This window comes from Microcoleus sp. A003_D6, from assembly GCF_036702825.1.
Lineage (GTDB): Bacteria > Cyanobacteriota > Cyanobacteriia > Cyanobacteriales > Microcoleaceae > Microcoleus.
In genome coordinates this window covers 1-57,671 of record NZ_JAUBWA010000015.1, presented here as the reverse complement: position 1 = coordinate 57,671, position 57,671 = coordinate 1, and the positions used below count along the sequence as shown (strand labels likewise).

The following is a 57,671-nucleotide window of genomic DNA, read 5'->3' as shown; positions in this document are numbered from 1 at the left end:
CTCCGACTTTATTAGAATTGCCGACTGACAGACCAAGACCGGCTGTTCAAACCTTCCGAGGAGGGTATTACCATGCAGTTTTTCCCCAGGAATTGAGCACAAAACTTACGGCGTTGAGTAAGCGAGCGGGAATTACGTTGTTTATGACCCTTTTGGGAGCGTTTCAAACATTGCTGTACCGCTTATCCGGGCAAGATGATATCGTAGTAGGGACGCCTGTAGCGGGTCGCAACCGACGGGAACTTGAAGGGCTAATCGGCTTTTTTGTCAATACCTTGGTGATGCGGACAGACCTCAGCGGCAACCCCAGTTTTGAGCAGTTACTCAATCGAGTTCGGGAAGTGGCACTACAAGCTTACGCCCATCAAGACCTGCCATTTGAGCAGTTGGTAGAGGCATTGCAACCAACGCGAGACTTAAGCTACACACCCCTGTTCCAGGTGATGTTTGCGCTTGACGATGCTTTAGTTCCTACTATGGAACTGCCCGAATTAACGGTAAGTTCTTATGCAGTGGAAATCAGTACAGCCAAGTTTGATTTGACCCTAGAAATAGAGAATACTGCTGATGGATTGGTAGGAAAATGGGAATACAATGCTGACCTGTTTGATGAGGTCACGATCGCTCGGATGGCCCGACATTTCCAGACGCTGTTGGAGGCGATCGCAGCTAATCCACAGCAACCAATTTCAGAATTACCATTGCTTACTCAACCAGAGCGACATCAACTGCTCTTTGAGTGGAACAACACTACAAAAGAATATCCCCAGGATAAGTGTATCCATCAGTTATTTGAAGAGCAGGTGGCTCTAACACCTGATGCGGTGGCACTGGTTTTTGTTGTTGGAGAACAACTCACATATAGGGAATTAAACCGACGCGCCAACAAATTAGCTCACTATCTGCAAAGCTTGGGAGTCGGGCCAGAAGTTTTAGTGGGCATCTGCGTCGAGCGTTCCTTTGACATGATTGTAGGACTGTTAGGCGTCCTCAAAGCGGGTGGTGCTTACGTCCCTATAGACCCCGCCTACCCAACAGATCGCATCGCTTATATGCTTGATGATTCACGGCTGCCAGTTTTACTGACTCAACAAAAATTAGTCGCATCGTTACCAGAGCATCAAGCACGGGTAGTCTGCTTAGACACTGATTGGCAAGAAATCTCTGTGATGCCCGAACTTTCTCCCCAAAGTGACGTGACACCGGAGAACTTAGCTTATGTTATTTACACCTCTGGTTCAACCGGAAAGCCCAAAGGAGTTCTCATTGCTCACCGAGGATTGTGCAATCTAGCGCAAGCACAAATCAAACTGTTTGATGTGCAGCCCGATAGCCGCGTTCTCCAATTGGCCTCCTTCAGCTTTGACGCTTCTATCTGGGAAATTGTCATGGCTCTGTGTTCGGGAGCACGGCTTTACCTGGGAACGCGAGAATCGCTGCAACCGGGACAACCTTTACTGCGACTATTGCAAGAGCAGGGGATTACCCATCTTACTCTTGTGCCATCAGCACTTGCTGCTCTGCCGAATGAGGAGTTGCCAGCATTGCAGAATATCATCGTCGCGGGAGAGCCATGTCCGACTTATTTAGCCGCTCAATGGGCTCTTGGACGGCGGTTCTTTAATGCTTACGGACCAACTGAATCCACTGTCTGCGCTACGGTTACACAATGTTTTGAAGGCATGGACGTGCTGCCGATTGGTCGTCCGATTGATAACACTCAAGTTTATATTCTCGACACTCAAAACCAACCCGTTCCCATCGGTGTTCCCGGAGAACTCCACATTGGTGGTGTAGGACTCGCAAAAGGTTATCTCAACCGTCCAGAGCTGACTGAAAGGAAATTTATTCCCAATCCCTTTAGCGATGAACTAGGTTCTCGCCTCTACAAAACCGGCGACTTAGCCCGCTATTTACCGGACGGCAATATTGAATTTCTCGGTCGTATCGACAACCAAGTAAAAATCCGAGGTTTCCGCATCGAACTCGGAGAAATCGAGGCTGTACTGGCAACACATCCGAACGTGCGTTCAGTGACAGCCATTGACCGAGAAGACACACCTGGAAACAAGCGCCTCGTAGTTTATCTAGTCTCTAACCTTATTCCAGAACGTGTCCCTTATCACAGTGAATGCCAACTAGAACTAAACGGTAACGCCATCACAATCCACACACAGGATATCTCCACTGGCGGCGTTGGTTTGGTGGGGGTGCCAGCTATCGAGCGAGGTGAGAGCGTCCGCGTGCATATGCAACTACCTGGAGAGAGCGAACCGCGCTGGCTTTCAGGGACAGTAGTTTGGTCACGTCCACCACAGGCGGGGATTCGCTTTCATCTTACACCGAACGAACAGGCTCAAATCGAGCAAAGCGTAGATTATCAGTTGGACACTCAAGACTTGTGGAAAACTTTACAGCGCACAGTGACTCGCAACCTGCGCGACTACCTGAAACAAAAGCTACCTGATTACATGATACCGAGCGCGTTTGTGCTGATGAAAGCGCTGCCGCTGACACCCAACGGCAAAATAGACCGTCGCGCCTTACCCGCACCAGATAACTTTCACAACGAACAGGAAGACCAATTTGTCGCCCCTGGCACCCCGACTGAAGCAAAAATGGCTGCTATCTGGGCCCAAGTCCTGGGATTAAAAAGAGTTGGCATCAACGACAACTTCTTTGAATTAGGTGGGCACTCCCTACTGGCAACTCAAATTATCTCGCGCATCGGACAAGCTTTTGCGATCGAACTTCCCCTACGGCATTTATTTGAAACACCTACCATCGCTTCTCTGGGCAAGATACTAGAAACTGAATATACTACGACATTACAAGAGCTATCGGACTATAGCATTACGACCCAGAGCTTACTACCTCTTGTCCCTACAACGCGAGAAGGGCATCTGCCACTCTCTATTCAACAAGAGTATATCTGGCACGTTCAGCAATTAAATCCGCAGAGTTGTGGCTGCAACAGTGGTGTTGCTTTACGGTTGACTTTCAAGGTTTCTTCAGCAGCATTGGAAAAAAGCATCAACGAAATTATCCGTCGCCACGAAAGCTTGCGGACTACCTTTCCTGTGGTGGAGGGTCAACCCGTGCAGGCGATCGCGCCAAAACTGACTCTACCCTTAAAGATAGTGGACTTACAAAACATACCTTCCGGCAAGCGAGAAGCTGAAGCTGTTCATTTTGCTCAACGAGAGATGAACTACCACTTTGACTTAGCTAATGGCCCATTAATTAAGACAACCTTGGTGCGGTTGTCTTCAGAAGAGCATTGGCTATTAATACCGATGCACCATATCATTACGGATGGCTGGTCAGTTGGCCTCTTTGTGGAAGAGTTAGAAACACTTTATACCGCTTTCTCAAAAGGTTTACCTTCACCTCTTCCTGAAATGCCGTTGCAGTACGCTGATTTTACTCTCTGGCAGCGCCAGCGGTTCAATGAAGAAGTCTTGGCTCGGCAGCTTAATTATTGGCTGCAAAAACTGGCTGCTCCTTTACAAACGCAAGAATACCTGCCGGAGCGAGAACCAAAGCCCAATCCTAACAGCGGTCGCGCCTCTTCTTACTCTCTAGTCTTGAGAGAAAATATTGTCGCATCTCTGGAAGACTTAAGTCGCTCCCACAGCGTTACTATCTCCACCATCATCATTGCAGCGCTGAAGCTCCTCTTGTTCAAATATCACGGGCAAAGCGAAATTATGATAGTAGCGACCATTGGCAATCGCAGCACTCCAGAAATTGAAAAGATGCTCGGTTGCTTTATCAATGATGTGATTTTACAATCGCAGCTTGACGACGAACAAACAGGAGCGGCTCTTTTAGAGCAGGTTAAACAAACTCTCAATGAAGCGATCGCCAACAAGGAGATTCCTTTACAACAAGTCATGGAAGCTGTCAAAAGCCAAAGAAAATTGACCCTTTCAGCGAGCGTTACAATAGTTCCTCCTGTAGAGGGTTCTGACGGGAAATTTGTATCTGGAATTGCATTAGGTTCGGACAAAGACGAACTGTGGGATGAGGAAATTCCCTTAGAACTTTATATTTCTTCACCTTCGGAGGAATCTAAAAGCATGGAAATTTATGTTCTTTACAGCAGAGATATGTTTGGCAGCGAAACTATCGAGCGGATGTTTAACTGCTATCAGAAAGTCCTGCAAAAGCTGGCTGAGTCACCACAAATGAAGATTGCTGCGTTTGAGGGCTTTCAAGAAAAAAATCGAGAAGGTGCCGAATGACAAAATCTCTGTCATTCCGTAAAATTCGCGTTTTTCTTATAGTCTGGTTTGGACAACTGATATCCCTCATAGGGTCAGGTCTGACAAGCTTTGCACTGGGAGTGTGGGTGTACCAGCGTACAGAGTCAGTGACCCAATTCTCTCTGATTTTGCTATCGGCTATGCTGCCCAGTATCCTGATTTCTCCGGTAGCGGGTGCCTTAGTTGACCGATGGAACCGGCGGTGGTGCATGATTCTATCTGATTCCGGCGCGGCGATAACCACAGTGGCGATCGCCTTATTACTCGCTACCGGAAGCCTTCAAATCTGGCACATCTACCTGGCTGTCAGCCTCAGTTCCATCTGCAAAGCGTTTCAGTTACCCGCTTACACTGCTTCGACCTCTTCATTAGTGCCGAAAGAATTTCTCCCTCGTGCTAGTGGTATGGTTCAATCAGCAGAAGCGTGCGCCCAGCTAATTTCACCGCTGTTGGCAGGGGTCTTGCTAGGAAGCATCCAGCTTCAAGGGATTATTTTAATTGACTTTGCCACATTCCTCTTTGCTGTAACAACTCTGTTACTCGTTCGCTTTCCTAATGTTAAAACTGCTACTGTTTCCCAAGATGAGAAACCTTCACTCTGGCGTGAAGCAATGGAAGGCTGGACTTACATTTACACTCGCCCTGGACTGTTCGCATTGCTCATTGTATTTGCCATCAATAATTTTGCACTCGGAATGATTGAGGTTTTATTCACACCTCTGGTACTTTCCTTCTCTTCAGTTACCGTTCTCGGAACGGTTCAATCCCTTGGCGGTGCAGGGATGTTAGTAGGCAGCGTAGTGATGAGTGTTTGGGGAGGGCCAAGACCCTTAATTCGTGGTGTATTTGGTTTTACCTTTCTCAGTCAACTGTGCATCTTAACATTGGGATTACGCACCGATACTGCCCTTTTCGCTCTAGCTAACTTCTTGTTTTTCTTTAGTTTACCTTTTATCAATGGTTGGTGTGATGCTATTTTGCTCCGAAAAGTTGCTCCTGATATTCAAGGCCGAGTCTTTGCCACAATTAATATGATTTGTTTCTCGTGTATTCCCCTCGCTTATGTTGTGGCTGGCCCTCTAGCGGAACGAATCTTTGAACCTCTAATGGCGGCTGATGGTTTATTAGCTGGAAGCGTCGGAAAAATCATTGGCGTGGGGCCGGGTCGAGGTATTGGCTTGCTATTTATTACGATGGAAATTGTAGCCATACTGGTAACAGTTGCTGTTTATCGATATCCGCGCTTGCGGTTTGTTGAAGATGAATTGCCAGATGTGATTTAGGGCTTGGGGAAAGCCGTGAGTGTATCGGTGTTGATTCTCAGTCGGCGTGATAGCTTCAGCATTTGCTGCTGGTGATGGTTGCGATCGCCCCTTATGCGATCGGCAGCGTAGTGGAGGGCGATGCCACGGCCCTTGTCGGTTGAAGGTGATGAGTCCCCACCACCTCATTTTTCTGATCCTCTCAAAAAACTATTCCATCACAACAAGTTGGTAACTGCTAAAAGGAGATACAGCGTATCCCTGGTTTGTAGCGTACAGTACCAACTTGTTGTAAACCTGTTTTTGAATTGCTTAGAATTGAGCAAATAAGGGTGTAGAGGGCAAGGAAAATGACACCCCGGATGGCTGGTTTTTGGCGAGAACTGAAGCCGTTCGCATCTGCACCAGAACCAGTTCCCATTCAATCAAGCCTAGTTTAATGAGCAAACTGCAAGCACCGGACAAAGAAACAACAGTCAGGTTTAGGGTGAATATGTCTGAATCTGTGCACCGTTCCACTAGAACCCTACGATGGCGCAAATGAAGCTAAATTACTATATTTGACCAACTTTATCAGCTAAGTTGTCTTTTTTTGGTTCGAGAGTCGCCGATCCAAATAGTCGAGGTAGTAAAAGCCCAGACCGAGTTTTGTAGTCGGCAAATTCAGGATATCGAGAAAGCGAAATATCTTTTTTTCTCATGTGAGTAATAAAAATAGCCGCAATAAAAGCTGCCAGAATTAAAAAAGGTAGCCAGTGCTGAACTAGCATCGCAAACGATCCGTAGATTAGGATTTCTCCTAAGTAATTCGTATTGCGCGATCTGGCAAAAAATCCTTCAGTTATTAGTCCCGAATTGTACTTAAGTGTGTAATACTTCTGGGCATCGCCAGTATAGGCGAGAAAGACACCGATAATATTTATGGAGATTGCTGCTGCTACTAACGGCAGAGGTGGTTGTGAGCCGCTGCTAATCAAAATAAAAGGTGCTATCCAATAGAGGCTAACTGACACAAAGCCTAATATTCCAGTTCCAACAGAGATTTCTTGTTCCCACTGTTTATCAGGATATATCTGGTCTTTGAGCAGCCACAACAAACCATAAGTACCGTGCAGAGCGAGATAAACCCAAGCACCCACTTGAAAATTTTGGTAAACGAACATCAGCGTCAAAATAAATGGAAAGGTGAGTGCTTTGTGCAGATTGATAAAATGTTTGGATTTCATAGCTTCTGTTAATCTCTATCTAGTAAACTCTATCTATATTACGCTTTTTTAGGTCGAGCTATTTATCACGAGCAAACTTATCAAAGTGCTTCTATTTTGCCTGATGGGGTAACAAGCAACTTGAAGCATGACCAGACTCCGAGCTTTTATTTGACAGATCCGGTTCTTAGCTTAACAGGTAAAAACCTCTCGACGGTGACTCGACGGAACCGCAGTGTTCTGCGTTTTTACTCAAACGGTTCATGCCCCATTCGCCCTCCTTGACCGTCTAGACCTGGTTCGCCCCTGGATGGGAAGAAAAGCCGGATACACTTTTATGCTTACAAAAGGGCGCATTGCCAGAAGAGATATTACCAACGCGGGGGTTACTACAATCCAAGGCGCTAAGATTGGGGATAATGAAAAAAGGATTCTTTCACTCTATCTAGAACAAATTAAAATGAGTAAACACCATTATGTTGGTAGTCCATCGCGTAATGGAAAATATATAACTTTTGTTCCTAAAGATGCGACTGACAAAAACTACCGTATCATTTTTGTGACATACATTAATAAAGTTGGGAACTTTAGGTCGGGTAAGCTTCCTGAAGTTGAGTACATAGAAAGCTGTTCGTAATAGCGATCGCCAAAATCTTAATGCCTTACTGCCAACTGCCTTTTCTTCAAACGTCCCCTGAACTCAGCTACCGCGTTAAGAAAATCCACAGATTGATGCAGCAAGGCAGTAAATGCAAGAATCTAGAATAAATAACTTGTTGCGCTAGCAGGTGTTCCCTGCCCGCAAGCGGTTGGTAAGGTTCCCAAAGCAATAGCAAAGGTTCGTAAAATGGATGAAGTCGTCAAGAAAGTAGCTGGTTTGGGTTTACCCGGTGTCATCCTGGTGGTGACGATGGCTGCGACAGGTTTTACAGGAGCTGCCGCGATTACAGCAGCTTTAGCATTTCTGGGTGGCCCCGCAGGAATGTTAGGAGGCATTGCCGTGCTAGGTTTGACAGGATTGATTGCAGATGCTCTGACAAAAGTGGGGTTGGAGGACTTGCTGACAGCGATTTATTGTCAAAGGCGCTTATCCGAACCGCACGGCAAACTTTTAGAAGAGATTGAGAAATTGTCGTTGTTTGACGGCGACATTAAGGAAAGGCTTCAAATGACGGTGACGGATGGGTGCGGTTGTGCGGCAGCGACGATCGTTACTAACATGGACGATATCACAGGCTCGGCGATCGCTATTTTACAAGCTGTTCCAGGCATGACTCCAGCACACCACAGGGATTTTAAAAGTTCCCGTCCAATAATCAGGCTCAGGGATGGGACGGCGGTTAGGGCTTGGAAGAACCCCGTCGGCGTTGACCACATTTTTTTAGCCGCTCCCGATGGCAGAATGATTTATGGCGGCTACGTGGGCTGGATTCACAGTGAGGGATTGAATCAAGCTCTTTCGCAGATAAGAAGTAACTTAACCTAAAACGGATAGGTTCGGCGATCGCAAAACCGCGTACATCGGCAATCGCAATATGGTATCGGAAACTAAACGTTTAACTTTGCTATTGCCCTTCCAAGCTGCTTAATTTTCCTTGTCGCTAAGCTTGTTATTTCCGATAAATTTCACATAGCGATCGCCTTCCTAACTCCTGAACTCCGTATCTTTCCTTTGCTACTGAGTTCGCAGTCTGTTATCTCAATATAACTCACCTAAAACGTCGGAGAATCTAGTTATTTTGTCTGACGATAAGTTACAGGGAAACCGCTCGCCAAATTGACGTTGCCATGCTTTACAGGCATCGCTCTGGCTTGTTTTCTCATGCAAGGCTCTCTCAGGCACCTCTAGGAGTATCAGTCTTATGGATTTCACCAGTCTCAAGGTCGGCCATAACTGTCGCATTCAGTTACACAAAGTATTCAAGAACCTGGCAACAGGGGGCAAAACATTGGTTGACTGCTTCCTTGGCTTCAAGAGTGCATCTGGTCGTTAAGGATAAAGATAAGTTGCTGAACTTTTTGTTTACCCTAGGCAATATGGTTGTGACAAATGAGTTAACCCATAAATTAAAATTAAACAAGTTATTTGCATCAGTTTCTAAATATTTTCTTGTAGCGTTGTAAAAAAGCAAAAATTAAAAAAATAACTTGACCGCTTATCATAATGAGTTGGTATATTTTGAATGCTAGAAACTCTAATACTGATTCTTTTTGTATTTTAACTGGCTGGGAACTGTTAAATCTGTTGTCTAAATTAATTGTCGTGTTTTGACTGCAATCCTTCACAGAGAGGTTATATTTTATTTTTTCGATAAGGAAGTCCCAACTAGCAGGGTCTAACCGAATGGCATCGTCAGCACCACTTTCTGCTAAGTATCTATCCCGATCGCCTACCATGACTTGACCACACAATTTTAAAATAACGGGAATTTGTGCGTTTTCTGGATTAGATTTTAACATTTGAACAATCTCCATCCCCTCTACTCGTCTATCATTGTATTTACCTGAATACATCTTATCGATTATAATTATATTCACTTGTTTGTTAGCTGCGATTTGCATTGCTGTTTCTACGTCAAACCCATAATATGCAACCAAATTAGATTTTAACATTAACATTCTCGCTGCCACAGTAAAATTTAACAAATTATCTCCAACCATTAAAACCTTTATTGAGTCTTTAAGCTCTTCAGGTTCATCAATCTCTGCAATGGCACAATGATTCATAGGATGAAATTTAAAAATAGCAATTATTTTTAAATTTTCATTCTGAAAACCCAGTAAATCAGAACAGACTTTTGCAGGAAGTGAGCAATAGACTAAATTCCACCGACAGGAGTTTGTATCTGGCTCACACACCAGTAATTTGACATAACAAAGCCAGAAAAAAAATCCACTACTCATTTTTTATCCTACTTAATTCGCTACTTTTATTCATAAACAAGTTGGTGCTTTTAAAGATACCTATTTAACCTTTACTTGGCTCTCAATTTTGCAACGGGTTAGTTTACGCAGTTTTAGTTTGTCCAGGGGTAACCTTACCTTTGCCCAAAATATTTAGATGTCGAGTTCTCAATTAATGCGCTCGCTTTTTATTGAAGCCAAGTATGTAACTGTTCGATCGACTAAAACATCTCATCCAATAAATCGGTAACATCTCCTTGGTCACGACCCCGGTTATCATCGTAAATCATCAGCGTGTTGAGGTTCCTGTGCCTGCTGATGAATTTCTGAACCTTCCGCACATTCCCATCCGTCGCATCCAGTGCCGCCGTGATAACTGAGTGTTGGATGCGGTGAGGGGACATCTGCTTTTTAATACTAGCTTTTTCGCTGTGACGGACAACAATCTTGGGGATACCGTCGCCGATTAACCGATGTCCCAGTTAGGAAAATCAAGCGCTGTGAATAAGGGGTCAGTTTCCCCGGCTCGAATTGGTTTAATTTCCAGCCAATCGGCGATCGCTTGAACAGTCACGGCTCCCAAGTCCACTACTTCCGACTTAGTGCCACGTCCCTTACCCCATATCCGCAAAGTCTTATTCACCGGGTCAAAGTCACGGCCACTCAATTGACTAACTTCGTTAACACGCTCAAAGTCTGGGATGAGAGAAAGTGGAGAGGCGATCGCTACTTTCATGGGAGATGGTGCCTCATTTTCCTGCGACGTTGCGCCAGATAAAGTAACAATTGTAGCTGGTGAAGCATCGGAACGACTGCATTTCTTACGCTTGCAAAATACCAAAGAACTCTAAAGTGTGAATCGGGCGATATTTAGTTTAATGGCACGGGTTTTGACACTCTTAGGGGTTGCAGACTTAACAAACCCTCAATCTGCACCTGAAAATTCTCACGGGTTGGGTCGAACGCAGCGATCGCCCCCATCGGGAAATTTCTCGTTCAAACTCTGATTGAAATAATACTGACACCAAAATTCTGCTACTTCCAACAACATGGGTACTGATTCAGCAACGATACCCGAACCCGACTGCAATCCATAACCTTCTACATATTCTCTAGCTAACTTGTAAACCCAATAGGGAAAATCTGGCTCTACGAAACACCGCAGCGCATATTCTAGCTTGAGTAAATCTCCGCTGCGGACAAAGCGCACCGTTGTCCACCTAAAATTCCGGTAGTCATCCCCTTGCACCCCATCAATGTCTCTCAATAAGCTTTTCAAAGATTGTCGGCTTTCGTTACTAGGGTTTTCTCGGTAACTGTCCATCAGTGCGATCGCTTCATCCACTAATTGTTTTTGCTGTTCCCATTCTTCATCCGTGAAATGTTCTGGACAATTCGCCAGATTAATCTGTTGCTGCACCAGTCGAGCAATGTAGAGCCCAAACTTTTCCGCAGCAACTTCATCAACACACAGACTTTTGATACTCGTCAGCCTGGTTATCGGTATGGCAAATCGAGTTTTTTCAACTTCTTGAGTGGTTTGAATCCACTTTTTGATTTTATTGGCAGTAGCACGTTGTTGGTTGTTTGGTTTCATCTTCAATTGCCAACTCTTAATACCCTGATTGAAGCAACGCTCCAGAGAGCAAATCTGTTAGTTGGAGTGTAAGAGCCCACTGGTTTAAGTAAGCGAGATCGAGTCGTTCCCCTTGCACCTTCAAAACTCCCAACACATCCCTCCACTGCTTTTGGGAACCGCCAGGAATTAGTTGGTACCAACTGAGTTTTTGCAGGACGATATCTTCGGGCGAGTAGATATAGATTCCCTCCTCTGTTAAACCGCTAACCGGATGAAGCTGGCGACGACTCATCACCGAAGCCGAAAAAGGGTCATCGCTGCTCATCACAAAAATGTCTGCTTTCTCCATCGAAGGCAAATAGATGACATTGAACGATGATTCGCGTGGTGCTGTTTTTGACTTTGCAATTGCTTCACTCACAGCCGACTCGCTGATGTAAAACTCGCCTGACATGGCATCAATTAACCTCTGTGCGGTTCGGGCTTCCAAATCAATCACTAAGTCCAAATCTTGCGTAGATCTGTTTTCTCCCAACAGCGAACTTGCCACCGAACCTCCCACCACATAGGGAATATTCAGCGGTAGCAAGATGCTGGCTATTTTTTGCGCTAAGTCGATCGGATCTGCAATCACGAGTTCCCCCCAATCTTTACTGTCTGATAAAACTTCTATCCACTCAGCACCTAAGCACCTTTTAATAAATTCTTGCCGAACTTTTGCCTCAGTAGCATTGGGATACTGGGTCTTTATTCCAGATATTGCCAGCCTTCGCACTCCTTGATTGAAAGCGCAAGTCCGTTGTACTTTTTGTTGGGGCGTTAACTGTCGCAATAGCTGAAACATCAGCACGTCAGCTTCAATGCTGGTATCAATAGATTGTGGCTTGTATCCTGACTGGACTGTGACTGTTGGCATTGGCGGCATGATGCAAGGAGAGTGAAACTGCATGGATTTCCAAATTATATTACAAAATCTAAGTTTTTCAGACTGCTTTATAAAAAGGATATTTTTTCTTAATTATCATGAAACTTTAACCATGAAAAGACTTGCTATAATGATGTCCAAAGCAAAGGCAATAGTTACCAGAGCTATTAACCAGATGGCAAGGTTTAGACAGTGTAATGTTTAATTATTCAAGGGGAAATTATGACTAAGACATTTTTACACAACAGCTCTTGGGAGAGATGATGATATGGACTTAAATAATCAAAAGTCGAGAAATCACCGATGGCGAGGGCGACTAATAAAAGCTGGAGGAGGTATTCTACTAATCTTTGGCACAGGTTTAAGCGTTTTTACCTGGAAACTCTTCTCGCCACCTTCTGTTGAGCGACTACCACTTCCCAAAACTTTAGTTTCCCTAGAGTCACCAGAAGGACAACAGCTATTGAACCAGAGCCAGAGCCAACAGGATTTTCAACCGCTTAGCACCCACATTCAAACCCAAAAACGTCCCGCCTATTGTGGTGTGGCTAGCAGTGTGATGGTTCTGAATGCACTCGGCAGCAAAAGACAGGGATATCGCCCCCTCACTCAAGACACCTTTTTTGACGGTCAAACCCAGAGCATCCGTTCTTCTTATGCCGTCACTTTTTCGGGGATGACTCTTGATGAATTAGCAGCTTTGCTCAGAAGTCACAACGTCAAAGTTGAAGTCTACTATGCCTCGGAGACGACGCTTAATCAATTTCGGAGCCAAGCTAAAGCCAACCTTACCCGTTCTGGCGACTATATAATCGTGAACTACCAACGTTCTGTTTTGGGTCAGGGTAAAAGCGGGCATATTTCTCCCCTTGCTGCCTATCACGAGCCAAGCGATCGGTTTTTGATTGAAGATGTAGCCAGTTATAAATACCCGCCTGTATGGGCTTCTACCGAGAATCTTTGGAAAGCGATGAATACTACTGATTCAAGTTCTAAAAAGACGCGCGGCTATCTCATTGTGCGTGAGTAAAATAGAGAATTAGGCATTGCATAGGCTCCGCTTCAATCACTTACTCAAAAATGGCAATAGTGCGGGTGCGACCAAAAGTAATTGAAGTATTATGCTATCTTTGATTAGAACTTTCTCAGTTTGGGGCAAGCATTATGTCTAAACTTTTTGCCGTTGTTGTAGCAACCATTCCAGAGTATTACGACTACAAAATCGCTCACCCAGAACACGACCCAAATCAGCTAGCTTGGTTTCGCGAACAACAGGAAAAAGGAATACTACTGTGCTGTGGTCCCTTTTTTCCCCATGATGGAACAGGGCTTTGGGTGATTCAGGCAGAAAATGTGGAAGAAGCTCAAAAGATTGTTAACAGCAGTCCCCGCGCCCTGGATGGTATGTTAGCAGAATCTACTAGAGTAGTGGAGTGGCAGGTGCATATTGGGTGCGAGCGTTTTGGGGATAGTAAATAGGTAGGGGCTATATTTGCAATTACTCATTCACCTCCAAAGAAGAACCATTGGGCTTGCGCCGTGATAAATGTATATTCCCTCCCCCTAAGCCGCTTCCGCGATCGCGGAATAAGAAAATATAGACACCGCCATTGCGAACTCAGGTTGATACTATATGTTTTGAATCACCACTTATCCACGCCTTACCAAAAATTACCGTAGTGTGAAATAGGAGTATCATTGCATAAAGTTACAATCCATAGGCAACAGCTATGTCCAAACGGCAAGCTTGAATCGGCAGTGCAAACCACCTCATATTGATCGGGTTTATCAACATCGCAAAAATTCAGCCACATGATGTCCCAGACACTTTCAGTCTTGTAACAATCATTTAACTCAAGAATCCCATCTTTGACTCCGCCTTTAAAAAAAGTACCTGATTTTATGTTAACTAAATAAGCTTTGACTGTTGACTCAACGGTACTAAAGTTGTTGAGAACGCGAACTACTGCTTTTTCGAGAGTTGGATTAAGCCCATTCGCATCACCAGCAATGTATATCTCCAAGCTCTCAAAGTAATCTGGTAACGCTATAACAGCAAGCCAATATCCATTACTCGGGTCGTAATCAAGACGCTCGCAAAAGCCTTTTATGTTTTCCAGCATGACTTTATAACTTTCCACAGCACATCTTACCCTAAGCCAAATTTTAACTATTTAAACACGCTATAGCAGCTATCGACACCCGAACTGCCATCGCCAGAACCAAACTTGCTGATTCCTAGAACGCCGCATTAAGAAATCCCTCAGACAGGTGCAGCAATGCAACAAATATGCCAGACTTTCAAGCGTCAGGTCGGGTATACACCAAGCATGAAGATTGAGGGACACGGACAAGCAAAAATCCTTACCCAAGAGGAAATCGAACTGCTGTTCAACGATGGTTTGCAAACCGATCGTGATCGCACTTTGTTTGGGATTTGTCTGTACACCGCTTGCCGAGTAGCGGAAGCGTGCAGCTTGAAAGTCATCGATGTTTTCACCCCGGCGGGTGCCATTCGCTCAGAAATGATCATCCGCAAGGGCAACACCAAAGGCAAGCTCGGCACCCGCACTATCCCGATCATTCAAGAGTTGAGGCTGCTGTTAGAAACCTACAAGCATCCCGATCACCCCTACCTGTTCCCCAGCCGCCACCTCAACCACCGCTGGAAACACGCGAACCCGGAAGCCGCCTCTCACCTATTCCAAGAAGCCTGCGAACGAGTTGGCATCATCGGCGCTTCTACCCACAGCCTCAGAAGGACGGCACTCACCCAGATGAGCAACGCGGGTATCCCATTGCGGATTATTCAAGAAATCAGCGGCCACCGCAACTTAGAACAGTTGCAGAAATATCTAGAAGTGCGGCCCGACCAAGTAAGGGGTGCCGTCTCCGCGTTGTCTACCCTTTCCTACGTCAGGAAAATCATATATCCTGATTTAGCTCCCCCAACCCCAGAAAATCCGTTGCCCACTCACCAACTGTCACAAGCCCAAGCAGACTCCTCGGCCCAAGAAATTCCCGATTGGTGACGAGCAATTTTAGATTTTAGATTTTAGATTTTAGATTTTAGATTTTGGATGCAAGGATTAAAGTCACGCATCCCAAATGGAATGCCGATCGCTTTCTTTCCCAAGGCAGAAGCCCTAACCCCTAGATTTGTTAGAATCCTCAATACGTTAGCGGGTGCACCTGCGAAACCTGCTGAAAGGAGAATTGTTGACAATGTGGCTTAAATTTGGTGTTGCTCTCAGCGGTGAACTGACGAGCATTGATGAGGTTGTGCGCGGAAAAACTAACCTCGCTTGTCTCTACTGCGGAGGCGGATTGACAGCGAAAAAGGGGTCAGTGAAAGAACATCACTTCGCGCACACCGGGGAAACTTGTAAACCAGTCTCGCAGCGGATTAAAACCAAAGCTTTCCCCGCGCTGCCCCTCTACAATAATTTCAACATCGAACTCAAGGGTGATGAACTAGAACAGTTGAAAGTGCTGTGGAAAGAGTACGGGGTCCAAAAGCGATCGATTCCCAAAGATTTGGTAAACTTTCGGTGGCAATTGAAAGGATTGCTAGAGTCGGAGGGCGATCGCTCTTATCAATTCACAAACCTCGGCAAAATTCCAGTAGGTGCGCTTCCCCTGGCGTTATTCAACCGAGTACAGGAACCTTTGCTGCTCGACGAGTTAATGAAGTTAGAGCGCTCTGTAGATGTGGCCGAAGCTGCGGGGTTATCTTGCTTGGATGAACGCTTGGCTGATTTACAGATTTATCGAGCACAGCTTCGTCGGATTCTGGTGAACTCGCTCTACTTTCTTGAGGTCAAAGCGGAGGGTCACTGCTTCTATAAAATTGGGGTTACGACTCGATTGATTGAGGAGAGAATCGCCGAAGTGCAGCGGGATGTGAGAGCGCATTACTCGGATGTGGTTGTCAACTTACTAGGATTGTGGGAACACCGGGGGAATGTGGAGCTTTACTTCAAACACCGGTACAAAGCTTTTAATTACCGCATTGGCAAGCTGACGGAGTATTTTGCGTTTCCGAACGTCAAGGCAGTGCTGAATGATTTGTACGGGATGGAAGCCAAAGTGCTCAGTGATGTTGAGGTGGAGGCGATTAGCGGGGTGAGGTGAGGAATTGCGATCGCATTTTTCTTAAATTTGACTTTGTAGGTTTTTTACTCATCCACTTAGAGGGCAACTACCTTGAAACTGAATAACGACAGGTTCTTGATTGATGGAGGGGGATTTTCTTTGCCCGCGAAACTGAACAGACATAACATTGCCCTTAATTAGACCAAGTTTCAATTCCAATATGTGTTCAACAGTTCGGCTCATTTTTAAGTAATAAACTGCTACAAGACGTGCCTGAAATAAGAAGTGATTGGGCTGCTCTTTCAGCTTGTTCCACAAATCAGGAAAGATGTTTTTATCGATTTTGATAGCATTATCATAACCTCCTTCAACCACAGAATGAAAATGCGAAAAATTGTTGTTTTTCTGAATAGAAGGGGTTTCATTAAGCAATAAAAGACGAGCGCGTAAATCAGCAATTTTATCGGCACTGCAACCATCAAAATTGATTTCGATACAGCTTCTCTGTAAGTTGGGCTCTCGACCTAAAGTAACGATTAAAATGGTTTTGCCTTTAATAGATTTAGAGAGAACACTCTCTACCTGCATCATGGCTGCATCATTCTGGTAAGCATAAGCAATCTGCTTTTTGTTGTAAGGCTGCTCTGGTTGCAAATTACGTAAGGCAGCTTCCTGTTCTGGATTGGTAGGTGAAATGTGGAGTGTGACGGTTTGATTGGCTTGAGTATCAACGGATTCGGTTAAAAAGAAATTGTGATTCAACATAACCCACGCCTCCGAACTGCTGATGCTTTTTGTTGTACGAGCTGTAGAGCGAGAACCAGCAGGCGATCGCTTTTTCGTCGGCGAGGTTGCGCTTGGTTTTCTTTTGCGTTCTGCTGGCGAAGTCGAAATTGATTTTTTTGGCTTATTCTCTCCCGCAGTCGGTGATTGCGAATTAGTAGGCGTTACAGATGACTTTTTGATTCGGTTCGCAGCAGCGGTACGAGGTCGAGGTGTTTTGTTTGGACGTGCATTTAACCACCGCAATAAGCCCTGACGAAAACGATCTCGGAAATTTGAGGGGTTGTTGTAGTCGTGGGTTAATGCCTTGCACTGAACTTCCTTCTTGAACGTCACTACCTTCCCTGCCTGTTCTAATTTCTCTTTTGTATCTAAATATGCTTCTAATTTTCGGAAGTAAAACCAAATCTCAGGTTTTTCATAGTTTTTATTAGCTTTAACTGCTCGTCTAAACTCTTCAATAGTTCCCGACGCAGCACGTTGGGTTGGAGTGCCGACTCGACTCCACATAATTCCAATAAATATTTCATATTCTTTCATTGTGCCAATCTGTTTATTGAGTACAGATTGACCATCCTGACCGTAGCCTGGAAAGGTATGCTCTGAACAAACTACCTCAAGGAAAATGCCTTTACTGGGAGCTATGGTACCGTTTATTTCGTCAATTACTTCCTTTACATATTTACGCTCTTTAGCTACATCACTTGGCGAAGCAAGAAAGATTTTTAGCTTGTCTACTTGTGGCATTGGTCCTCGATCTATACATCTAATTGTATGGTATGGGCTTTAAAAGCAAGTCAGATTCTTGCTCTAATCCTGGCTCAGTCTATAAACGGAGTTGGAGAATTGAACTTTACGAGCAAGCTGTAAATGGCAGGGATGTCGTATCTCCCTGACAAATCCAAGCTCCCCAATAATAAGGATGCGCCAGAAGTTTGTCTTCAGCTTGACGAGCTAAAATTGCATCATCTAATTCTCTACCATTATTGAATTCATCTTTAAGAATTTCTCGTCCTAGTTCAAATTGTTGCAATTCTCCAACTGTGATATTTCGCAAGTAATTCTGAGCTTCTTGCAAGGCTGTGGCGCGACCTAATCCTGCTTCGCAGTTATCAAAAAACCGTTCCATGAGCAGGGTAGTTGCCCAGCCATTCACTGACCATAAGCTCATTATCAGGGTTTTCGCTCCAGCAACGGTAAAAGCCCGTCGCAGCCCAAATACTCCTTCCCCAATAGCTACATCCCCAAGGCCTGTCTCGCAGGCTGAGAGGACGGTAATTTCATTCGCCCAGAGGTCAAGTCCAGCTACGTCCTGAGCAAATAAGATTCCTTTCCCAGCTTCTGGGGGAAGTTTGCCTCCTTTTGCCCAAGTGTTCGCTCCGGCTAAAGCGAGGGCGGAACGCAGCATCGGATTTTCTACTCGACCAAAAAAGCGATCGCGCTGCAATAAACTACTTTCCATTTGATCAGGAAAATTTGGGGAGGACTCTTCTGGCTGGTTAGGTAAAAATACACCGTGAGTGGCTACTAACAGAATGCGGGGACATTTAAGGGGTTTAAAGTAGCTTTCCAGTGCTTCGTTTCCCAGATAAGAAGCCACTTTTAACCTTTGTGCAATTCGTTCTCCCAATATATTTGTACCTACAGCAGATTTTAAGGGTTTGTTAGCAATACATTCCCGCAAGTTGGCTGTCTGTGTATTTTTTTCTGGTGCTGCATCAAAAGTAACACTTTCTGCACTCAAGTCAAAATTCGGAGAGGCAAATACTAACGCATTGAGAGATGCAGAGCGTTTTGTCTCTATTTTCTGTCGCAGTATGTCTCGTCCGACAGTCAGATAACTGACGATAAATTCATCCATCAGCATTTTTTCCCCGGTGTCGTCGCTGGGAAGAATTTGAAATGGCACTAGGTTCAATTCTCCATCTGGGGCAATAATTAAATGCTGGTGTTCTTTGAGTGCGGGACGAAGTTTGTCGAATATGGCTTGTCGTAGTTTGATGCCAGCTTGTGGATCGTATTGCTTGAAACTTAACTTGCGAGTGGGACTCCACATCCCACCCTTACTTCCTGTGCGAGTTCTCAACTCTCGAAATTCTCGAATCAAGCTATCAATATATTCCGCTTCTCCAATATCTATCATCTCTACTGATTCTGGCTGTCCTGCAGGTAAGATGAAAGCGAGATAGCGGGCGGGTTGCCATTGTCCTTCCCCTTTTGCTGGAATTGCTTTAAAATTGAAGATATCAAAGCGGATAAACTCTATCAAAACTGAACCTGCTGGCAACTCTGATGCAACATCGCTACAGTTAGGTAGTTGTTCTTGTAATTTGATTTCTGGTACTTGGGATGCCAGGGTTTTTTGTAAGCTATTATGTTCGGCTTGCAGTTGTGCTAATTGTTGTTGGTAAGTGATGAAATCTTCTGTTTGTGGGATGGAAAAAGTGAAGTGTGTTATTTGTTCGCTTAAGTCGCGGAGTTTTTGGAAGTGTTCAGTCAGATGGGGATATTGATCGCTATATAAGGCTTCGTTTTGTGCGGCGAGTGCCGATGCAGTTAGACCTTTGCGTTTGAAGATTAAATTTAGGGCTGATTTTACCGATTCAGGAGAATTTGCGAGATGACTGTGAACAAGGGACAGAAATCCCTCAAAATCACCTCTAATTTTTTTCAAGAAAATTAATCTGTCACGCTCTGAGCTAAATCCAAATATATTGCTAATGATTTTATCTTCAATCATATTTGAATGAGATAAATTTAATAAGGCTTCTTCATTACAATCAATAGCAACTAATGAAATTGCTAAATTATTCCAAACAGAAGCTACGTCATAATGCGTCTCTACTAACGTGTTCTTTAAAATTTGAATCGAAGCGTTAAAAGTTTCTATAGCTTTTGTAAAACTTCCTTGGTCGTAGTACAGTTTAGCGATATTATTCAAAACAAGCGCCACATCAATATGTTTTGTGCCAAACAAAGATATTCTCATATTCAAAGCTTGAAGATATTTCTCTTCGGTTAAATCATAATATATTTGACGACGATATAGTTCTGCTAAATTATTTAAGGTAGTAGCTATATTATGATGTTCTGAGTCAAACAAGCGTTTTTCGATTGATAATGATTCTAGATAATATCGTTCGGCTTCTGCATAATGTTCTTGGGCTAAATAGAGACTTGCCAAATTATTCAAACTGCTTGCCACATCAGAATGCTCATTTCCTAAAAGAGTTTTCCTGATTGATAATGATTCGATATAATACTGTTCGGCTTCTGTATAACGTCCTTGGGCTAAATAGAGACTTGCCAAATTATTCAAACTGTTTGCTAGATCACGATGCTCATTCCCTAAAAGAGTTTTTCTGATTGACAATGCTTCGATATAATACTGTTCGGCTTCTGCATAATGTCCTTGGGCTAAATAGAGACTTGCCAAATTATTCAAACTACTTGCCACATCACGATGCTGAGTTCCAAAGAGAGTTTTTCTGATTGACAATGCTTCGATATAATACTGTTCGGCTTCTGCATAACGTCCTTGAATTTTCCAGACAAATGCTAAATTATTTAAACTATTTGCTACATGAGTATTTTCTTTTCTGTAGATATTTTTTCTAATTTCTAATGTTTCCATTAGTAATTTAGAAGCTTTGTTAAATAGTCCTTGAGATGAGTAGATTGTTGCTAGAGTATTTAAACTAATTGCCACATCACGATCTTGTTTATCAAAAAGTAATTTTCTGATTTCCAACGATTGGACACATTTTTGTTCAGCTTTGCTGACAGAACCTTCAGCTTGATAGAGAACAGATAAATTGTGCAAGCTAGTTGCTGCATAAGGGCTTTTATCTCCACCAATTCTTTTGGTTAATTCTAGTGCCGTGTGGGCAAATATAATCCCATTTTTGTAGTTTCCTAGATTAAGAAATTCGATGGATTTTTCGTTTAACTCATTCCAGGTTTCAAGATTATTTATCAACTCGATTGAGAAAGAAATTAACCAATCTTTATTCTTGTTATCATTGTATGATACACTAATTTGTCCCTCTTGCATCACTCTAATTAAGCCGTTGTTAATCAAGAGGCAATTAGCTTGCAAAATCTCCATTTCTCCCCCAACGGGACAATTCAACAAGTGCTGAATTAAATTGATATATTTTGGGAGTTGTTGTTTGTCCATCTCTTTAACTCTCGATCTTTAGAAAATCAATTATTCTGTGACTCGATATTCCGCAAATAAAACTTGAACTTCCGAACTACTTTCCAAATACTCCAGTAATTCAGTTAAATGCTCCTTCCGCATTTCCAAAGGTTCATCATCACTCTCTGGCAACCAACCTAAAGTAAGCTTGGCCTGGGCAATAATTGCAACCATCTGCTCTCTACCCACACTATCTGCTGTAAAAGTATCTTGATAAACTAATGGTAATTTCACCTGTCCTGCTTCTAAACGTAACGGCGGTGCTAAACAAGACGGAGATAAGCACCAAATTTGCCCTTCAGGGTTCTTCTCCAGCAGAATCAAGTAACCTGAAGTCGGAAGATTAACTACGAAGTGGAACGGTGTGCCTCTTGGTACTTTTGGCGCAGGATTCCACATACCCAAATTATTAGCAATCTCCGGTTTCATTTTGTCAGTTTTAGTGGCTCGATCTACTAATTGTTGCCAGAGTCGTTCGAGGGTAAGTGGTGCTTGGCGCTCGTTTAACCACAGCGTTATATGGTTGCGGAACCGATCGCGAAAGTTCGGGGGGTTTTTGTAGTCGCGGATCAAAGCGCGAGGTTGAATTTTGTTTTTGAAGCTCAGTACCTTTCGCCGTTGCTCCAATTCTCCTTCCGTATTGAGCTGTGTGGGTGCCTCTCCAAAGTAAAACCAGATATGAGGCTGCCCCTTGCGCTCAAAAGCTGTGATCGCCCGCTCAAATTCTTCAACGGTTCCGGACTCAGCACGGGGCGTTGGAGTTCCAACACGGTTCCACATGATGCCGACAAACAACGCATACTCTTCCATGTTGGCAATCTGTGCGTTGAGTACAGCTTGACCGCCTTCAGGGTTGTAACCGGGAAAGGCGTTCTCTTCAGAGCGGACTACCTCTAGCCTCACAGCTTTACTAGGAGCTGTGGTACGGTTGATCTCATCAATGACTTTTATTACATAGTCACGTTCTTTAGCTACATCGCTCGGTGAAGCCAGGAATATTTTTAGCAGATCTACTTGCGACATTGTTTATTATCGACACATCTAATTGCATAATATTCGATTTAGAAGACTGTTAAAAAGACAAATAAACAGACGTTCGTAAAGCTAAACTGGTAGCAGTGCCTCAGCTATTGGTTTTTATCATAAGTATAGAGCAGGTATAGAATAACGGGAATTTTGTTCCATCTCATACACTTTCGGCTTCTACGGCAAATTTGTTCTCGATAATGATAATGTACACCAGACCCAGGATAAAAGCTTTAGAAGCGATGGTTTACCTGCAACTCTTAACTCAAATCGGATTTAGACGAATAGGCAGCTCTTTTCTCAGTATTTTTGGTCTTTTGTGGCTATTAATTGAGCCTGGGGCATTCTTCTTTCCGCAGTATCTGAATTTTGGCTGGATTGGTTATTTTGGACTGGTAGCACTGTCCTTAGCGATCGCAGTTGTTCAGAATTTTCCCCGTATGTCGGTGTGTCAAGCTCTGTCTTCCCCCAACTCGGTTGTAGAAATTAAGCTCGGCGATCTGTTTGACGAGCCTGGGCATTTAGTCATAGGCGCTAATGATGTCTTCGATACGGAACTAGGAGAAGTGATCAAACCTTCAAGCGTGCAGGGCCAGTTTCTCACGCGCATTTATGGCGATGACCGTACCAGGTTAGATGCAGACATCGAAGCTGCTTTGCAGACCTACCAAGCTCAACGTACAAAAGAACCTAACAAACAGAAGGGAAAGTTTTGGCGCTACCCAATCGGCACTACCATAGCGCTGGGTTCCCCCGACAAACGCTACTTCTGGACAGCTTACGGCTATATGGGTAACGATCTGAAAGTTCAGTCAAACGCTGACGAAATCTGGAATTCTTTGAGTCATCTTTGGGAAGAGGTGCGTCGGAGGGGTCACGGGATAGACGTGGCTATCCCTGTTATTGGAGCAGACTTAGCTCGTACTAACTTGCCTCGGATGGCACTAGCCAAGTTAATTATTCTTTCATTTGTGGTGGCTTCTAAGAAAGAGTTTGTAACCAGAAAATTAACTTTAGTTATCTATCCTAGAGACTTAGACAGTACGGACTTTTACGTCTTGGAAGATTTTTTGAAATCAGCTTGTTTTTGAAATTTTATAAGAGGTATTGAGAAGACCTTACTTGGCTATGTTGTTCGCCGAAAGCCGAGATATAACAGAGTTATTCAACAAGCAACATAGGTGTTTTGGAGCCAACTAAAATTAAATCCAAAACCCCCCACCCACCCGCCATGCCCAAACTCCCCGAATGCGTAGGCGTAAGCCTGGGCTGAGCCATCGCTGCCTCCTCGCTCGCCCGCAATCCCCCCCTAGTTTGTGCCGTCCGAAATCCTCCACTTTATCCCGAATTATCTAATGAATCAAAAAATCCCTGAAATATACGAGCAAATTGCCCAACTTATAGCTAGCTTGCCCAGCGATCGCCTCCTACAGCAAGCTAAGACACCAGCTCAGATAGAGGAATGGCACAAAGCAAGACAAACCCAGCTTCTTTTGGCTGAGTGCTGGAAATCAAAGTGGCTTGTTCAGGACTATTACCCACTTGAGGAAGCTGTAAAACGGCAAGAGATTTCTCAACGAAAAGCTGAGTTAATGAACTGCTGCGTTAACGAGTACAAATCTCGGTGGGAGCTTTGCGAAGTAGCCCAAAAATATGTCAAAAAACGCCACGAACTTCTCCAAATCTGGACGGGTTATGTGGAGCATTTTTCCAAGCCCTTAGCCCATTTTTGGTACAAATTTTTTCACCAAGCTAGCCTGAGACAATATCCATTTCAATCAGCCTATGATTTATTTGCAGAGACTTTAAAAGAAGATGTGGACAGTTCTTTCTCTGTATGCCTGGAACCCTACTATGACGTTCCGATGAAAAAGTGGAGGCAAGTGGGTAAGCAGTACACTCAACTTCTAGCTCGATCCGAGTTGGATGGTACTTACCCAGAACTTAAGAAGGCAGAGGAGCAGAGATTAAAAACAAACTTAGTTTGGCACAAAGTTGGTTTTTCTTGGATTGGGATGGTTCTGTGGACGTGCCAAATTGAGGCAAAAAATGACCCAGTGCTCAGCAAGCAATTGGTTGCCTACAACAAATCGTCGTGGGAAGCACTGAGTTTAGGAGTGTCAGCTAGCCGCAATTTGCACGGTTGGGCGTGGCACAATGGGGAATTGCTTTGCACGCATAAGGCAGGCGGCATTTACCGCAGAGCTTAACAAAACTTCAAATCTGGATCGCTTTGCATCTGACACTAGGGCTGAGTACCTATGCTGGATTGCAATAGTTTCAGACAAAGGAGCCTTTTTCCTCATGTTCGACCCTCACACCGCTATGGTTGTGTTAATCTTCCTGGGCGCGTTCATTGTTATAGCCAAGTATCTGGAAGATCCAGTGATGCTTGTTGGGAGCTTGGCTGCTTCCGGTATCTATTACTTTCTGTTTCTGCATCACACCTTACTAGCCATTCTCAAGCAGGTGGCACGCTAGTCGTTAGACAATGAAGGTGTCTTGGCTGTCTTGAAATCACTGCTTGGGAGAATTTATTAGCTAGCTGTGGGTAACACCCCGCTTGTGGAGGCGTTAATGTGAGACTCCCACTCCCGCAGCTAGCTATATCAAAACTTTGTTTTTAAGAGTGGGATTATGCGATCGCACTCATACAGCGATGGCTATGGGGAAGCCGCTCACGCCCGATCTGCACGTCCTTACCCTGCTACACATCACCCACACCGCGCTTGTGGTACGGTTAACACCAGCGATACTTCCCTCGATGATCGCGTTGTTCAGGGTTCGCTCGGCAAGTTCATCATGGCGTTACCACAGCATTTCGGTTTCTAGGAATAGCTTTGTACGGTTTTCTTCACTACGAATTACCCCTAATTCTTTCGCACTAATTCTGGCAAATACGACCAACCCAGTAGGGTTTTCCTGACTGTTGTTACCACTAAAAAATCGGCATTATAATAACTGTAAGCAACGAGCTTCAACCCAAACTTTCGTTATAAAGCATTACCAATCTTTGAGGTGACAGATTATGTTGATGCGCTCTTGGCAACCATTCGCAGAAATTGAAACGCTCCGCCAGCAACTCGATAAAGTTTTTGACCAACGGGCAACAGCGAGAGATCACTCAGAAGCCGCTTGGATGCCAGCTCTGGAATTGGTTGATGCTGGAGACAACTTCGTATTAAAAGCGCAACTGCCTGGAATTGACCCCAAAGACATTGACGTTCAAGTCACCCGCGAAGCAATTTCTATCTCTGGCGAACGCCGCTACGAAAACACACACGAAAAATCTGGCTGCGTCCGCTCTGAATTCCGCTATGGCAAATTCCACCGAGTGCTTCCCTTGCCCGCACACATTCAAAACGACTCCGTGCAAGCTGAATACAAAGATGGCATTCTAACGCTAACGCTGCCCAAAGTGACTGAAGCCCGCAATAAAGTCGTCAAGATTAATTTGGCCGAAATTGCTGGAGCTTCAACAAATCCCGCTTGGGGACAGGCTAACCACCAATAACGATGGGGTAAGCGTGTTTAGTGGTGAACTCAGTACGCAGAAAGCTGTGCTTAATCGAGTGAGGCAAATTTTCCTTTCATTGACCCTAATTGGATTTACTTAACAACAACGGAACTGGAAAAGTTGATACCGGGAGCTACACTTGCTCTCGGTATTTTTTATTGGGGAAACCCGAGCGAAAAACTACCTATAGATGCCGGGAACTGGCGGTTATTTCAGTTAGTCGGCTAAAATATTTCACACTTGTCGGCACCAATTTCATTGAGTCTGCGAACCGGAGGAGCATTGGCGATCGCCTCCCATCCGAGGCTCGTCTGTGGTAAAGTAGCACAGCTAGACAGACCCTGCCAGCTCAAGCGGGATAGTTAAAGCGTCTCAACCAGGTGATACATCAATTCGGAAAGCAGCAGCCCGATTTGATGTGAATAAAGCGTCTGTTCAAAAACTGATGATTTTCTACTTTCCCAATTCCTCAATAGATCATAGCCGATGAATATCCATACCCTCTTGAGCCAAACCGAACGCCAACGGGTGAGTGATGGAGCCGTTTTACCCATCAGCCAGCGGTTGCGAATCCTCTACGAGGCAATTGGTGCTGCTTTTGCCACAATTGGGAGATTTCGACAGCCTTGAATATGCTTGGTGGTTGCGACGGGACGCTCAACGGCTTGAAGCACAAGGGATAACAATTCGAGCTGTGGGAATTGGCTCACTCTCCTCGGGTCAGCGATTCTGTGGCTATACAGGATTTCCGACCGACTGTTTGTTTGTAGATCCCGCCAGTCAACTGCACCAACAACTTGACCTGTATCCAGGTTTATCGTTAAAACTACCCGGTTTATCGGCTGCTGTGAATGCTTACCTGAATCTATTGTTCATGTGTGCGGGGATTGGTAGCCCTGGCACTCTGGCAGAAGTATTTAGAGGGTACCGAGGCGACGCCAGAGCACCTCAATTAATTGGTGATGATGAAATTATCCAGGCTTTTCCTCTTCCACCCCTCAAAGGCTCCACTTTCCGGTGGGCAGGTGGCAAGGGTTTTCAACGTCCATTTGAATTGGCAACTTTGCGGTTGCGGAATATGGGAGAAGTGCTGAGTAATTGGAAAACCTATGTTCCAAATGCTGCTTATCTCACTCAACGAGGCGCAACTTTCTTGTTTAATGCTCAGGGAGATTTAATTTACGAGCATCGAGATCGCGCCATCCTTGGTTTCGCTGCTGATATGAGCAATCCCCTGACATTTCTCTCAGAAATGGTGGCTGATGGAGACTTGTTAGGGCATAGCGATATGCACTAACTACCGCCCTTATGGTGTGGGACTTGGAGGGGGTAAGAGCGGTCGATAGCGAATGGGCATGGGCTTACGGATAGGGGGATTCATGCGATCGTACTCAATCCCATCATTGCTGCTGGCAATTTCTTGGTTACCATATTCATCCTGTTCCAGCAGATCCCAACGGGAGCACCTCTCCTTTCCAATTGAACTCTACCCAACCATGTCGCCCCCGTTCTTCCCGCCCTTGTCCGTCAACTAGCAAATGCACAAAGTAAAGTTGATTGGTTGGCTCAATGCTACCAAGAAACCAGTTATCCTCAATCTCCGCCTTTACGTTAGCTTCATCAAATTGGATGCCAACTTGTGAAAGCGTAGCCATCGCCATTTGCCTTAAAGTTACCTGATCCATCCCCTTTTCCTCGTGATTGAGAGATGGTGGCCGCAGCCACTCAAGCTGTGAACTTCCTCACCCCTAACATTAAAACTTACAACTTTATTCTTGTACTGCTATCCATCATTACCTGGCCAACGCAAGTTCCCCAGCATGGGTGGTGGATAGCTCACAGCCTCAAGGAGGGGTATCTAGAAAAGCTGTTTTCCATCTCAGACTTTACTCAAGATTTAGGTAGATTTAGAAAGTTTTGGAGCAGTTCAACTATTCTTTCAGAATCAAGTTGGCTGAGATCCCCAAGATTTATAAAAATACGTTGCTCATCGGCGATCGGTTGAGGGAACACAAATCCAAAGTGGGAGCGCGAATCACCTGCATCGGCGGTGGAACAAGGGCGGGAGTTGGTGTTGGTGAGGACTTGGCGCGGGGGGTGGAGTCGGGAACGGGAACTAAAGAAGCTCCACAACAACCGCTTGCTCTGCCCTATCTGCAATCCCCGCCGCGGTAGGTGCAAACGCCGTAAACGTAGAAAACACAAAGGTTGTGATGTAGCGGTAGGACAAGATTAGCGATCTGCTGCGTCTCTGAGCGAAGCAATGCAGTAAGCGAGACTATTGCTTAGAATAAGCTGAGCTGTCCGTCGCTGACTGCATTGCATCTTCGGTTGCGCCTTGAGAGTCCGTTACGCCACCCCGGATAAGATGCAGCAGGCCATCCCGTGCTAATGAAATAGGGAATCTTGGCAACTTCTTGCAGCCATATCCTGTACGGTCTGTATTCTCTAAATCCAAAGGGATAGCGCTCTTTTGATACCCCCCATTTCTTAGCTAGTTTCCCTTCTATTGATTCTCCCAGGAGTAAGCATTGAGCTTCGTACTCTAAAAGAGCGTTGGCAATGCTATGGATGGCAGCATCTCTCCAAGTTGAGCGTTTCATGGGCTAACTCCGCGTTCGCTACACTATCAGTGTTTTTTATACCCATGCCGAGGCTGTAATATTGATACTTCCTCGGCATAGATAATTTAATTTTTCTCTAATTCCTGTTGTTGCTTCCTAGCTTCCGCCATTCTACGTTTGAGGGTTTCTAGTGCCATCATCGCTGTGTAATTGCCCCGCTTCGCCAATTCTATGTACTGCTGTATCAATTCCTCGGTGACTTGTTGGTCTAGCCAATGCACTAACTCTACGGTTTGTTGGCGCGCTTGGGGATTGGTGTTGCCGAACATCTCGAACATTCCCAAACGCTGCATTTGCTCTAAGGTCATACTTTCCACCGCTTTCACGGCTTCTTCAAACTCTTGGGCGGTCAACTGGGACGGCTCATGGGGATGCTGCTGTAACAGGAAATAATCGATTTCTTTGTACGCACCTACATACATCTTATTGCGAACGCAGTCGCATAAAATAGCGTGTTCTGGCAACTCATCATCGGAACCTAAGTTGTAAGGCTCTAAGTAAATTGCTAGCGCTATGTGTTCGATTAGAGGCGCATACACGGCGTAGTAGCTGAATGTAGCCATTGCCCTGCCGTTGCTCCATGTTGCTTTGCTTCCTTGATAGTAAAGAGCAAAGTATTGAGTGTTGCTGGCTCCCACCATTTCAGGTAACATGGGTGGCATCGCTACGGGTAGTTCGATGAAGTGTGTTCCTAACATGATTCCTCCTTGTTCAAGTAAAAGGGCATGGAAACGCTGGTTTTTTGCCCTTTCGTGTATTCACTATTTACCGTTGTTTAAGTCAATAATCAACAACTAATTGCTATTTATTTTGTTGTTACTTCATTTTAGTTACCTCCCAAACAGCGGGATATTTTAAATGTTTTAATCCATTGGGCATCAACACGAATCATCATTTCTGATGAATCATTTTTGATGGCATTCAGCCAAGGATTTTTGGCATCTCTCAGAATCCACTCTACTTTAATAGACTGCACGAACACTTCAGGCGGAACCCGACTAGCTTCAATCCATACCCCATCCTCAAACGGGTTGATTGGATAAACCATTTTTTTGAAGTTATACACATTGTCGTGATAGCGGTAGGGATACTCAGAGCGCGATACCATCCGATTGGAATGAGACATGGGATTGTACTTTCTCAATGAGAAAATTTGCATATTTTATGACTCCATTAATCAAAGAGTGTAGTAGCTATCTAACAATCGAGCGAAAGAAAACAGTCGTTAGATTGATAAGCCAAAGTTATCTTTAGTTCAAGCCCTTCTGTTCTCAAAACTTTTTCTGCCTCATCCAACAGCTCAAAAGAGTTGAACCAAACTTGAATGATGCCCTCAAGTTTATGATGCTTTAAGGTGTATCATCGTTCGTGATGGGAAGGGTGACGGCATCTCACGAAGTAAGCCGTTCTGAGGAATGTGTGAATGTTTCTGGTCATTTTTATGTGTTCTGTTATTCAAATAGGATGAGAGCGCTGCTTTCTTGGCGTTTCCCGTACTCCGTGTCTACCTGCGTTCTCAACGCTTCAAACTCATCAAATAAGTCACTGCGAACGTACTTGGTGTTCTTTCTAGAGCTAAATTTGTAATAGGCGTGTTGCCACTGGGCAAAGGTATTCAATGATGCTGTGTAGTGTAACCAATCGCAGTTATTGAGGTGCTTAAATCCCCATTGCTCATTCCTCCATTCGGTATTCGCATCTCTGCCAGGCCAGCATATATACACCGCTCCTGGTAATCCTTTGAGTAGCACTATCTCGTACAAATTCCAAGCTTCTGTGTAGTGGTGGCAACTTTCTTCATTGATGCACTCTCCGCATTCATCTAAACCCATTTGAGCGCAATCTAAACCTAAAGTGCATGGTGTCACCTCTAACTTACTATTTTTTCTACACTAGCGGTAGCCATTATTTTGCCATTATTTTTGTTTATATTTTAACATTTAAGTTTGACAATTTAGCTTTGTCACCCAGAATATTCTTAGGCTTTAATGCTAAGATTACCGCACACTCAAGTGGGTTTCACGTTCTCCGAATTGTGCAATTTCCTGAGCTTCGATATCTCCTGATTCCAAAGCTTTGCGGATAGCGGAGTTATCGGCTGATACCTCAATGCGTTGAGACTGGGGAGGAAGTTGTGCTACTTCACAAGCGAGTTTGATGGGCAACACTCCGCCATTCTTGCTGATAGTTAAGTGGAAACGCTGTAAGCTCAGGTTTTTCACACCCTGGGATTCGAGACACTTCTTGAGTTGTTGCTTCATCCAATCAACCCGTGTGCTATCCGATGCGGCTAGTTTACTCAGGCGTTCTGCTTCAGCTTTCCGTTGTTTGCTCAGAGCATGGCGGTTGGTGATGGCAGCGCAGTAATTGTCTACTTTGATGAGCCATTGGTCGTGGGTGTTATCGCGTTGTTCGAGTAGTTGTTGCACGGCTGCTTCTAATTCGGGTGTGATTTCTTCACCTTCGATGCTGTCGATTAGCTCATCAAAGTCCTCCAGTTCGGCGGTGAGTTGGTGTAATGATTTACCGCGCACTCGTTCTTTTTCTCGGTGAGCATCGCAGCGACTATCCATGAGAGCGCGTTGCTCTGGATTCATGTGTTGCCACGCTTGCTGCACAATTGAGTAGGATTCAGGAGTATCCGGGGTGTCGTGCTGTGCTGTTAGTTGAGCTTTGAGGGCGGTCAGTGCTTCTATTCCCTGTTCTGATGCTGCTAGCAATTGAGTGCAAATGGCATCCAATAAGGAGGTGTTGGGCGCGTAGATTCAGTCGATGTAACAGATTCCTGGGAGGCAGGTAATTGCGTCTTCTTTCTGGGCATGATGTTCTCACCATTGTTGTTTGCACCCATTGCGATAGCCATTTCGTTTTAGTTGTGTTAGTTATTAGTTATGTGTTATTAGGTAGTTTTTAAAATAATCGAGTTGCCCCAAGTACGGACTTGAGGCAGAATTTATTACAGGATGATAACCAAAGTCAGATTAGCCGCAACTAATTGAAACTGAGCTTTTGTCAGCCCTATTGTTTCGCCGTCTTCTGTCACAGCAGCAGCAATCACTTGACCGCATATAGCAATCCTAAATGATTCACCAAAGTTTATACTTTATAATGGTTGTGGAGTATAATACTTGCATACTGAATCTCAGTGAAAAAAACAATATGTGTGAGCAACAACCTTTAAAAGAGTTAAGTGATTTTATCGATAGCAACCCCTCCTTTAGCGAGAACTGAAGCGAGCAATGTCCGTAATGATGTGGATTGAGGGGATGCCTTGTTCTAAAATTCAAAAAATATTAAATGTATCAGCAACATTTATCAGTCAATGCAAAATGAAATTTATCGAAAATGGAGTTGAAGAATTAAAACTGAAGTATCAAGGGTCAAAAGCATATCTAAGTCAAGCGCAACGCCGGGAGATTATTAATTACTTAGATAGTCAAGTGTATTTAAGCCTACAGGAGTTTCGGTAATATCAGGATTTTCTATCTTGAAGGAGTGAAAAAACTAATAGGATCTTGAGCTGTAGCGCCATTCGCGATCGCCGCCAACCCCGATTTCGAGCCAAACTAAAACCCCAACCCCAACCCGCCCGCCATGCCCTTGCCTCCCCGAATGCGTAGGCTCCATCCGGGGCGGAGCCATCGCTTTTAGGCCCGGATGAGACGGTATTCTGAGTAATGGCAACAAAAGCGATCACCCTATAGAGAGATGAGCTTTGACGTTTATGGCAAAACCCAAAAGGTATCCAAAAAATTGGCGAGAGATTGCGTTATCCGTGAAAGAAAGTGCGCTCTGGCGCTGCGCTAAGTGCAATCAACAATGCCTCCGACCTGGTAAGAAAAGTGGTTTAACTAAATCCGAACGATGTTCCCTAACTTTGACAGTGCACCACCGCAACAGAATACCGGAGGACAACCGCCCAGAAAACTTAATAGCCCTTTGTACTGCGTGTCACCTTTCTTATCACAACCGCGGGCAATCCAACGTATCACCCGGGCAATTATCGCTGTTCCCCGATGATGGCATTGACTGGGATATGATGGATTGCTCTCTGGAATCGGCAATTGAAAATATCAAAGAATATTAAAGAATTAGCAGCACTGCTTCAACCCTTGCAGCAAGAAGATAAAAATCTGCACGGAACACGCGCAGATTCTCACCAATACAAACTGAGGCAAACGCTTGCGGAAGCCGAGTTGCAAAGTTTCGAGCGGAAACATCAAATCAAGCTGCCCGAAGATTACCGTACCCAATTTATTTCTTTGAAGATCCAGAAATCCAGGCTCAACTTGAGTTAAACGAAGACAGGATAGTTATCAAAATCCATCTTTGGCCTTTCATATTAGCGCAACCTTAGCAGAGTTGCTCTTTGTAGGGAGGGCAAAGCAACCGGCAAGAACCGAGATGTTTTCCTTGCAAGGCAGCCTGTCCCCCGCCATTTGGAGGGGGCTATTTTAATTATCCAAAACCACCGGATTTGGTGAGGTAAGACTTAAACTGAAGCCAATACTATTATTTTATAACGTAATAAAAGCCAGCATTTATGAAGAAAAAATCCTCAATACCAGATGCGATTCTGGCTATAGATTTTGGCGGCTTATCTACTAGAGTTTTCTGCCAAAGCTCGCAAGCAGGCAGTAAAGCAAGCTCCTTTGTAATGGAATCGCAGGTGGGGCCAGTGAGCCAAGACATAGCCAATTGTTTCACACAACCCAACCTCGCATCAGCATCTCCCGAAAATATTGCTTGGGTGGCAATTGGTAATGAATGCCGAGCCGTTGGCTACCTGGCAGCATCGCAATTTAATGCTCACATCGGTTTGGCGGGACTGAAGTACAGTAGCGCTTTGTACAAAGCTCTAGCAGCTTTGTGGGTAGTGTCGCGGAAGTTAAATTTAGGCAATCAATTTAGCGCTGCGATCTCCGTTTTCTTGCCCCCAGGCGAATTTAATGACTCCAAGCAATTTTTTGAGCTATTAAGTCAATACTCTGCTTCATTTGAGACACCCACCGGCAAGCTATCCGTCACCCTGGACAAAACCCAAGCTTTGCAAGAAGGTGGTGGCATTGCTTTGATCCACAACAGCAACTTAGGTTCAGCCTTCAAGCAGCGGGTAACTGCCTTTGTTATGGTAGGATTTCGCAATGCTTCGGTAATAGTTTCGGCACGCGGTGCTGTCGGTAAGGGCAAAACTTCAGACTTAGGAATGGTAAAGTTGGTGGATCTAGTTCAAGAGCGAACCTCTAACTACGATGCTTCCCGTTTGGCTTTATCAATCGCTCAAGCAGGCGTAAGCTACAACCGCCCTTACTTTTACCGAATTGCTCGGAATCGAGAGGAGACAGCGAAAGATCGAGAAGTTGACCAATTGATTGAAGCAGTCAAACTGTCTCGCTTCGACTACGCTCGAATGCTATCTCATTGGATTAATGAAGTGCTGCCGCCCGATTTAGATGAAATTGTATTTTGCGGGGGTACTTCTGAATATATGAAGCCAGAACTGCGAAATCAGTTTTCTCATTATTCGCTGTCTTGGCACGCAGGTATAACAGTGCCAAAAACGCTCGATCCTGATGGTTTAGGTTGCCGCATCGCTGATGTTTACGGACTATTTTCTTACTTCAAATCTCAGTTTGAGGCACTGGGGCAAAGGTCTGTTGTAGCAACTTCTCAGAGGAGAGAAGATGCAGCTTCCACTTCAGGAGATGCTCCAGTCCCTCCGACTGATATACAGAGTGTTAAAGAATCTGCTGAAAAATCTACCCACCCAAAATCTGAACAATCAACTCACCCAAAATCTGAACAATCAACTCACCCAAAATCTGAAGACTCAACTCACCCAAAATCTGAAGACTCAACTCACCCAAAATCCAAGAAACCTACTCAACAAAAATTTGAGGAATTTACTGAACAAAAGACTGAAGATATTACTGAACAAAAATTTGAGGAATTTACTGAACAAAACACTGAAGAATGTGCTAAACAAAACACTGAAGAATGTGCTAAACAAAAGGCTGATTTAAGTATCAAAGATAGCTGCTTAGATGATTCTAATAAATTGAGTGATGAGTCGTCGAATACAGAACCTTCATTAGAGGAATCAGAAGCAAACTTAGATGCAGCTCTCTTATTGGGAGGGCCCTACCGAGGTGCTGGAAAGAAGGTGAGGAATTATGCCTAGAAAACGTTACAAGGAATTTTGCTGGCGCTGTCAAGTTTTGCCAGATTCCGAAGACGCTATCTTGCTATCTTACCTGCAAAATCATCCTTTTTTTAGCTTCCAAGAAACGATTTTACCTCTAATCAAAGCGCGGTGGCTGTTAGCATCATTACGCAATAGCGGTAGTCATTCTAGTACAGACTTAGAGTATTTGAGGCGAGAAAGCATTAATTTTTTGCTCAGGCAGATAGATGAAGTTTGCCGAGATGCGGGATTTAACTGTACCGATTTAGGAGCAATTGCCCCTGGTATTTCTTCGGGTTTAATTCCTTTAGCTACTTTCCCTCACTTATCGAATCCAGGTACATCTATTGCTGCAGAATTAACTGCTCCTGAGAGTTCAAATCCAGCAAGTTTGCCCGAAGAAAAAGAACCAGAGGAATTTTTGGGAGAAGTTGAGTTTGAAAACAGCGCGTTTAACTTAGCTGGTTTCGATCCAGCAATGGTCGGGCCTAGCTTTAGTTAAAAATTATTAAGTCTTGAATAGACATCCAGCAAGGAGGAATGAAATGACTAACATGATTCACTTGGTTGACGGCGAGAAAGGTGGCGTTGGCAAGTCGATGCTAACTCGGATTCTGGTTGAATTCAATCAGAAGTATGAACTGCTGTACACGTTAATTGATGGTGATTTTCAAAATCCTGATGTGCAGCAGCGCTATCCTGAACACAATGCAAAAATCGTAGCTTTAGTTGAAGATGAAGAGAAGTTTTTCGATATCGATATTATTTTTGAAACAGCAGTAGAAACTCCTGTGATTGTCAATTTACCCGCTCGGGTTTACAGCATTATCAACAAATGGATTGACGAAGCTAATTTAACTTCTCCTGATTTTAAAGAGCAGTCAGGAGTTGATGTATGCAAGTGGTTTATTTGCGGGGGCACGACGGACAGCATTGAAATGTTTATTGACTCTTTCAACTACTTTGAAGGTCAGCTCAATCACATTTTTGTCCGCAATTTTGGAGTTTGCAAAGATTGGTCGCACGTACAAAGCCATAAGGAAATGAACAAGCTCATTAATAATTACCGAATTCCTGTGGTAGATTTGCCGGCTCTGAGTGCAAGAGAGCGCAAGTTTATTGATACGAAGCGATTGTCATTTTCTCAAGCAATGAAACACTCTGAATTTTTCTTGATTAGTCAGCAGCGATTGCATACTTTTCTGGAAGACTGTTTCCGTCTGATAGAAGATGTAGGTTTGTTTAACAACGCACCCAATCGCAATAAAAAAGAAGTCATCGCGCCCTATGAACAAAAAAAAAATGAGGAAATGCAAATAGAAAATGAGCAACAAAATAAGTAACAAAATAAGCAATAGGTTTTAAAGTCTCAGGAGGCTGGAATTTGTAAAAAAGGTATCGTAAGCTTTTAAGAATCTAAATTAAGGCTTACGCACACACTCTACTGATAGGGTGTGCCGAAACCAGCCCGCTGGCTGAGTGCAATCAACGCAGTTGTGTTATCCCAGGCGTTGGATATTAGCAATAAACGTTGTTTATTGCGTTTAAATTCTGAAAATAAGAAGATTGATCGATCGCCCGCTAAGAGATTTCGAGGGTTTTAAGAACTTCTTCACCACTGGGCCAGCGGGCTGGGTGTGCCGAAACGCATCTTACTACTACAGGTAGTGTCTAAACCGGTAATTTACGTCCTGGACTGTAAATTTTACAACAGTCAATGTGTAATGAACTCGTTATGGGAGGGAAAAAATGTGAATTCAGACAATAAAAAAATACGCTTGGGTTAGCGCTTTCAGAAGGATTTCATTTCACTAATTTTTGGGATATAGAGACTTATGAAAGAAAGCCAGGTTGTTGTTATCCCAAGCTTATTAGACTATAGAATGCGCGATGTAGAACAGCATAAATATCTGGATTTTGATTAGGTAGGAGGTTAAATGTCCGAGCGACTTTTAGAAGAACTTTCCGAAGTTGACTCTGAAGAGTTTGGCGAGATATTGGAAACGCCAAAGGAAGAGGGCAGACTTAATAATGCCAAAAATAACTCCATACAATCCGCTGAAAATTCGCAAAGTTTGCCCGATTCTCCAGATACAGTCCCAAAAGATGCAGTAGAAGAAAAATTGAAATCAGATGGGAGTAAACTAAATGAAGAGGAGTTTTGGGAACTCATAGACGATGATTCGAGGGAAAGAGAAGCTCTGAACCGAGATCCTTTATCTGCCCCTCCCATGTACGAGAGAGATACTGAGTCACTAATCAGCCAGGTACTCAAGAGCAAAGACTCCAAATTTCGCTCTCACGTCATTCAGACAGCTTACCGATACGGCCTCAATAAAAATGACCCACTTTTTATCGTATTGCTGGCGACAGGTCAACTCGAACTACTGTTAGAAAAAAAACCGCAAGAGATTGACCAGTTTTTCAAGAATTGGCAATCTCAATGGCAAGGTGATTTGAAAGATTCTCAAGCTGTCATCTCTCAAGAATTGGAACAAGTTCGCCAGCTTACTGAAAATTGGGAAAAAGAAAGCAGAGAGTTTTTAGAACGGCAGGGAAAAGCGGCTGTTAAGGTGCAACATCGCCACATTTCCAACTCAGTTTACACTCTAGTGCGACAAGCAGCTTTAGAGAAAGTTGCTCACGATATTTGGTCGGTGATTTTTGGGAGCGGGGTGGTGTTAGGGGCAATGGCGATCGGCGCGTTTATCGGGTTAGCGCTGCCCCGGTTCATTCCAGCGCCTGAACTCGACCCAAAAGGGCCACGCCAGCTCACTTTAGAACAAGCCGTAGCGCTCGAATGGGGGCTGAGCAAAGAGGGTCAGTTTGCTCGCAAGAACGCCGATACAATTCAGTGGGCAACCAGCAATGAAGGGAAATATGCTCGCCAATTTATGAGCTGGAATCAAGCTTTGTTGAGCGAGAAAGGTGGCAAAAAACTGTGTGAAACTGAGATAAATCGATTGGGGGTGACGCTGACAGTAGAGGGTAAACCTGCACAAAAAGGATTTTGTACTTTGTGGATTCGCTCCCCTCAAGAACGAGAGTTTGTTCCTTGATGGCAAATACTAAAGTCGCGAAGGGGATGTAAATAAGTTAGCTTAACAGGAGAAATCTATGATTGCCAATTTGAACAATCAGCCGTTACCTGACCAAAATCCGAAGCAAGTGCAGTCGCCAATATCGGGTGTTTTAGTTGCACTAGACGACCCATTCGATGATATGGTTTGGGATTACTGTTTGAGTCAAACATACCCAATATCGGAACAGATTAAGATTGTGCTGAGTGCTTTCTGGGGGCCGTTTGCTGCCAAAAATGCTAGCAAGTCTTCTGAGCGAGTGCGAGCGATAGCTTATTATTCACTGCGACAATTAGCAGCTCAACAAAAATTGATTGAATCTGTGTTTGAAGTATCAACTGAATCAACAAAAGTTTCCGAAGTTATTGCTGTTCCCAAAAGCAATAATAGTTGCGAGGCCCTCAATCAAGCTTGTGTCTGTTCTCAATCTGTTCTAAATACTGCAATTCGGTGGGAGTAAGAGCCGTTGCTCTTTCTAACAAGTTCAGAATTTCTACCTCAAACGGATCTAGATTTCCTAATTTGTGAAGTCGGTCAGTGCGATCGCAAATTTCTTGAAGTCCGGGCTGATTTTCTAGTGGCACAGCAGTGAGGGCTGAGTGTTTGAAGGTGTACAAGTGCATGGTGAGGGTAGGGATGTTCCGCATCCACACAGTGGCAGTTTTCTCTCCAACTGACTGGATGCGGCCCAATCTGCCGTTAACATCTTCGCGATCTGGCGCGTACACTTCCACTAAGGCACCCATTTTAAGCATCAGGTGGTGAGCGATGGCAGGTTTATCTTCAGGCTTTACCGAAGGGCACCGCCCCTGTAAAGTTTTGGCAACTTGAGCCGGACGACTGCGAGCATCCGAAGCCAAAGCAAGAACTTCCTTCTTTGTCAGCCCAGCAGAGCGGGTCAGTATTTTCCACTTCACTTCGTCTCCTCCAATAGAACTGAGGACATCTACAGCTTGAGTAAATTTGGCATCCCGGTAAATTGTCCTGGGAGAAGTTTTGAACTGTTCCCCCAGTTCTCGCGCTGTTTCATCTGTCAAACTGTCATTTTGACAGTTTGCCAAACGCTTGCCCCCGCGAGATTGCTTGATCAGTTCGTACCAAGTGCCCCGCAGGTAACTAACAGATTCCGGTGTCAGGCTGCGCCGCCCCAGTTGGTTGGCGATTGTCCAGACCTTGACTGCGTTCCGGCTGTCAAAAGATATCTCTACAATTTGGTAGGGTATGCCGTGCGCGGTACATATAGCGTACCTGTTATGACCGTCGATGAGAAGCTTTTCCTCGGCCCAGACTACTAACGGGTCGCGGCAGCCTTCCTCCAGAATACTGGCTTGCAGGGCTGCTTTTTCGCCCTTACTTAGGGGAGGGATGAGGGATTGGAATTCAGAGTCTATCCGCAGTTCTTCAGCAACGGAGGAGGTGTACACACCAACACCCCCTGGCAAAACGATTAACGGTTGTTGCTCTTGATTGTCGGCTTCTGATTGCATTTGACGCATTCCTGACTCGCTTGTCTCATGCCAGTCGCGCCCGCGCTGACTATTGTACGCAGCTTATGGCTAGGCGCGGGCTGAATTTTCGTTGAATAATTCAACGATAACATAGCGACTGTCGAAGACCGTCAAGAAAATGCGAAAATAGTTGAAAAAGGGAAACGTTATCAACGCTATGCCACCTAGTAAAGGAATCCAGCCTCATCCCAACTCGTTAGCCAATCTCAACCGCTCAGGCGGACAACCTCGCTATGAAGAACCCAAGAAGCAAAGGAATATTCAGGTAACGTCGGTGGGATGGGAGGGAATTCGTGCGATCGCCATTGAACGCGGATTGAGTCTCAACGAGTTGATAGAACAGATTGGCCGGGGTCTGATTCCCCTTGGCAATGGTGAAAAAAGTAACTAATCGCCAGATATGGAAAGGGAGGTTAGATAAAAAAACTTTCTATCAACTCGTTACTAGAAGTTTTATTGATAGTAATGACGGGGTTTTTATATGTAAAAACTTGTTAAAAATTACGGTTTTGTGCCGTGTAAATGTATCAGGAAAAATATAATGGTTCAATCACCTCCAAAACTTATAACTGTTGATGAATTTATTACCAACTACGGCGATAGTGATTGCTACGAACTGATTGATGGTGAATTAACCGAAATGGAACCAACAGGACCCCACGAGCAAGTATCCGGGTTGATCGGACGAAAACTGAATGTAGAAATTGACCGCTTAGATATACCCTACTTTATCCCCCCTCGCTGTCTCATCAAACTATTAGGAACAGCAACAGCCTTTCGCCCCGATGTGCTTGTATTAGACCAAACTCGACTAATTAATGAACCTTTATGGCACCAAGAACCTGTAATTACATCAGGTTCTTCTATTAAACTGATTGCTGAAGTTGTTAGTACCAACTGGCAGAACGATTACGCCCGCAAAGTTGAAGATTACGCCCTACTAGGAGTGCCTGAGTATTGGATTGTTGACTATTTGGGCATTGGTGGCAGAGAATATATTGGCAAGCCCAAACAGCCGACAGTTACTATTTGTACGCTGCGAGAAGACGAGTATCAAAAACAGTTGTTTCAAAATGACTATCGGCTTACTTCATCAATCTTTCCAGACTTGCAATTCACCGCACAAAAAATCTTCGCTGCCTGCAGATATGCTGCTATGTAGCTTATATTCAGGTAACGTCGGTAGGATGGAGAAAATTCGTGCGATCGCAATTGAACGGGGATTGAGTCTCAACGAGTTGAGCGAACAGATGGGCAAGGGTCTGATTCCCCTTGGCGCTGAAAAAAGTAACTAATAACCTGGTCAGGAAAAGAAGGGTTCCCTCAAAAAAACTTTCTATCAACTCGTTACCAAAAGTTTTATTGATAGAAAGCAATAATTGGATCGTTGATTCCCCGAGAGTGCTAACTAGCTCTCAAAATTTGCTCAATTAGGGAGAAAACTTGCTGCGGTCGATGCTCAAAATGCTTCTTAATTTGAAATTTTAACGAATCTGTTGGTACATCTTTTTTGTTTAGTTTAAGGCGAATATGCTCATTTCGTGGGAGAGTGGAATTGAGCGCTCGAATAACGGTGCGGCATTGTCGGAGAGTGAGGCTATCGACTTGAATGAAGGGTAAATTTAATGTGCCGGTATCGAGTTGAATATTAGAAGCAAATTCGGCTTTAACTTGTAGCGAAGAGGTGAGGCGCTGTTCTTCTGTGGGTTCTGGAGTTGCTGCACATTCGGCAACAGCAGGAAAGGAAGCAATTTCATTGAGAAGAGGCACAAAATCTGGGGCAAGTTCTGCTGTAAGTTTTTCAGAAGGATTCATCTGCTTCGATGCTAACAGCCTAGCGACATAGTGAACAATTAAGCCACCGTAACCAAAAATTACCACAGTTTCCATTGTGAGGGTAAGAAAATGCTGAATAGGTTCGTACATGATTATAATTTGCAAGTGGAACATCTCTCAAACGCGCTCGCGTTTAATATCAAAACCTTTTAATAAAAACAGTTATTTGATTTATTGCAAAACGGTTTTACGATCTATTATTAAGTGGCTTGCATTCTCGCATAAAACTAATTAACCAGGGCTTAGGCTTTGTAATGGTGTGGCAAGAGTTTGAGATTCTTCGCATTACTTGCGGAACCTTCGCTACGCTCGTGGTAAACTGCTTGAAGGACTCAGAATGACATAATTAGGCTATTACTGCGTAAGTTCTATTAACTAAAGCCTTCTGAGAATGCTATCCACCAAACAGCAGACAAGAGTGGACAACCACTTCCAACGCTGGAGAGATAGCCAGCCTCAGTTACAAACTACGTTTCGAGGGTCATGACACCTACAGGTGCTTTCCAGCTTGTAGCCCTGTCGTCAATAGTTAAACATCCCTATTTGGTTAAGGAAGTGCGATTGGCATAACAAGCCCTCAAAACATTGGCGAGGAAAACATTACCCCGCAAGGGAGGACATCCATGTCTAATTTTGTCTTTGTTGTCGATACCAATGGACAACCGCTTAACCCAGTACCACCGGGACAAGCAAGGCGATTGTTAAAACTCCAAAAAGCTGCTATTTATCGACGTTACCCCTTGACGATCGTACTCAAATACACAGTATCCGCTCCCCAAGTACAACCCCATCAATTAAAAATCGATCCGGGTGCCAAAGTTAGTGGATTAGCAATTGTCCGAGACGACAAAGTAATCTGGGGTGCTGAATTAACCCACAGGGGACAACAAATTAAGCACGATTTAGCATCGCGTCGCGCCCTGCGCAGTCACCGGAGAAACCGCAAAACCAGGTATCGACAACCCCGGTTTTTAAACCGGACGCGAAAATTAGGATGGTTGCCACCCAGTCTAGAATCAAGAGTAGAAAATATTCTGACTTGGGTCAACCGCATACGCAGATACGTTCCAATTACAGGAATATCTCAAGAGTTAGTGAAATTTGACACTCAGGCGATGCAAAACCCAGAAATCTCAGGCATCCAGTACCAACAAGGAGAACTAGCAGGCTACGAAATCAGAGAATATTTACTAGAAAAATGGGGTCGAAAATGTGCTTATTGCAACGCCCAAAATATCCCATTAGAAATTGAGCATATCCACCCCCGATCGAAAGGCGGAAGTTCCCGAGTTTCAAATCTCACAATTGCTTGCCGTCACTGCAACGAAGCCAAGGGAAATCAGGAGCTTAAAGATTTCTTAGCACAGCAACCTGAGTTGTTCGATCGAATCGCAAAACAAGCCAAACAACCATTGAAAGATGCAGCAGCAGTCAATAGCACCCGCTGGCAACTCTTTAACAGACTGAAAGAAACATCATTACCAGTTGAAATCGGAACAGGCGGTCAGACCAAATACAATCGTACTCGATTGGAATTACCAAAAACTCATTGGTTAGATGCAGCTTGTGTGGGACTCGTGTCCCAATTAAAAATTTTGACTGCCGGGCCTTTGTTAATTCAAGCTTCAGGATGGGGCAGCCGTCAGATCTGCCAGCCAAATAAATATGGCTTCCCAATCAGACACAAGACACGGTGCAAGGAATTTTTCGGCTTTAAAACTGGCGACATGGTACAAGCAACTCTGCCTACAGGAAAATTTGCGGGTACTCATAGAGGCAGGCTAATTGTTCGAGCGAGTGGAGTTTTTGAGATGATTTCACCAACGGGAAAAGTTAGCCCAGTACGTCACAAATACTGTAGGGCAATTCACCATAATGATGGTTATACGTATACATTGTCCACTTGCGTCCAGTAAATCGGCAATTAGAGGCGTAGCGATCGCAAATATCGCACACGGAACTGATGCGGTGGGTGGGCGGGCCAATAAAATCCTGCTCCAAGCAGGATTTTATCCCCTTTATCGGGGGTCGTCATTGATTACTTGACAAAATCATCAATCTCTTCATTATCGTCAGTTACCTTTTTCTTATGAGAAGCTTTGACTGCCGATTCGATATAACGGAAGTGCAAGTCAATCACTGCTTGCTCAGATGAAAGCCAGTAAACGTTGCTCAATATTTCTTCAAGTATCTCGTCAGCCGAGGAGCCTTCATATTGCTTGTTAAACCAAGTATTGAACGCTTCCCAGTCAAGAGCTTTACCTTTCTGCAACTGTCGTTGTTTGGCACGTCCCGTTAACTCGCGGGCAACGTGCAAAAACATCTCGAATCGTTGTTCTTCAAGAGTTTCTGCAAATTGCTTTTGCATCGGAGTTGGAGCGGATTTGCGATTAGCCATGATTAACACTCCTTGTGTTTTTTCTTCACAACTAAAGCGACGACAGTTCGCTAATTACAATTAATTCAAAAAAATTAGTGGTGGGTGGGTGGGTAAAATTAAACTCACAACCAAGGTCAAAATTTCCTTGATTGTGAATTTGTTGGGTCTGCTTCCCAGAGCGTCCTGATTCGGACGGTGGCGACAATCATTACCCAGGATCGCAATTCGTGGAAAAGGCCTCGATAGAGGCAAAAAAATGCTCTGCTTTTTCAGCAGAGCTTTCCAATCAAACTTTAGCAATTATTCGTCGTCTTCCTCAAATTCCTCGTCTTCGTCTAGACTAAAATCATCCTCATCATCGTCATCCTCATCGCCTTCCTCATCGCCTTCCTCGTCTTCGTCATCCTCATCAATTTCATCGAGTATGTCATCAATTTCATCATCTTCATCATCGAGTTCGTCGTCGTCATCGAGTTCTTCAGTATCTTCTTCAGAGGATTTAGCTAACTCGTTGCGACGCTTTAAGCTTTGAGCATTGAACTCCATTAAATCGGCAATGGCAGCTTGTGGGTTGTCAGCAATTGTATCGTAAAGTTGGCTCATCGCTAAGGCAACAACTTCGACATCATACTTGAGTTCATCGGGTCGGCCAACTAGCTTAGGAAACACAGTATTGTTCCACTCTTGCCAGTCGAACTTTTTACCATTGCCATTACCGTTGCGCTTATTCAACTGAGCTTGAATATCCAATCCCAGTTTTTCGCGAATTGCGTGGCCCACCTTTGTCGAAATACGGCTATCGCGACGCTGAATTGTCACACCGTACTTCTTATGAATTGTATTCCGAATCTGTTTGACTAGCTCGCCAGCAAGTTGCTCCGGGCTGAGATTAGGTTGAGGTTTAGATTTGGCTCCATTGTTACTGCCGACTGTTTGAATGTTCTGCTTTTCAGGCGGTTTTGATTTAGCAGGCACTGGTGACTGAGAGCGATTTGGAGTGGCTGCGGTTTGTTTTTTAGTTGTGGCCATGATTGACAATTTAACTTACATAACATCAATTTATGAGTGCCGTTAGGCACAATTACCCCCTCCAGTTGAGGGGGGTATTTCGCTCATTAGCAGGAAGTTAAATTTTAATTACCTTAGTTAAATTATTATGTAAAACGTCGTCTATTTAGTTGTATCAACTCATGAAATTTTTCAATACTTGGTCTAAGTTAAGAGTCATTCAAACTCCCATAGTTGCCCTTGAATATTACAGTGCCGATCGCCAAAAAATATTGTCATCATTTCATCAGTACGCCAGTGAGTGTTGTTTACCTGTTTATTATTGGAATCCTGGCTATGCAACTCTTCAAAAGGTGCGGTGTTTGGATAAACATCTCCCGAATTTGGATAAACATCTCCCGAATTTAGGTTGTCATTCAGATAGGGCAAGCGTTTCCGAAATATCTGAAACGTATAACAGTGAATGCGTCTTATGCAAAACTGAGCTATCTGTCGAGAGTGATGTCCTGCAATTTCTGCTGGAAAATGACTGCCCCGGTATCTTTTTGTTAGAGGACATTTTGGAGTCAGAGAGTAGCGAACAGTCTCTTATCCGCCGTTATTCTCAATTAGCTAACGCATTCTTTGAGTTGAAAGGGCGTTCAGCAGACCAATATTGGGTACTGCTGAGCGAGTACATCCAATTGCCATCAAAGCTAAGTCCATTAATTCCTCTACTCAAATGTCCGTTACCCGATCGTTTTGAAGTCGAAGTTCTTGTAGATAATTTTTGCGATCGCAATTGTTCCCTTGATTTTGGTTTAGATCCGGTAGCTGCTAAAAAACGGCTGGCTGTTTCTAGTCTAGGGCTGCCAACTGCTGAAATTGAATTAGTGTTAGATCGATCGCTCTCTGTGACCGCTTCAGTTGTCCAAATCGCAGAGTTGGTATTGGAGCATAAAATATCGCAACTTCGAGACCAGGGGTTGGAGTTCATTGCTTCTCCAGACGTGCCTCATGCTGGCGGTTTAGATTTATTAGATGCTTATTTGAACGAGGTCGTAAAGCTGTCAGAAGCTGATGCCAAGAAATATCACCTCAGACCTCCCAAAGGAATGCTGCTGTGGGGGCCGCCGGGGACGGGCAAAAGTTTGAGTGCAAAGCTAGCTGCTAAGAAGCTAGGTTATGCGCTTTTAGCAGCAAGTTGGGGCAATATTCTAGGTTCCTCTAATCCAGATCGCGCTCTCAACAAAATGCTGGATACAGCCGATAATTTGGGCGGCTGCGTGCTGTTTTTTGACGATTTTGACAAGGGTTTTTCTGGCTGGGAATCAAATGCTGATGGCGGTGTAGCTAGGCGGCTGTCGCAGAAATTGCTCACATGGATGCAGGAGCATGAAAGCCCCGTGTTAATGTTAGCTACTGTAAACCGCTTAGAAATGCTGCCGGCTGAACTTATCCGCAGATTTGACGACGGCGGAATCTGGTTTGTGGATTTGCCACACAGCGGCGCTCGCTATGAGATTTTCAATTTGCACTTAGCTAAGTATTTCCCAGAGCAGTTTGGGGAAGGAAAAGAGAATCTTTGGAGCGACAGGCAGTGGTATTCACTACTATCTGATTATGCGGGAGCAACGAGTGCTGAAATTGCGATCGCAGTTAAACGCTGTGCCCAGCGAGCTTATTGTGAAGGGCGACCTGGTAAAATTGAATTAGCCCATTTGCGTTATCAGAGAACTCAGTTTGTGCTATCGTCTGAGCGTTCTTCTGAAGATATCCAGGGGATTCGGAACAAAGCTAGTTATGCTCGTCCCACAGCCAGTTCCGACACTTCCAGGTTTGCGGAGGGCGAACAAGAACTGTTTGAATATAAGCCCCCTACTTACGATTTGAGCGAAGATGACGCTGTTTAATTTATAGCAAGCAGCAAGCAATCATGAATGTCAGTTATGAGCATGGTTCTGGTGTCAATCCTGGACGCTGCTCGGAGCAACGTCCCACAAATCATTTAGGATTGCTATAGATGCAAATCTTATTGCCAATTAACGGATTAAATGAAAAGAGGAAATCGTACAATGGATAAAGTAGATAACTACCGACTAATTATTGAAAAAATTTTAAGTGAATATGCAGAAATTCCCTATACTTACAACAACCTTGAATCAAAACTCATTATCAGCAAAGACTCCAATGATTATTTAGTGCTGACAATAGGCTGGGAAAAAGATGTGCGAAATCATGGCTGCATTGTTCACCTTGAAATTATTAATGGTAAAATCTGGATTCAAAGAGATGGAACAGAAGACGGAATAGCCACTGATTTGTTGGCTGCTGGTGTTCCAAAAAGTGACATTGTACTGGCATTTCACCCCCCGGAAATTAGACAACATACAGATTTCGCGGTCTGTTAAATAAAGCTAAAAAATCACATTCAAACCCTAACTTTTTTTACCTAAGTTTTGAGAGGAAGTTTTAGCCGATCGCCTGCATTAGTTGCGAACCCTTAGAACCGCCAAACCGTGTCCCTATCGGCGTGGCGATGTAGCCGCCATTAAAGACCGATTAGCCCTACCTTGATATGAAAAAGACCGCGTAGATGGCGAGACGAAAATAGGCCTCTTTTGCGATCGCCCCACTGAACATCCACCAGCAAGCGCGATCGCTAGAATAGACCTCTTGCGAAAGTGCAAGCGCTCTAGTAAAATAAAAGAAAAAATTAGCTCCCCTAATATGAATTACGAACAATTACAAAAGTCAACCCCCAAAGACTTTAAACGCTACTGTGGAGTACATCAAGAAACATTCAAAGAAATGGTAAAAATAGTCAAAGCGGAAAAAGTATTTCAAAAAAAATCAGGCAGACCAAGTAAATTGTGCCCAGAAGACCAAATTTTAATGACATTATCCTATTTGCGAGAATATCCTACTTTTTTTCATCTAGGAATTAAATGGGGTATTAATGAATCAAATGTTTATCGAATTGTAATTAGAACTGAGAAAGCTTTAATAAATTCAGGTTTATTTAATTTACCTGGCAAAAAGATTTTTTATCAAAGTAAAAATGAGATAGAAACTGTAGCGGTGGATGTGTCAGAGCATGAAATAGAGCGTCCCCAAAAAAAGCAAAAAAAATATTATAGTGGCAAGCAAAAATATCATACAATAAAATCGCAAGTTTTAGCCAACAAAAAAAGTGCCGAAATAATATGTACAGCTTTTGGTAACGGGAAAACGCATGATTTTAGTTTGTTTAAAAAAAGCAAGATCGGGATGAATCAAAACGTTGAATTGCTAGGTGATAAAGGTTATCAAGGAATCAAAAAGATTCATGCTAATAGTAGAATACCGCTCAAAAAACCCCCCAACAAAAAACTGAGTCAAGCCGAAAAATTTTTCAATCGGCAACTAGCAAAATCCAGAATTATCATTGAAAACATACATCGAAGTTTAAATATATTTAGAATACTGTCATCAAGATATCGGAATCGAAGAAGACGCTTCGGATTAAGATTTAATTTGATCGCAGGTATTTATAATTATGAACTTTCTTTGAAGACAAATTAGCCATCGCCTGAGACTTTCGCAAGAGGTCTAATCAACCACACGCGGCACACCACGTTTTACCCGGCCGTCGCAGCCAGCAGCATCACGCCTTTTTTCCGCGCAGTCGATCGAGAATTAGCCGATCGGGACTTACGCATCAAGACCAAAGAAACCGGGTTTTTACATCATAATCTGTGGATAACAGGGAAGAATTTTCGCAAAAAACCCGGTTTCTGGCCATCCGTGCGTAAGTTCTACCGATGTAACTGTTGCTATCCCTCGTTTCGGACACCACCACATGACCACCGTCACCCCAGCCGCGAGTATTTTGCAGCACCGCGATGCCTTAAAACTTGTCGTAGATTTAATTGTAGAACGCGCCGAAACAAGATTTTAATTAAGAAACAAACATTAACCGCCCCAACTTGTCAGAACCTTGATTTCTACTTCGCAAGGAATGGGCGATAAAAAATTGTCGCCGGCTGACACCATACAGCTATCAAGTAAAGTTTTTACTTGCTCAATTTCAGCAATTGGACACTCTAACAAAATTTCATCGTGAACGACACAAATAAGTTTAGCTCCTGTTCGTTTCAAAGGTGCAAAAAGTTTCGCTAATGCTAATTTAGTAATGTCAGCACTCAGCCCTTGAATCGGGTGATTCAGCATTTCATTAAGCAGCGGTTTAGATTCTTTAGACCAAAGTCGCCGTCGGCCAGCCATTGTGCGACTTTCTCTAATCCCTTTCTGCCACTGTCGGCGAATGGCTGCATGAAACTGTTTAATGCCTGAATAGGAGTTAAAAAACTTTTTGCGGAACAGCGAGGCTTTTTCCAGAGTTAAAATTACTCCGTATTCGGACTGAGCCATGTTCTTGAATTTGTTGACTCCCATGCCGTAAATTAAACCAAAATTAATGATTTTGCCAAGCTGTCTATCATCTGAGGTGATGTCAATCAATGGTTTGTCAAGCACTAAAGAAGCCGTAAGTTTGTGTAAATCTTCACTTTGAGAGTAGGCAGCCCCCATTGTGCGATCGCCCGAAACCTTAGCCATGATTCTTAACTCAATTTGGCTGTAATCGGCTTTGAGTAGTACACAACCTGGTGCTGTGATAAAACACTGCCTAGTTTCCCCATCTCTAGGAATATTAGTTAAATTCGGTTGGCGACAGCTAAACCTACCAGACCTCGCTCCAATCTGAAACCAATTCGGATGAATTCTTCCAGTAATGGGGTGAATGTGATGGGGCAAACCTTCAACAAATGTGCTGATTCGAGTTGACACGCTGCGGTAGTCGAGCAAAGCTTGAATTACGGGATGTTTGTCAGCAAAGCAAATTAATGTCTGAGTAGTGGTGGAATTAACAGGAATACCAGTAGATTGAAGGGCTGCTAAAACTTGTTTTGGAGAGCGGGGATTAATGGTTTCTGTAAATTCGGGAAGCAGGGAGAGTTGTTGGTGAGGGTTAGGTCGATGCAATTGCGAATTAATTTGGGTTAAAAGCAAGTCGCGAGTTTGACAAAGTTTGTTGCCAAGAACTTTCCACTGTTCTCTATCTAGTAGCATTCCATTTAGTTCCATAGAAGCTACCGCAGGCAAACAAGCAAACTCCAATTTTGCAATTTCCCAAAGTTTTGAAGCTTTCAGTTTTTGTTTGAGCGTTTCTCGCAAGGGCAATAAAATTGCAGCATCGGTAGCGGCATATTGCAGTTGAGGCGATGTCAGCGTTCCACCCCAGTCGCTTGTTTGCAGCGTTTTATCTAGCTTGACGCCGAGTAGTTGGTCGGCTACAGCTTCTAACGATAAATTGCGTTTTAGTCCAGCAACGAGTACTCGGTACGCCAGATAGGTATCGAAAAAGGGACGGCTGGGGGGCAATCCAGCTTGAGTTAGCATCATCCATTCAAATTTGAGGTTGTGACCTATTTTCAGGGATTCTCCGGCTAATAGGGCACGCAAGGGGTGGAGGTCGGCGGGTGCGATCGCCCTGATATCGATGACTGCGACTGGGCGATCGGGAATTGCTAACTGTACTAGGCAAACTTTGGCTCGGTACGGGTCAGTTCCCAAAGCAGTTTCGCAGTCAATACCGATAATTTTTGCTTCTTCAAAAGGCTTGAGGGCTATTTTCAAGTCTGCTGCATTATCTATCAGTTCGTATGCAGGTTTGATCAAATTTTTCCATAGGCTTTTAGTACATTTATTAGGAGCATTATTAGTTATTATATTGGTCATCATTACTTGGGTTTCTTCCCAAGAATAGAAAGAGTCTGGAGTATCTCGATCGACACGGGGGTTTGAGTAATATTTGATAATGTCTCGGACATTACGCAGCTTGTTATTCATGGATTTTCTTTAGGAAAGTGGGGGAGTTATGAGTCAGTTTTTTCCAAATCAACTTAAGTCTTGGAGTTGAGGAGTAAAGTCAAAAACATAAAGGATGGCGGTTGGTCTAAAAAAAACCAGGTCAACCCTGATTTTGATTTAAAAAGTTGGCAACCTTTAAAGTCGGCAACAGTTGTTTTGGCTATCCCAACTGCCGTCTAAAAGGTCGCAGCCTGGTTTGCCATCTGTAATCTTTTTACAAACGGCTGCGTTAGCGTCTGTTGTCACTAACAGCAACAGGCTTGTTATAGCGATAGCAATCAGTTTTTTCATAACGGTGAACTCAAATGTGTGAACTTCACCGATACAACACTGTTAAGTGCGATTTTAATTCGGAACGATTAGATTTAAAAAAAGATTTTTACAGGGAGGTGGGTGGCAAATAGTTGAATTTATATTCAAAATTTATGACTATAATAGACCCCTTGCAAAAAACGCAAACAATCTTGAAATTATCTGCGTTAATCTGCGTCGATCTGCCTTGAAGGAGCGGTTGCTCTATCAATCCAAGATTTATGCAATTTTGTCTAATGCAATACGGTTAATTTAACGTTAGTTAAACGTTTTAAGACGAGTTTAATCTCACGAATCTACTAAAACTACAGGCATAGTTTAGGATACTGATTATTCTTAGCTGAACCGTATTAGACTATAATGTAATTGTCGAATTAGGTTTTGCAATTGAATCGCCCTATCCAGCTTCTTCGAGTTCGAGATCGACAGGTGGTTGATGCCATCTTGACATCCGTTACTGAGAAACATTTAAACAAAAATCATGAATAACTCAATTCTTTTCCAGCCCCAATCTACAATAGATGATACAACCCATTATCCGCGCTTAATGGAACTAATAGAAGCCGAAGATGCAGCTAATGGAGAAGTTGGCTGCGGTCGGGATTTGGGCAATAAACCTTCAGTTTATCTAAAAACCTGCGGTATCAATATCTCTGATGAGAAGCTAAGAAATTTGTTAAGGGAATATTTAGGTAATTTATTGATGGAGCTAGATTTTGACTCAATCATCAACCAAGTGAGTCACTTTGTAGAGTCATTAGTCGTCCAGAAACACACTCGATTAGAGCATCAAAGACAGGAAATAAAGCTCTTAGAATCAGTTGTAGAGCATATTCCTGCGAAGGAACTCAAACAATGTATTGAGTCTGAATTGGGGGAGTTTTGTTCGGAAACTGCTATCGAGCAAATTGTTCAGCATACTCATCAAGTGATTCACTATTCAATTCTCCAACCTCGACATAAGTGGCCCAACCCTATTTGGGTACTAAGTGCTCTTGAAAAAGTGTATATTGCTCAGGCATCTAGTTTAGATGCAGCAATAGCCCAAGTTAAAGCACAATATCCCCACGAAACCGAAGAGCTGCAAGTAATAAAAGTCGGAGGTGTTCTCGCATCCAACCAAGTGATTTCCTTGGACTTGATGAACAATTATTAATAAAATTTGCTGGAATAATTCGGTAGCTTTGAACGCACCCCAAGCTGCGTCATATCCCGTCTTTTAAGTATGGGAATTCTTTAGCTTTTAGTCCCTACTCCCTCTGAAGAGACATTTTTACAGGCTTGTAATTGACTGTTTTGATTTTTATCGGCTTAGTTGGAAACCCACTTGGGGCATGATTAGTTTATTTCGATCGATCGCGAGAGTTACTTTATCAATTGCTCAACTCGCTTGTACACAAGAGCGAGTTGTTAGTACAATAATAACAACAATTGCTATTCCCTGTTATTAAAACGAAAATGGAATAGCCCAAATTACAGGAGGACTCAGGCATGAACGTGTCTTTGACACCGGAGTTAGAGCAGTATGTCCAAGAGAAAGTCTCAAGCGGACTATATTATTCTGCCAGCGAGGTGATCCGTGAAGGGTTGCGCCTGCTGAGAGAACGGGAACAATTCCAGCAAACTCGCTTGCTGGAATTGCGGGAGGAGATTCAGCTAGGGCTAGACAGCGGTGAGGCAACTTCCTTAGATATGCCAGCAATCAAGGCAAAAGCGCGGCAGCGTCGGCGGAGGAAACCGCAGTAATGGCCACGATCGTTAAACGCCCGCGCGCTGAACTGGATTTGCTGGATATTTGGGACTACATCGCTGATGACAGTATTGATCGGGCTGATGAGTTTTTAGATCGGGTTGAGGGAAAATTGCAAACCTTGGCAGGTAATCCAGGATTGGGCAGAAGGCGTGAGGAACTGTTAACTGGGTTGCAAAGCTTTCCGATTGGCAACTATGTAGTGTTCTACCGGGAAATTGAAAATGGAATAGATGTAATTCGTGTTCTGCATGGTTCACGGGATATTGAAGACATTTTCAGTCGCGGCTAACTCCTTGTAATTCAAGTGCGTATTCAAGACGTACTGCCTGCCAATATAGAGAGTTTGGTTGCGTAAATTCGAGTCAAAAATTGAGTCGGGAGCCTTAATTTTAGTAGATGAAACGCGCTCTCGGGTGAGAATTCTACCTATTACACCGCGATAACTATCAAACAAGAGAATTTAGTGCGCGATCGCACTTTGTCATATCAATTCCGGTTGCACTCCTTATGATATAGAGTCCAAGGCTCTTGGAGTGTCCCTACCCAAAATAATATTGTAGGGACACTCCAAGAGCCGTCTCCTAATTTCGGCAACAATACCGATGCAACCGGAATTGATATCACTTCTCTTAAAAGATATTTTTACAAGTTTTGTAGCATTGCCCAGTGCTGAGAGCCGTTAGGCAACCTTCATAAAGCTGCCCCCTCCATTTAGAGGGGGTAATTTTTACTGAACGAAATCGCTCACCGGGATGAAGTTGCAGGAACTCGATGCGATTTAAATTGGAATTGTTCACCACGCGAACTAAGAAAAACTATGCACAATTCTTCGCTCGAACCTAATTCTGGCTACATCAACTCCGGTTACGAATCGGAACCAGATTTGACGGTCGGTTATTCGCCATCAAAGGAAGTTCGTCAAGGTAATTTTGACGACGCTTACCAGGAAAACATCTATGACTTGTCCAACCTAGCAGATACTCCTTGGACAGATTCAGCAGTCCGCTCAAATCCACAGTTTGAGCTGGAGCTTTGAGTAAAAAAAACAGAGAGGGAAGATGTGGAGAGGGAAAGGATAAGGATAGGCAGATTTAGATGACGGGTTATTTCTAAGATGCTGCTCTATTTTTTGTGATGTTTTAAAACCAGTATATATCTTGGCAAAACCATTAAAAATAGAGCAGATTTTTTACCCCAAGTTTAGTTAACGTAGGATTTTTATGAACAGTACAAAGGAGTTCAACAAATCAAGCCAGGTAGGATCTGCTTTAATAGCTGCCAGTACACTCTGCCTACTTTTTGCTTTCATCGGCGCTACTTTCCTAAGCTTTGCATCAATTGCTAGCGCCAGTCCCTTACCTACTAAAATCTGGGAAAAAGAACAATCTAGGGTTTTGTTACCAGATTTGAATCAGATTACCTTGAGTTCCCTGCCAGCAGTTGCTAGTTCTGGAAGTTCTGGCGGCCGAAGCTGGCAAGCTGGCACTTTTGTTGACCAAATCTTAAAGCTGGGGGACATTAACGATCTAAAAGCTGAAATTCTTTCTTTGCAAGCAATTGAACAATTGGCACTAGGGGATATCAATTTAGAGAATATCAGCTTGTCAGTATTTCCCTTAGCTGGTAAGCAAACTGTCGGTCACTTGGCTGAAATTGTTCCGAATTTGGGTCAATTTCAATTGAGTGATGTTCCTCCAATTGCTTCTTTATCTTCTCAAATAGCCGGAGTGAACCCTAACATCAACCAATTACCAATTGGTCAAGCTGTAAAACAAGTACCGCAACTAGCGCAGGCAAAACTTAACCAAATTGACCTATCTGAGTTTGCGATCGCACAAATCCCCAACCTTAATAGCGTAAATTTAGAACAGTTCTCGGGCTGGTCAGAGGAACTCATCAGCAATATTCCGCGGCTCAATCAAGTCCCGCTTTCGAGTTTCCCTGTTCCTATTGCGTCCATTGGGAGCACAGTCATGCGAATTGACATGATTTACAGTCGGTACGAGAGCAAACGCAATAACACAATTTCCGGTTCTGATGTAGAAGGATTTGCGGTAGCCTGCGAGAAAGATTGCGCTTATATCGAACTCGACGACATGGAAAACGCCGGTCGCCGCGCCACAGGGCCGCTAGAAGGCAAGCAGTGGATTAGCGGCAAATATCAGGAAGTGCGAGGTGGTTCTGGCTGTTTGACTGGTTGGGAACCGACGGGCAGACATCCTTTTGGGGAAGTGTTTAAAGTAGTCGTAATGGAGCCGTCAGAAACCAGCGATACTGTTGACACGGCTCTGTACTTCAGGTTTAGTTTGCCCTGCGGCAAATCGCCTTACATTATTGGCCCAGTTCCGTTTCTCAGTTACAGCGTTAATTCGCCTATGTTTGTCGGTCGATTGGAGGGCGGTTCTTCTAACAGTATTTCTCGCTCAAAAGGCGTCGCCTCTGAAACAAAACCTTCAAAGCCACTGAGTTCCAATCAAGCTAAAGAAAACGCTTTACCAACTCAGCCTGTACCTGAATCGAAGCGAGAGTGCGCGCGCCCTGCGACTTACGTTAGCGGTGTGGATGTGGCTTCATTAGGGGAGGCGTTAGCGAAACTTTCTGAAGGAATCACCAATATGGAAAGTGCGGGCAGTGGTGATTACCAAGCCATTGGCGAGCTTGTTTGTAGCTCCGGCAGCCACAACTGCGGGCGGGCCCTGGGTCGCTATCGGTTTATGAGTTACCGGGAAGATGTGCAGCGTACTGTCAGCTCAATTTCTGGGGGGACTGACTTCCTCCTGAGAGTCAACAGAGGTCAAAAACCTACAACGGAGGAACTCTTTCAATATTTTCCTCCTGCTGTTCAGGATAAAGTTTTGCAAAATTCTGTGGCTGAGAACGTAACCAGCAGCCAGCAGGAAATTGATCCGAAAACTGGACAGGTGTTTAGCGGCGATCGCATAATCGAGCGAGTAGCGCAGAAACACTTTGGGGGTTCTGGCAGTAAAATTGATGCCAACTATTCCGATAATTTAGGTGGCTATTCGCTCAAACAGTATGGAGAGAAAGTCCGAGAGCTTTACAACCACAATGCCAGCGACAATTGCCGAGCTAATTCGGGGGATAGCAATGGTATCACCAAATCGGTGGGCGAGCGTATTACTTTAAATGCTAGTTGGAGTATCGGTGCTGCGCCATTCATCAGCTTTTTTTTGGTGGGAATGTGGTTTTTAGTTCGACTTCTTCAGAAACGAAATCAGCAATTTTTTCTGATGCTAATCTGGGGGTTATTAGTTACTATTGCCACCGCTAGACTCTCCCATTAGACTTGCATTGCATTCATTCGCTCGCTATTCTTGAAATCCATCTGCGTTGAGCTGTGTTGAGCTGCTTTACATCTGCGGTTCACTGATCACTCAAAGATTTATGCAATCTTGTCTCATAAATCAAGAAAGTCATTAAAATTGACTGCAAAATAGATAGCCACTGCTTACTGAAGCCAAGTATCCTATCTTTTCAATTCCTTCCCTTGCCCTTAATTTGTTATTTAAGGAGTAAAAATGCTTCGAGAAAATCGAGTAGAACAACAGACAGCCGGCGGTCAAAGAATTGTCAAGCCTCCGGTTTGGTTAAATCAAATTGGTTATTGGTTTCGCATTGGTTTGACAGTTTTTACGGCCCTATCGCTATTGTTGGGGACAATTGCTTGCAGTTCTTCTACCTCAGCAACAACGGCACCGGCTTCTTGGGTAGAAGCTTTGCGAGTCACTCCAAAAGAAACTTTAATCCGAATTGTACAGGAACACAGCAGCCTCTCAAAACTCAAAGTAGCGGCTGCTGGGCAAAGTGCAGTAGCGGAAGCAATTAAAAGAATGCGAGTGTGGCAAATTAATGGCTCAGTAGGGCGGCTGAACCTTTATGATTTCAATAATTCCGCTCTGTGCGGCACAAAAGGCTGCCTTTATGTTGGCTACTTAATTCCTAATGATTCAAGTCAAATGGCAACAGAAGTATTTGCAGCTTATCTCGACCCCCATAAACCGCCGAAAAATCCTTTGTTTCAGGCTGACACTTCCTCGCACGAGGGTTTGCCTTGTCTAGGAGTGAATCAGCTTTCCAAAGAAGGCCGCCGCCAGCTTCAATTTTGCTACGACGGCCTTACCTATCAACTTGCTGATAGCCTGTTTTTCAAAGGTGATTAGTCTTTGGTATTAGGCTGGTCAATCTAAATCAAAATCTTCGTCGGAATCAACTTCAACGTCAACCTCAGTAGCTTCGGAAAATTTATCTAACTCCTCTAATTCTGAGTCTGTTCCTCCTTCAATTTGTGTAATTTTGCGAGGGGGCGACAATTTACCTCGACTTTTGCGGTTAGTTACGCTTTTTGGCAACGCCTGGACTTCTGCTTCAGCACCAGCAGCTAGACTTGGCAACCCGGCATCGCTAACGTCAATGAAGCCAGCAATGTTATTGTGCAGTCCCCAAATCAATTTTCTTTGTAATTTTTGACCGAGAAACAGCTTGTGAAAATTAGCCTGATTGGGCTGAGTAATGCTGTGAGTCTTGCAGCAAAAAGATTTATTCTTGCCTTCTCCTTCTTTGATAGCTTTAAACTCGATATTCAACACTCCCAACGAGCGCCATTTATCATTTTTACCGCTGTAATCTTTGCCAAAATAATCAGCAAATACCCGTTCTAAATTGCGGTAAAATTCTTCTTTAGCGCTCTTGAAGCTCCAGAGAGCTACATTCTTGAAACGCACGACAATCGGCACTTGATGTAGGGGTTGATTTTTGACATTTAAAAAGATGAGAGCGTGTTCTGAGCAAACTTCCTGCATTTTCTTATCGAATAAATGGCGATATTCGTCGTAAGACCCGATAAAAGTACCGGCTAATTGTCCATTTTCTTCAATATCTTTGTAGCGGATGTACTCAGGCACAAAAGCTAATACCAACATCCTCGGTTTTTGCAGCAGCAATCCCGTCACTTGTTCAGTCAGTTCAACGGTGGTTAATTCCTCTTGATTAGGCATTGTATGCCATTCGGCTTTTGCAAGCTGGTCGGCCGGGAGCAAAATACCTGCTGGGTTATCGTTAATCACGATTCCATAGGGCAAAGAGGGTTTGCGACTTTGGTTGTACTCACTGTTCAATAGCTCCGGGTCTATCTCGTAAGAATCAGCAGTCTTATTCTTTTGGGTGTTGGAGTTTCCACGAGAGTTGTGTGCTGTCTTTGTTGGGGATTTTGCGTTATTGTTTCTTACCATTGTTGGCTCTCCTGACTTTATGGTGTATAATGTAACAAACAATACATTTGCTGTCATGGACTTTTATTTGGACTATATAT

General features: G+C 43.9%; 56 protein-coding genes and 1 pseudogene (1 of these 57 running past the window's edge). 35 read left to right on the top strand and 22 right to left on the bottom strand.

The window, feature by feature from the left end; translation table 11 throughout:
- Together QUB70_RS07045 and QUB70_RS07040 are read left to right on the top strand one after the other, a co-directional pair.
- Positions 1-4,247, top strand: the end of a protein-coding gene (locus QUB70_RS07045) for an amino acid adenylation domain-containing protein (protein ID WP_332979255.1). It extends 5,839 nt beyond the left edge of the window; the window shows 4,247 of its 10,086 coding nt (coding positions 5,840-10,086); the start codon falls outside the window, past its left edge; it ends in the stop codon at positions 4,245-4,247.
- Positions 4,244-5,551, top strand: a complete 1,308-nt coding sequence (locus tag QUB70_RS07040) for an MFS transporter (protein WP_332979253.1) — start codon at positions 4,244-4,246, stop codon at positions 5,549-5,551. The genes QUB70_RS07045 and QUB70_RS07040 overlap by 4 nt, the downstream gene beginning before the upstream one ends.
- A 533-nt stretch (positions 5,552-6,084) precedes the next feature.
- Here the strand turns inward: QUB70_RS07040 and QUB70_RS07035 are convergent.
- Positions 6,085-6,756 (bottom strand): methyltransferase family protein, encoded by a 672-nt coding sequence (locus tag QUB70_RS07035; protein WP_332979251.1) that lies wholly within the window; start codon positions 6,754-6,756, stop codon positions 6,085-6,087.
- Positions 6,757-7,045: 289 nt separating this feature from the next.
- On the opposite strand from QUB70_RS07035, the gene QUB70_RS07030 reads away from it, so the two are divergent.
- The 3 genes and pseudogenes from QUB70_RS07030 to QUB70_RS32630 form a co-directional block, all read left to right on the top strand.
- Entirely contained in the window at positions 7,046-7,372 is a 327-nt protein-coding gene (locus QUB70_RS07030; protein WP_332979250.1) for a hypothetical protein, read from the top strand.
- A gap of 210 nt (positions 7,373-7,582) precedes the next feature.
- Complete coding sequence (locus tag QUB70_RS07025; protein WP_332979249.1) at positions 7,583-8,221, top strand: hypothetical protein; 639 nt, start codon at positions 7,583-7,585, stop codon at positions 8,219-8,221.
- Positions 8,222-8,585: 364 nt separating this feature from the next.
- Positions 8,586-8,729 (top strand): annotated as a pseudogene (locus tag QUB70_RS32630) (transposase); the annotation flags it as partial.
- A 97-nt stretch (positions 8,730-8,826) separates the two neighbouring features.
- Here QUB70_RS32630 and QUB70_RS07020 read toward each other — a convergent pair.
- The 5 genes from QUB70_RS07020 to QUB70_RS07000 all read right to left on the bottom strand — a co-directional run bounded on the left by QUB70_RS07020 (position 8,827) and on the right by QUB70_RS07000 (position 12,167).
- Entirely contained in the window at positions 8,827-9,639 is an 813-nt protein-coding gene (locus tag QUB70_RS07020; RefSeq protein ID WP_332979247.1) for a hypothetical protein, read from the bottom strand.
- Between the two features lie 221 nt (positions 9,640-9,860).
- The gene (locus QUB70_RS07015; protein ID WP_332979245.1) at positions 9,861-10,043 is read right to left on the bottom strand and encodes a hypothetical protein; all 183 of its coding nucleotides are present in this window, start codon (positions 10,041-10,043) and stop codon (positions 9,861-9,863) included.
- Positions 10,044-10,105: 62 nt separating this feature from the next.
- Positions 10,106-10,480, bottom strand: coding sequence for a hypothetical protein (locus tag QUB70_RS07010; RefSeq protein WP_332979242.1), 375 nt, complete (start codon positions 10,478-10,480; stop codon positions 10,106-10,108).
- A 105-nt stretch (positions 10,481-10,585) separates the two neighbouring features.
- A complete protein-coding gene (locus QUB70_RS07005) occupies positions 10,586-11,236 on the bottom strand; it encodes a hypothetical protein (RefSeq protein WP_332979240.1) in 651 nt (216 codons plus the stop codon).
- Between the two features lie 16 nt (positions 11,237-11,252).
- Positions 11,253-12,167: a hypothetical protein gene (locus tag QUB70_RS07000; protein ID WP_332979238.1), complete on the bottom strand. Its 915-nt coding sequence runs from the start codon at positions 12,165-12,167 to the stop codon at positions 11,253-11,255.
- A 244-nt stretch (positions 12,168-12,411) separates the two neighbouring features.
- Here QUB70_RS07000 and QUB70_RS06995 point away from each other — a divergent pair, with 244 nt between their 5' ends.
- Both QUB70_RS06995 and QUB70_RS06990 read left to right on the top strand, forming a co-directional pair.
- Entirely contained in the window at positions 12,412-13,173 is a 762-nt protein-coding gene (locus tag QUB70_RS06995; protein ID WP_332979236.1) for a phytochelatin synthase family protein, read from the top strand.
- A gap of 134 nt (positions 13,174-13,307) precedes the next feature.
- Complete coding sequence (locus tag QUB70_RS06990) at positions 13,308-13,622, top strand: YciI family protein (protein ID WP_332979235.1); 315 nt, start codon at positions 13,308-13,310, stop codon at positions 13,620-13,622.
- 182 nt (positions 13,623-13,804) lie between these two features.
- On the opposite strand, the gene QUB70_RS06985 is transcribed toward QUB70_RS06990, so the two are convergent.
- The gene (locus QUB70_RS06985) at positions 13,805-14,284 is read right to left on the bottom strand and encodes a hypothetical protein (RefSeq protein WP_332979233.1); all 480 of its coding nucleotides are present in this window, start codon (positions 14,282-14,284) and stop codon (positions 13,805-13,807) included.
- 138 nt (positions 14,285-14,422) lie between these two features.
- Between QUB70_RS06985 and QUB70_RS06980 the strand changes: the two genes are divergently transcribed.
- Both QUB70_RS06980 and QUB70_RS06975 read left to right on the top strand, forming a co-directional pair.
- On the top strand, positions 14,423-15,175 hold the full coding sequence (locus QUB70_RS06980) for a tyrosine-type recombinase/integrase (protein ID WP_332979231.1): 753 nt from the start codon (positions 14,423-14,425) through the stop codon (positions 15,173-15,175).
- 193 nt (positions 15,176-15,368) lie between these two features.
- A complete protein-coding gene (locus tag QUB70_RS06975; protein WP_332979229.1) occupies positions 15,369-16,277 on the top strand; it encodes a GIY-YIG nuclease family protein in 909 nt (302 codons plus the stop codon).
- Positions 16,278-16,325: 48 nt separating this feature from the next.
- Here the strand turns inward: QUB70_RS06975 and QUB70_RS06970 are convergent, their stop codons facing one another.
- From QUB70_RS06970 to QUB70_RS06960, 3 genes are all read right to left on the bottom strand, one after another.
- Positions 16,326-17,768 carry a hypothetical protein gene (locus QUB70_RS06970; RefSeq protein ID WP_332979227.1) on the bottom strand — a complete coding sequence of 481 codons (1,443 nt, stop codon included), beginning with the start codon at positions 17,766-17,768 and terminating at the stop codon, positions 16,326-16,328.
- A gap of 106 nt (positions 17,769-17,874) precedes the next feature.
- Positions 17,875-21,129, bottom strand: coding sequence for a CHAT domain-containing tetratricopeptide repeat protein (locus QUB70_RS06965; protein ID WP_332979225.1), 3,255 nt, complete (start codon positions 21,127-21,129; stop codon positions 17,875-17,877).
- A gap of 102 nt (positions 21,130-21,231) precedes the next feature.
- On the bottom strand, positions 21,232-22,245 hold the full coding sequence (locus QUB70_RS06960) for a DUF4384 domain-containing protein (protein WP_332979223.1): 1,014 nt from the start codon (positions 22,243-22,245) through the stop codon (positions 21,232-21,234).
- A 209-nt stretch (positions 22,246-22,454) separates the two neighbouring features.
- Here QUB70_RS06960 and QUB70_RS06955 point away from each other — a divergent pair, with 209 nt between their 5' ends.
- The 5 genes from QUB70_RS06955 (at position 22,455) to QUB70_RS06935 (ending at position 27,062) form a co-directional block, all read left to right on the top strand.
- Complete coding sequence (locus QUB70_RS06955) at positions 22,455-23,339, top strand: macro domain-containing protein (protein ID WP_332979222.1); 885 nt, start codon at positions 22,455-22,457, stop codon at positions 23,337-23,339.
- 264 nt (positions 23,340-23,603) lie between these two features.
- The gene (locus QUB70_RS06950; RefSeq protein WP_332979220.1) at positions 23,604-24,458 is read left to right on the top strand and encodes a hypothetical protein; all 855 of its coding nucleotides are present in this window, start codon (positions 23,604-23,606) and stop codon (positions 24,456-24,458) included.
- Positions 24,459-24,885: 427 nt separating this feature from the next.
- Positions 24,886-25,080 carry a hypothetical protein gene (locus QUB70_RS06945; protein WP_332979219.1) on the top strand — a complete coding sequence of 65 codons (195 nt, stop codon included), beginning with the start codon at positions 24,886-24,888 and terminating at the stop codon, positions 25,078-25,080.
- Between the two features lie 202 nt (positions 25,081-25,282).
- The gene (locus tag QUB70_RS06940; protein ID WP_442927725.1) at positions 25,283-25,762 is read left to right on the top strand and encodes an Hsp20/alpha crystallin family protein; all 480 of its coding nucleotides are present in this window, start codon (positions 25,283-25,285) and stop codon (positions 25,760-25,762) included.
- A gap of 538 nt (positions 25,763-26,300) precedes the next feature.
- A complete protein-coding gene (locus QUB70_RS06935; protein ID WP_332979216.1) occupies positions 26,301-27,062 on the top strand; it encodes a peroxiredoxin-like family protein in 762 nt (253 codons plus the stop codon).
- Positions 27,063-27,198: 136 nt separating this feature from the next.
- Here QUB70_RS06935 and QUB70_RS06930 read toward each other — a convergent pair whose 3' ends face one another.
- Positions 27,199-27,450: a hypothetical protein gene (locus tag QUB70_RS06930; RefSeq protein WP_332979215.1), complete on the bottom strand. Its 252-nt coding sequence runs from the start codon at positions 27,448-27,450 to the stop codon at positions 27,199-27,201.
- Positions 27,451-27,715: 265 nt separating this feature from the next.
- Between QUB70_RS06930 and QUB70_RS06925 the strand changes: the two genes are divergently transcribed.
- Entirely contained in the window at positions 27,716-27,940 is a 225-nt protein-coding gene (locus QUB70_RS06925) for a hypothetical protein (RefSeq protein ID WP_332979213.1), read from the top strand.
- A 110-nt stretch (positions 27,941-28,050) separates the two neighbouring features.
- Here QUB70_RS06925 and QUB70_RS06920 read toward each other — a convergent pair whose 3' ends face one another.
- The 5 genes from QUB70_RS06920 to QUB70_RS06900 all read right to left on the bottom strand — a co-directional run bounded on the left by QUB70_RS06920 (position 28,051) and on the right by QUB70_RS06900 (position 31,109).
- Positions 28,051-28,368 carry a hypothetical protein gene (locus QUB70_RS06920; RefSeq protein ID WP_332979212.1) on the bottom strand — a complete coding sequence of 106 codons (318 nt, stop codon included), beginning with the start codon at positions 28,366-28,368 and terminating at the stop codon, positions 28,051-28,053.
- Between the two features lie 86 nt (positions 28,369-28,454).
- Positions 28,455-29,087 carry a hypothetical protein gene (locus QUB70_RS06915; RefSeq protein WP_332979211.1) on the bottom strand — a complete coding sequence of 211 codons (633 nt, stop codon included), beginning with the start codon at positions 29,085-29,087 and terminating at the stop codon, positions 28,455-28,457.
- A 128-nt stretch (positions 29,088-29,215) separates the two neighbouring features.
- Entirely contained in the window at positions 29,216-29,515 is a 300-nt protein-coding gene (locus tag QUB70_RS06910) for a hypothetical protein (protein ID WP_332979209.1), read from the bottom strand.
- 325 nt (positions 29,516-29,840) lie between these two features.
- The gene (locus QUB70_RS06905) at positions 29,841-30,257 is read right to left on the bottom strand and encodes a hypothetical protein (RefSeq protein ID WP_332979207.1); all 417 of its coding nucleotides are present in this window, start codon (positions 30,255-30,257) and stop codon (positions 29,841-29,843) included.
- A 129-nt stretch (positions 30,258-30,386) separates the two neighbouring features.
- Positions 30,387-31,109, bottom strand: a complete 723-nt coding sequence (locus tag QUB70_RS06900; RefSeq protein ID WP_332979206.1) for a siphovirus Gp157 family protein — start codon at positions 31,107-31,109, stop codon at positions 30,387-30,389.
- 528 nt (positions 31,110-31,637) lie between these two features.
- On the opposite strand from QUB70_RS06900, the gene QUB70_RS06895 reads away from it, so the two are divergent.
- The 7 genes from QUB70_RS06895 to QUB70_RS06865 all read left to right on the top strand — a co-directional run bounded on the left by QUB70_RS06895 (position 31,638) and on the right by QUB70_RS06865 (position 38,113).
- Positions 31,638-31,859 (top strand): hypothetical protein, encoded by a 222-nt coding sequence (locus QUB70_RS06895; protein WP_332979205.1) that lies wholly within the window; start codon positions 31,638-31,640, stop codon positions 31,857-31,859.
- 594 nt (positions 31,860-32,453) lie between these two features.
- Complete coding sequence (locus QUB70_RS06890) at positions 32,454-32,687, top strand: hypothetical protein (RefSeq protein ID WP_332979203.1); 234 nt, start codon at positions 32,454-32,456, stop codon at positions 32,685-32,687.
- A 245-nt stretch (positions 32,688-32,932) separates the two neighbouring features.
- A complete protein-coding gene (locus tag QUB70_RS06885; protein WP_332979202.1) occupies positions 32,933-34,570 on the top strand; it encodes a hypothetical protein in 1,638 nt (545 codons plus the stop codon).
- Positions 34,563-35,075, top strand: a complete 513-nt coding sequence (locus QUB70_RS06880) for a hypothetical protein (RefSeq protein WP_332979201.1) — start codon at positions 34,563-34,565, stop codon at positions 35,073-35,075. The genes QUB70_RS06885 and QUB70_RS06880 overlap by 8 nt, the downstream gene beginning before the upstream one ends.
- A 43-nt stretch (positions 35,076-35,118) precedes the next feature.
- Positions 35,119-35,916, top strand: a complete 798-nt coding sequence (locus QUB70_RS06875) for a mobilization protein MobD-like protein (RefSeq protein ID WP_332979199.1) — start codon at positions 35,119-35,121, stop codon at positions 35,914-35,916.
- 594 nt (positions 35,917-36,510) lie between these two features.
- Positions 36,511-37,632, top strand: a complete 1,122-nt coding sequence (locus QUB70_RS06870) for a DUF6753 family protein (RefSeq protein ID WP_332979198.1) — start codon at positions 36,511-36,513, stop codon at positions 37,630-37,632.
- Between the two features lie 58 nt (positions 37,633-37,690).
- Positions 37,691-38,113 carry a hypothetical protein gene (locus tag QUB70_RS06865; RefSeq protein WP_332979196.1) on the top strand — a complete coding sequence of 141 codons (423 nt, stop codon included), beginning with the start codon at positions 37,691-37,693 and terminating at the stop codon, positions 38,111-38,113.
- Here QUB70_RS06865 and QUB70_RS06860 read toward each other — a convergent pair.
- Positions 38,055-39,140: a hypothetical protein gene (locus tag QUB70_RS06860; protein WP_332979194.1), complete on the bottom strand. Its 1,086-nt coding sequence runs from the start codon at positions 39,138-39,140 to the stop codon at positions 38,055-38,057. The genes QUB70_RS06865 and QUB70_RS06860 overlap by 59 nt on opposite strands.
- Before the next feature lie 178 nt (positions 39,141-39,318).
- Between QUB70_RS06860 and QUB70_RS06855 the strand changes: the two genes are divergently transcribed.
- Entirely contained in the window at positions 39,319-39,552 is a 234-nt protein-coding gene (locus QUB70_RS06855) for a hypothetical protein (protein WP_332949736.1), read from the top strand.
- A 150-nt stretch (positions 39,553-39,702) separates the two neighbouring features.
- On the top strand, positions 39,703-40,323 hold the full coding sequence (locus tag QUB70_RS06850; protein WP_332979192.1) for a Uma2 family endonuclease: 621 nt from the start codon (positions 39,703-39,705) through the stop codon (positions 40,321-40,323).
- Positions 40,324-40,565: 242 nt separating this feature from the next.
- Here QUB70_RS06850 and QUB70_RS06845 read toward each other — a convergent pair whose 3' ends face one another.
- A complete protein-coding gene (locus tag QUB70_RS06845) occupies positions 40,566-41,087 on the bottom strand; it encodes a hypothetical protein (protein WP_332979190.1) in 522 nt (173 codons plus the stop codon).
- Between the two features lie 533 nt (positions 41,088-41,620).
- Between QUB70_RS06845 and iscB the strand changes: the two genes are divergently transcribed.
- A complete protein-coding gene (iscB, locus tag QUB70_RS06840; protein WP_332979188.1) occupies positions 41,621-42,913 on the top strand; it encodes an RNA-guided endonuclease IscB in 1,293 nt (430 codons plus the stop codon).
- Between the two features lie 122 nt (positions 42,914-43,035).
- On the opposite strand, the gene QUB70_RS06835 is transcribed toward iscB, so the two are convergent.
- Both QUB70_RS06835 and QUB70_RS06830 read right to left on the bottom strand, forming a co-directional pair.
- Positions 43,036-43,395: a hypothetical protein gene (locus tag QUB70_RS06835; protein WP_332979187.1), complete on the bottom strand. Its 360-nt coding sequence runs from the start codon at positions 43,393-43,395 to the stop codon at positions 43,036-43,038.
- A 282-nt stretch (positions 43,396-43,677) separates the two neighbouring features.
- Positions 43,678-44,406 (bottom strand): hypothetical protein, encoded by a 729-nt coding sequence (locus QUB70_RS06830; protein WP_332979185.1) that lies wholly within the window; start codon positions 44,404-44,406, stop codon positions 43,678-43,680.
- A 161-nt stretch (positions 44,407-44,567) separates the two neighbouring features.
- On the opposite strand from QUB70_RS06830, the gene QUB70_RS06825 reads away from it, so the two are divergent.
- From QUB70_RS06825 to QUB70_RS06815, 3 genes are all read left to right on the top strand, one after another.
- Positions 44,568-46,277, top strand: coding sequence for an ATP-binding protein (locus tag QUB70_RS06825; protein WP_332979184.1), 1,710 nt, complete (start codon positions 44,568-44,570; stop codon positions 46,275-46,277).
- Positions 46,278-46,439: 162 nt separating this feature from the next.
- Positions 46,440-46,775, top strand: a complete 336-nt coding sequence (locus QUB70_RS06820; protein WP_332979183.1) for a XisI protein — start codon at positions 46,440-46,442, stop codon at positions 46,773-46,775.
- Positions 46,776-47,094: 319 nt separating this feature from the next.
- Entirely contained in the window at positions 47,095-47,928 is an 834-nt protein-coding gene (locus tag QUB70_RS06815; RefSeq protein WP_332979182.1) for an IS5 family transposase, read from the top strand.
- 390 nt (positions 47,929-48,318) lie between these two features.
- On the opposite strand, the gene QUB70_RS06810 is transcribed toward QUB70_RS06815, so the two are convergent.
- Positions 48,319-50,256: a bifunctional 3'-5' exonuclease/DNA polymerase gene (locus QUB70_RS06810; protein ID WP_332979181.1), complete on the bottom strand. Its 1,938-nt coding sequence runs from the start codon at positions 50,254-50,256 to the stop codon at positions 48,319-48,321.
- 814 nt (positions 50,257-51,070) lie between these two features.
- Here QUB70_RS06810 and QUB70_RS06805 point away from each other — a divergent pair.
- The 7 genes from QUB70_RS06805 to QUB70_RS06780 all read left to right on the top strand — a co-directional run bounded on the left by QUB70_RS06805 (position 51,071) and on the right by QUB70_RS06780 (position 56,523).
- Positions 51,071-51,745, top strand: a complete 675-nt coding sequence (locus QUB70_RS06805) for a hypothetical protein (RefSeq protein WP_332979179.1) — start codon at positions 51,071-51,073, stop codon at positions 51,743-51,745.
- Between the two features lie 335 nt (positions 51,746-52,080).
- The gene (locus QUB70_RS06800; RefSeq protein WP_332979178.1) at positions 52,081-52,335 is read left to right on the top strand and encodes a type II toxin-antitoxin system ParD family antitoxin; all 255 of its coding nucleotides are present in this window, start codon (positions 52,081-52,083) and stop codon (positions 52,333-52,335) included.
- Positions 52,335-52,631, top strand: coding sequence for a type II toxin-antitoxin system RelE/ParE family toxin (locus QUB70_RS06795; RefSeq protein WP_332979177.1), 297 nt, complete (start codon positions 52,335-52,337; stop codon positions 52,629-52,631). The genes QUB70_RS06800 and QUB70_RS06795 overlap by 1 nt, the downstream gene beginning before the upstream one ends.
- Positions 52,632-53,159: 528 nt before the next feature.
- Entirely contained in the window at positions 53,160-53,378 is a 219-nt protein-coding gene (locus QUB70_RS06790; RefSeq protein WP_332979175.1) for a hypothetical protein, read from the top strand.
- A complete protein-coding gene (locus QUB70_RS32625; RefSeq protein WP_442927726.1) occupies positions 53,375-53,437 on the top strand; it encodes a hypothetical protein in 63 nt (20 codons plus the stop codon). The genes QUB70_RS06790 and QUB70_RS32625 overlap by 4 nt, the downstream gene beginning before the upstream one ends.
- A 125-nt stretch (positions 53,438-53,562) precedes the next feature.
- The gene (locus QUB70_RS06785; protein ID WP_332979174.1) at positions 53,563-55,647 is read left to right on the top strand and encodes a hypothetical protein; all 2,085 of its coding nucleotides are present in this window, start codon (positions 53,563-53,565) and stop codon (positions 55,645-55,647) included.
- Between the two features lie 234 nt (positions 55,648-55,881).
- On the top strand, positions 55,882-56,523 hold the full coding sequence (locus tag QUB70_RS06780; RefSeq protein WP_332979172.1) for a hypothetical protein: 642 nt from the start codon (positions 55,882-55,884) through the stop codon (positions 56,521-56,523).
- An 18-nt stretch (positions 56,524-56,541) separates the two neighbouring features.
- On the opposite strand, the gene QUB70_RS06775 is transcribed toward QUB70_RS06780, so the two are convergent.
- Positions 56,542-57,591, bottom strand: coding sequence for a DUF5895 domain-containing protein (locus tag QUB70_RS06775; protein ID WP_332979170.1), 1,050 nt, complete (start codon positions 57,589-57,591; stop codon positions 56,542-56,544).
- Positions 57,592-57,671 lie beyond the last annotated feature (80 nt).

Coding starts and splice junctions, on each gene's coding strand:
- QUB70_RS07040 (WP_332979253.1), top strand. CDS start 4,244: ATGACAAAATCTCTGTCATTCCGTAAAATTCGCGTTTTTCTTATAGTC.
- QUB70_RS07035 (WP_332979251.1), bottom strand. CDS start 6,756: ATGAAATCCAAACATTTTATCAATCTGCACAAAGCACTCACCTTTCCA.
- QUB70_RS07030 (WP_332979250.1), top strand. CDS start 7,046: ATGGGAAGAAAAGCCGGATACACTTTTATGCTTACAAAAGGGCGCATT.
- QUB70_RS07025 (WP_332979249.1), top strand. CDS start 7,583: ATGGATGAAGTCGTCAAGAAAGTAGCTGGTTTGGGTTTACCCGGTGTC.
- QUB70_RS07020 (WP_332979247.1), bottom strand. CDS start 9,639: ATGAGTAGTGGATTTTTTTTCTGGCTTTGTTATGTCAAATTACTGGTG.
- QUB70_RS07015 (WP_332979245.1), bottom strand. CDS start 10,043: ATGTCCCCTCACCGCATCCAACACTCAGTTATCACGGCGGCACTGGAT.
- QUB70_RS07005 (WP_332979240.1), bottom strand. CDS start 11,236: ATGAAACCAAACAACCAACAACGTGCTACTGCCAATAAAATCAAAAAG.
- QUB70_RS07000 (WP_332979238.1), bottom strand. CDS start 12,167: ATGCAGTTTCACTCTCCTTGCATCATGCCGCCAATGCCAACAGTCACA.
- QUB70_RS06995 (WP_332979236.1), top strand. CDS start 12,412: ATGGACTTAAATAATCAAAAGTCGAGAAATCACCGATGGCGAGGGCGA.
- QUB70_RS06990 (WP_332979235.1), top strand. CDS start 13,308: ATGTCTAAACTTTTTGCCGTTGTTGTAGCAACCATTCCAGAGTATTAC.
- QUB70_RS06980 (WP_332979231.1), top strand. CDS start 14,423: ATGCAACAAATATGCCAGACTTTCAAGCGTCAGGTCGGGTATACACCA.
- QUB70_RS06975 (WP_332979229.1), top strand. CDS start 15,369: ATGTGGCTTAAATTTGGTGTTGCTCTCAGCGGTGAACTGACGAGCATT.
- QUB70_RS06970 (WP_332979227.1), bottom strand. CDS start 17,768: ATGCCACAAGTAGACAAGCTAAAAATCTTTCTTGCTTCGCCAAGTGAT.
- QUB70_RS06965 (WP_332979225.1), bottom strand. CDS start 21,129: ATGGAGATTTTGCAAGCTAATTGCCTCTTGATTAACAACGGCTTAATT.
- QUB70_RS06960 (WP_332979223.1), bottom strand. CDS start 22,245: ATGTCGCAAGTAGATCTGCTAAAAATATTCCTGGCTTCACCGAGCGAT.
- QUB70_RS06955 (WP_332979222.1), top strand. CDS start 22,455: ATGTACACCAGACCCAGGATAAAAGCTTTAGAAGCGATGGTTTACCTG.
- QUB70_RS06950 (WP_332979220.1), top strand. CDS start 23,604: ATGAATCAAAAAATCCCTGAAATATACGAGCAAATTGCCCAACTTATA.
- QUB70_RS06945 (WP_332979219.1), top strand. CDS start 24,886: ATGCGATCGCACTCATACAGCGATGGCTATGGGGAAGCCGCTCACGCC.
- QUB70_RS06940 (WP_442927725.1), top strand. CDS start 25,283: ATGCGCTCTTGGCAACCATTCGCAGAAATTGAAACGCTCCGCCAGCAA.
- QUB70_RS06935 (WP_332979216.1), top strand. CDS start 26,301: ATGGAGCCGTTTTACCCATCAGCCAGCGGTTGCGAATCCTCTACGAGG.
- QUB70_RS06930 (WP_332979215.1), bottom strand. CDS start 27,450: ATGGATCAGGTAACTTTAAGGCAAATGGCGATGGCTACGCTTTCACAA.
- QUB70_RS06920 (WP_332979212.1), bottom strand. CDS start 28,368: ATGAAACGCTCAACTTGGAGAGATGCTGCCATCCATAGCATTGCCAAC.
- QUB70_RS06915 (WP_332979211.1), bottom strand. CDS start 29,087: ATGTTAGGAACACACTTCATCGAACTACCCGTAGCGATGCCACCCATG.
- QUB70_RS06910 (WP_332979209.1), bottom strand. CDS start 29,515: ATGTCTCATTCCAATCGGATGGTATCGCGCTCTGAGTATCCCTACCGC.
- QUB70_RS06895 (WP_332979205.1), top strand. CDS start 31,638: ATGATGTGGATTGAGGGGATGCCTTGTTCTAAAATTCAAAAAATATTA.
- QUB70_RS06885 (WP_332979202.1), top strand. CDS start 32,933: ATGAAGAAAAAATCCTCAATACCAGATGCGATTCTGGCTATAGATTTT.
- QUB70_RS06880 (WP_332979201.1), top strand. CDS start 34,563: ATGCCTAGAAAACGTTACAAGGAATTTTGCTGGCGCTGTCAAGTTTTG.
- QUB70_RS06875 (WP_332979199.1), top strand. CDS start 35,119: ATGACTAACATGATTCACTTGGTTGACGGCGAGAAAGGTGGCGTTGGC.
- QUB70_RS06870 (WP_332979198.1), top strand. CDS start 36,511: ATGTCCGAGCGACTTTTAGAAGAACTTTCCGAAGTTGACTCTGAAGAG.
- QUB70_RS06865 (WP_332979196.1), top strand. CDS start 37,691: ATGATTGCCAATTTGAACAATCAGCCGTTACCTGACCAAAATCCGAAG.
- QUB70_RS06860 (WP_332979194.1), bottom strand. CDS start 39,140: ATGCAATCAGAAGCCGACAATCAAGAGCAACAACCGTTAATCGTTTTG.
- QUB70_RS06855 (WP_332949736.1), top strand. CDS start 39,319: ATGCCACCTAGTAAAGGAATCCAGCCTCATCCCAACTCGTTAGCCAAT.
- QUB70_RS06850 (WP_332979192.1), top strand. CDS start 39,703: ATGGTTCAATCACCTCCAAAACTTATAACTGTTGATGAATTTATTACC.
- QUB70_RS06845 (WP_332979190.1), bottom strand. CDS start 41,087: ATGTACGAACCTATTCAGCATTTTCTTACCCTCACAATGGAAACTGTG.
- iscB (WP_332979188.1), top strand. CDS start 41,621: ATGTCTAATTTTGTCTTTGTTGTCGATACCAATGGACAACCGCTTAAC.
- QUB70_RS06835 (WP_332979187.1), bottom strand. CDS start 43,395: ATGGCTAATCGCAAATCCGCTCCAACTCCGATGCAAAAGCAATTTGCA.
- QUB70_RS06830 (WP_332979185.1), bottom strand. CDS start 44,406: ATGGCCACAACTAAAAAACAAACCGCAGCCACTCCAAATCGCTCTCAG.
- QUB70_RS06825 (WP_332979184.1), top strand. CDS start 44,568: ATGAAATTTTTCAATACTTGGTCTAAGTTAAGAGTCATTCAAACTCCC.
- QUB70_RS06820 (WP_332979183.1), top strand. CDS start 46,440: ATGGATAAAGTAGATAACTACCGACTAATTATTGAAAAAATTTTAAGT.
- QUB70_RS06815 (WP_332979182.1), top strand. CDS start 47,095: ATGAATTACGAACAATTACAAAAGTCAACCCCCAAAGACTTTAAACGC.
- QUB70_RS06810 (WP_332979181.1), bottom strand. CDS start 50,256: ATGAATAACAAGCTGCGTAATGTCCGAGACATTATCAAATATTACTCA.
- QUB70_RS06805 (WP_332979179.1), top strand. CDS start 51,071: ATGAATAACTCAATTCTTTTCCAGCCCCAATCTACAATAGATGATACA.
- QUB70_RS06800 (WP_332979178.1), top strand. CDS start 52,081: ATGAACGTGTCTTTGACACCGGAGTTAGAGCAGTATGTCCAAGAGAAA.
- QUB70_RS06795 (WP_332979177.1), top strand. CDS start 52,335: ATGGCCACGATCGTTAAACGCCCGCGCGCTGAACTGGATTTGCTGGAT.
- QUB70_RS06790 (WP_332979175.1), top strand. CDS start 53,160: ATGCACAATTCTTCGCTCGAACCTAATTCTGGCTACATCAACTCCGGT.
- QUB70_RS06785 (WP_332979174.1), top strand. CDS start 53,563: ATGAACAGTACAAAGGAGTTCAACAAATCAAGCCAGGTAGGATCTGCT.
- QUB70_RS06780 (WP_332979172.1), top strand. CDS start 55,882: ATGCTTCGAGAAAATCGAGTAGAACAACAGACAGCCGGCGGTCAAAGA.
- QUB70_RS06775 (WP_332979170.1), bottom strand. CDS start 57,591: ATGGTAAGAAACAATAACGCAAAATCCCCAACAAAGACAGCACACAAC.